70 protein-coding genes and 3 pseudogenes (1 of these 73 cut by a window edge) are annotated in these 50,717 nt (G+C 66.3%); 15 read left to right on the top strand and 58 right to left on the bottom strand.

Annotation, left to right across the window (positions count from 1 at the left end; all coding sequences use genetic code 11):
• From ABMQ42_RS17190 to ABMQ42_RS18215, 18 genes are all read right to left on the bottom strand, one after another.
• The coding region (locus ABMQ42_RS17190) for a hypothetical protein (protein ID WP_349724225.1) at nucleotides 1-532 on the bottom strand (532 nt) is incomplete at its 3' end.
• Nucleotides 533-659: 127 nt separating this feature from the next.
• Complete coding sequence (locus ABMQ42_RS17185) at nucleotides 660-1,514, bottom strand: DUF4145 domain-containing protein (RefSeq protein WP_349724224.1); 855 nt, start codon at nucleotides 1,512-1,514, stop codon at nucleotides 660-662.
• A gap of 19 nt (nucleotides 1,515-1,533) precedes the next feature.
• Complete coding sequence (locus ABMQ42_RS17180; protein ID WP_349724223.1) at nucleotides 1,534-2,286, bottom strand: hypothetical protein; 753 nt, start codon at nucleotides 2,284-2,286, stop codon at nucleotides 1,534-1,536.
• The gene (locus ABMQ42_RS17175; protein WP_349724222.1) at nucleotides 2,286-5,210 is read right to left on the bottom strand and encodes a phage tail tape measure protein; all 2,925 of its coding nucleotides are present in this window, start codon (nucleotides 5,208-5,210) and stop codon (nucleotides 2,286-2,288) included. Before ABMQ42_RS17175 ends, ABMQ42_RS17180 begins: the two co-directional genes overlap by 1 nt.
• The gene (locus ABMQ42_RS17170) at nucleotides 5,128-5,466 is read right to left on the bottom strand and encodes a hypothetical protein (RefSeq protein WP_349724221.1); all 339 of its coding nucleotides are present in this window, start codon (nucleotides 5,464-5,466) and stop codon (nucleotides 5,128-5,130) included. The genes ABMQ42_RS17175 and ABMQ42_RS17170 overlap by 83 nt, the downstream gene beginning before the upstream one ends.
• A gap of 47 nt (nucleotides 5,467-5,513) precedes the next feature.
• Nucleotides 5,514-5,975 (bottom strand): hypothetical protein, encoded by a 462-nt coding sequence (locus tag ABMQ42_RS17165; protein WP_349724220.1) that lies wholly within the window; start codon nucleotides 5,973-5,975, stop codon nucleotides 5,514-5,516.
• Nucleotides 5,976-6,001: 26 nt separating this feature from the next.
• The gene (locus tag ABMQ42_RS17160) at nucleotides 6,002-6,757 is read right to left on the bottom strand and encodes an IPT/TIG domain-containing protein (protein ID WP_349724219.1); all 756 of its coding nucleotides are present in this window, start codon (nucleotides 6,755-6,757) and stop codon (nucleotides 6,002-6,004) included.
• A gap of 84 nt (nucleotides 6,758-6,841) precedes the next feature.
• Entirely contained in the window at nucleotides 6,842-7,255 is a 414-nt protein-coding gene (locus tag ABMQ42_RS17155; protein ID WP_349724218.1) for a hypothetical protein, read from the bottom strand.
• A gap of 23 nt (nucleotides 7,256-7,278) precedes the next feature.
• Entirely contained in the window at nucleotides 7,279-7,827 is a 549-nt protein-coding gene (locus tag ABMQ42_RS17150) for an HNH endonuclease signature motif containing protein (protein ID WP_349724217.1), read from the bottom strand.
• Between the two features lie 72 nt (nucleotides 7,828-7,899).
• On the bottom strand, nucleotides 7,900-8,253 hold the full coding sequence (locus ABMQ42_RS17145; protein WP_349724216.1) for a hypothetical protein: 354 nt from the start codon (nucleotides 8,251-8,253) through the stop codon (nucleotides 7,900-7,902).
• Nucleotides 8,254-8,262: 9 nt separating this feature from the next.
• Nucleotides 8,263-8,604, bottom strand: coding sequence for a hypothetical protein (locus ABMQ42_RS17140; RefSeq protein ID WP_349724215.1), 342 nt, complete (start codon nucleotides 8,602-8,604; stop codon nucleotides 8,263-8,265).
• A 9-nt stretch (nucleotides 8,605-8,613) separates the two neighbouring features.
• On the bottom strand, nucleotides 8,614-9,033 hold the full coding sequence (locus ABMQ42_RS17135) for a head-tail connector protein (RefSeq protein ID WP_349724214.1): 420 nt from the start codon (nucleotides 9,031-9,033) through the stop codon (nucleotides 8,614-8,616).
• A gap of 2 nt (nucleotides 9,034-9,035) precedes the next feature.
• On the bottom strand, nucleotides 9,036-9,329 hold the full coding sequence (locus ABMQ42_RS17130) for a hypothetical protein (RefSeq protein WP_349724213.1): 294 nt from the start codon (nucleotides 9,327-9,329) through the stop codon (nucleotides 9,036-9,038).
• 158 nt (nucleotides 9,330-9,487) lie between these two features.
• Nucleotides 9,488-9,769: a hypothetical protein gene (locus ABMQ42_RS17125; protein ID WP_349724212.1), complete on the bottom strand. Its 282-nt coding sequence runs from the start codon at nucleotides 9,767-9,769 to the stop codon at nucleotides 9,488-9,490.
• Nucleotides 9,770-9,848: 79 nt separating this feature from the next.
• Nucleotides 9,849-11,042 (bottom strand): SU10 major capsid protein, encoded by a 1,194-nt coding sequence (locus tag ABMQ42_RS17120; protein ID WP_349724211.1) that lies wholly within the window; start codon nucleotides 11,040-11,042, stop codon nucleotides 9,849-9,851.
• A gap of 36 nt (nucleotides 11,043-11,078) precedes the next feature.
• Nucleotides 11,079-11,876: a hypothetical protein gene (locus ABMQ42_RS17115; RefSeq protein WP_349724210.1), complete on the bottom strand. Its 798-nt coding sequence runs from the start codon at nucleotides 11,874-11,876 to the stop codon at nucleotides 11,079-11,081.
• A gap of 199 nt (nucleotides 11,877-12,075) precedes the next feature.
• Nucleotides 12,076-12,306, bottom strand: coding sequence for a hypothetical protein (locus ABMQ42_RS17110; protein WP_349724209.1), 231 nt, complete (start codon nucleotides 12,304-12,306; stop codon nucleotides 12,076-12,078).
• A complete protein-coding gene (locus ABMQ42_RS18215; protein ID WP_502884760.1) occupies nucleotides 12,303-12,767 on the bottom strand; it encodes a phage minor capsid protein in 465 nt (154 codons plus the stop codon). The genes ABMQ42_RS17110 and ABMQ42_RS18215 overlap by 4 nt, the downstream gene beginning before the upstream one ends.
• Between ABMQ42_RS18215 and ABMQ42_RS18210 the strand changes: the two genes are divergently transcribed.
• Nucleotides 12,654-13,388 (top strand): helix-turn-helix domain-containing protein, encoded by a 735-nt coding sequence (locus ABMQ42_RS18210; RefSeq protein WP_502884759.1) that lies wholly within the window; start codon nucleotides 12,654-12,656, stop codon nucleotides 13,386-13,388. The two genes, ABMQ42_RS18215 and ABMQ42_RS18210, sit on opposite strands and share 114 nt — an antisense overlap.
• 81 nt (nucleotides 13,389-13,469) lie before the next feature.
• Here the strand turns inward: ABMQ42_RS18210 and ABMQ42_RS18205 are convergent.
• The 9 genes and pseudogenes from ABMQ42_RS18205 to ABMQ42_RS17070 all read right to left on the bottom strand — a co-directional run.
• Nucleotides 13,470-14,330: pseudogene (locus ABMQ42_RS18205) on the bottom strand (phage minor capsid protein); the annotation flags it as partial.
• Nucleotides 14,331-14,384: 54 nt separating this feature from the next.
• Complete coding sequence (locus tag ABMQ42_RS18200) at nucleotides 14,385-14,912, bottom strand: NUMOD4 motif-containing HNH endonuclease (RefSeq protein WP_502884755.1); 528 nt, start codon at nucleotides 14,910-14,912, stop codon at nucleotides 14,385-14,387.
• A gap of 239 nt (nucleotides 14,913-15,151) precedes the next feature.
• Nucleotides 15,152-15,595 (bottom strand): hypothetical protein, encoded by a 444-nt coding sequence (locus ABMQ42_RS17100; protein WP_349724208.1) that lies wholly within the window; start codon nucleotides 15,593-15,595, stop codon nucleotides 15,152-15,154.
• A 141-nt stretch (nucleotides 15,596-15,736) separates the two neighbouring features.
• Entirely contained in the window at nucleotides 15,737-15,964 is a 228-nt protein-coding gene (locus ABMQ42_RS17095; protein ID WP_349724207.1) for a DUF7455 domain-containing protein, read from the bottom strand.
• A 12-nt stretch (nucleotides 15,965-15,976) separates the two neighbouring features.
• A complete protein-coding gene (locus ABMQ42_RS17090; RefSeq protein ID WP_349724206.1) occupies nucleotides 15,977-17,623 on the bottom strand; it encodes a phage portal protein in 1,647 nt (548 codons plus the stop codon).
• Between the two features lie 14 nt (nucleotides 17,624-17,637).
• Nucleotides 17,638-18,921 carry a PBSX family phage terminase large subunit gene (locus tag ABMQ42_RS17085; protein WP_349724205.1) on the bottom strand — a complete coding sequence of 428 codons (1,284 nt, stop codon included), beginning with the start codon at nucleotides 18,919-18,921 and terminating at the stop codon, nucleotides 17,638-17,640.
• A gap of 25 nt (nucleotides 18,922-18,946) precedes the next feature.
• On the bottom strand, nucleotides 18,947-19,441 hold the full coding sequence (locus tag ABMQ42_RS17080; protein WP_349724204.1) for a helix-turn-helix domain-containing protein: 495 nt from the start codon (nucleotides 19,439-19,441) through the stop codon (nucleotides 18,947-18,949).
• A gap of 152 nt (nucleotides 19,442-19,593) precedes the next feature.
• Nucleotides 19,594-19,818 (bottom strand): hypothetical protein, encoded by a 225-nt coding sequence (locus tag ABMQ42_RS17075; RefSeq protein WP_349724203.1) that lies wholly within the window; start codon nucleotides 19,816-19,818, stop codon nucleotides 19,594-19,596.
• Nucleotides 19,815-20,300 carry a GIY-YIG nuclease family protein gene (locus ABMQ42_RS17070; RefSeq protein WP_349724202.1) on the bottom strand — a complete coding sequence of 162 codons (486 nt, stop codon included), beginning with the start codon at nucleotides 20,298-20,300 and terminating at the stop codon, nucleotides 19,815-19,817. The genes ABMQ42_RS17075 and ABMQ42_RS17070 overlap by 4 nt, the downstream gene beginning before the upstream one ends.
• A 66-nt stretch (nucleotides 20,301-20,366) precedes the next feature.
• Here ABMQ42_RS17070 and ABMQ42_RS17065 point away from each other — a divergent pair, with 66 nt between their 5' ends.
• Nucleotides 20,367-20,543: a hypothetical protein gene (locus tag ABMQ42_RS17065; protein ID WP_349724201.1), complete on the top strand. Its 177-nt coding sequence runs from the start codon at nucleotides 20,367-20,369 to the stop codon at nucleotides 20,541-20,543.
• A gap of 160 nt (nucleotides 20,544-20,703) precedes the next feature.
• Here ABMQ42_RS17065 and ABMQ42_RS17060 read toward each other — a convergent pair whose 3' ends face one another.
• The 24 genes from ABMQ42_RS17060 to ABMQ42_RS16945 form a co-directional block, all read right to left on the bottom strand.
• Complete coding sequence (locus ABMQ42_RS17060) at nucleotides 20,704-21,246, bottom strand: hypothetical protein (RefSeq protein ID WP_349724200.1); 543 nt, start codon at nucleotides 21,244-21,246, stop codon at nucleotides 20,704-20,706.
• On the bottom strand, nucleotides 21,243-21,494 hold the full coding sequence (locus ABMQ42_RS17055) for a hypothetical protein (protein WP_349724199.1): 252 nt from the start codon (nucleotides 21,492-21,494) through the stop codon (nucleotides 21,243-21,245). Before ABMQ42_RS17055 ends, ABMQ42_RS17060 begins: the two co-directional genes overlap by 4 nt.
• A complete protein-coding gene (locus ABMQ42_RS17050) occupies nucleotides 21,487-21,834 on the bottom strand; it encodes a hypothetical protein (protein WP_349724198.1) in 348 nt (115 codons plus the stop codon). Before ABMQ42_RS17050 ends, ABMQ42_RS17055 begins: the two co-directional genes overlap by 8 nt.
• A complete protein-coding gene (locus ABMQ42_RS17045) occupies nucleotides 21,831-21,974 on the bottom strand; it encodes a hypothetical protein (RefSeq protein WP_349724197.1) in 144 nt (47 codons plus the stop codon). Before ABMQ42_RS17045 ends, ABMQ42_RS17050 begins: the two co-directional genes overlap by 4 nt.
• Nucleotides 21,967-22,182 (bottom strand): hypothetical protein, encoded by a 216-nt coding sequence (locus ABMQ42_RS17040; protein ID WP_349724196.1) that lies wholly within the window; start codon nucleotides 22,180-22,182, stop codon nucleotides 21,967-21,969. The genes ABMQ42_RS17045 and ABMQ42_RS17040 overlap by 8 nt, the downstream gene beginning before the upstream one ends.
• A 183-nt stretch (nucleotides 22,183-22,365) precedes the next feature.
• Nucleotides 22,366-22,821 carry a hypothetical protein gene (locus ABMQ42_RS17035; protein WP_349724195.1) on the bottom strand — a complete coding sequence of 152 codons (456 nt, stop codon included), beginning with the start codon at nucleotides 22,819-22,821 and terminating at the stop codon, nucleotides 22,366-22,368.
• 254 nt (nucleotides 22,822-23,075) lie between these two features.
• Complete coding sequence (locus ABMQ42_RS17030; RefSeq protein WP_349724194.1) at nucleotides 23,076-23,417, bottom strand: hypothetical protein; 342 nt, start codon at nucleotides 23,415-23,417, stop codon at nucleotides 23,076-23,078.
• 356 nt (nucleotides 23,418-23,773) lie between these two features.
• A complete protein-coding gene (locus ABMQ42_RS17025) occupies nucleotides 23,774-24,538 on the bottom strand; it encodes a hypothetical protein (protein WP_349724193.1) in 765 nt (254 codons plus the stop codon).
• A 23-nt stretch (nucleotides 24,539-24,561) separates the two neighbouring features.
• Nucleotides 24,562-24,954 carry an HNH endonuclease gene (locus ABMQ42_RS17020; RefSeq protein WP_349724192.1) on the bottom strand — a complete coding sequence of 131 codons (393 nt, stop codon included), beginning with the start codon at nucleotides 24,952-24,954 and terminating at the stop codon, nucleotides 24,562-24,564.
• Entirely contained in the window at nucleotides 24,951-25,391 is a 441-nt protein-coding gene (locus ABMQ42_RS17015; RefSeq protein ID WP_349724191.1) for an HNH endonuclease signature motif containing protein, read from the bottom strand. Before ABMQ42_RS17015 ends, ABMQ42_RS17020 begins: the two co-directional genes overlap by 4 nt.
• On the bottom strand, nucleotides 25,378-25,593 hold the full coding sequence (locus ABMQ42_RS17010) for a hypothetical protein (protein WP_349724190.1): 216 nt from the start codon (nucleotides 25,591-25,593) through the stop codon (nucleotides 25,378-25,380). Before ABMQ42_RS17010 ends, ABMQ42_RS17015 begins: the two co-directional genes overlap by 14 nt.
• On the bottom strand, nucleotides 25,590-27,335 hold the full coding sequence (locus ABMQ42_RS17005) for a DNA cytosine methyltransferase (protein WP_349724189.1): 1,746 nt from the start codon (nucleotides 27,333-27,335) through the stop codon (nucleotides 25,590-25,592). Before ABMQ42_RS17005 ends, ABMQ42_RS17010 begins: the two co-directional genes overlap by 4 nt.
• On the bottom strand, nucleotides 27,332-27,547 hold the full coding sequence (locus tag ABMQ42_RS17000; RefSeq protein WP_349724188.1) for a hypothetical protein: 216 nt from the start codon (nucleotides 27,545-27,547) through the stop codon (nucleotides 27,332-27,334). Before ABMQ42_RS17000 ends, ABMQ42_RS17005 begins: the two co-directional genes overlap by 4 nt.
• Nucleotides 27,544-27,855 (bottom strand): hypothetical protein, encoded by a 312-nt coding sequence (locus ABMQ42_RS16995; protein WP_349724187.1) that lies wholly within the window; start codon nucleotides 27,853-27,855, stop codon nucleotides 27,544-27,546. The genes ABMQ42_RS17000 and ABMQ42_RS16995 overlap by 4 nt, the downstream gene beginning before the upstream one ends.
• The gene (locus ABMQ42_RS16990) at nucleotides 27,852-28,301 is read right to left on the bottom strand and encodes a hypothetical protein (protein ID WP_349724186.1); all 450 of its coding nucleotides are present in this window, start codon (nucleotides 28,299-28,301) and stop codon (nucleotides 27,852-27,854) included. Before ABMQ42_RS16990 ends, ABMQ42_RS16995 begins: the two co-directional genes overlap by 4 nt.
• Before the next feature lie 120 nt (nucleotides 28,302-28,421).
• A complete protein-coding gene (locus ABMQ42_RS16985) occupies nucleotides 28,422-28,601 on the bottom strand; it encodes a hypothetical protein (RefSeq protein WP_349724185.1) in 180 nt (59 codons plus the stop codon).
• 86 nt (nucleotides 28,602-28,687) lie between these two features.
• The gene (locus ABMQ42_RS16980) at nucleotides 28,688-29,518 is read right to left on the bottom strand and encodes a recombinase RecT (RefSeq protein ID WP_349724184.1); all 831 of its coding nucleotides are present in this window, start codon (nucleotides 29,516-29,518) and stop codon (nucleotides 28,688-28,690) included.
• Nucleotides 29,519-29,651: 133 nt separating this feature from the next.
• Nucleotides 29,652-30,593, bottom strand: coding sequence for a YqaJ viral recombinase family nuclease (locus tag ABMQ42_RS16975; RefSeq protein WP_349724183.1), 942 nt, complete (start codon nucleotides 30,591-30,593; stop codon nucleotides 29,652-29,654).
• On the bottom strand, nucleotides 30,590-30,838 hold the full coding sequence (locus ABMQ42_RS16970) for a hypothetical protein (protein ID WP_349724182.1): 249 nt from the start codon (nucleotides 30,836-30,838) through the stop codon (nucleotides 30,590-30,592). The genes ABMQ42_RS16975 and ABMQ42_RS16970 overlap by 4 nt, the downstream gene beginning before the upstream one ends.
• On the bottom strand, nucleotides 30,835-31,086 hold the full coding sequence (locus ABMQ42_RS16965; RefSeq protein ID WP_349724181.1) for a hypothetical protein: 252 nt from the start codon (nucleotides 31,084-31,086) through the stop codon (nucleotides 30,835-30,837). Before ABMQ42_RS16965 ends, ABMQ42_RS16970 begins: the two co-directional genes overlap by 4 nt.
• Nucleotides 31,083-31,388 carry a hypothetical protein gene (locus tag ABMQ42_RS16960; RefSeq protein WP_349724180.1) on the bottom strand — a complete coding sequence of 102 codons (306 nt, stop codon included), beginning with the start codon at nucleotides 31,386-31,388 and terminating at the stop codon, nucleotides 31,083-31,085. The genes ABMQ42_RS16965 and ABMQ42_RS16960 overlap by 4 nt, the downstream gene beginning before the upstream one ends.
• A complete protein-coding gene (locus ABMQ42_RS16955) occupies nucleotides 31,385-31,585 on the bottom strand; it encodes a hypothetical protein (protein ID WP_349724179.1) in 201 nt (66 codons plus the stop codon). Before ABMQ42_RS16955 ends, ABMQ42_RS16960 begins: the two co-directional genes overlap by 4 nt.
• Nucleotides 31,586-31,614: 29 nt before the next feature.
• A complete protein-coding gene (locus ABMQ42_RS16950) occupies nucleotides 31,615-31,866 on the bottom strand; it encodes a hypothetical protein (RefSeq protein WP_349724178.1) in 252 nt (83 codons plus the stop codon).
• A complete protein-coding gene (locus ABMQ42_RS16945) occupies nucleotides 31,863-32,111 on the bottom strand; it encodes a helix-turn-helix domain-containing protein (protein WP_349724177.1) in 249 nt (82 codons plus the stop codon). Before ABMQ42_RS16945 ends, ABMQ42_RS16950 begins: the two co-directional genes overlap by 4 nt.
• Before the next feature lie 150 nt (nucleotides 32,112-32,261).
• Here ABMQ42_RS16945 and ABMQ42_RS16940 point away from each other — a divergent pair, with 150 nt between their 5' ends.
• Nucleotides 32,262-32,489 (top strand): helix-turn-helix domain-containing protein, encoded by a 228-nt coding sequence (locus ABMQ42_RS16940; RefSeq protein ID WP_349724176.1) that lies wholly within the window; start codon nucleotides 32,262-32,264, stop codon nucleotides 32,487-32,489.
• Here ABMQ42_RS16940 and ABMQ42_RS16935 read toward each other — a convergent pair.
• Nucleotides 32,456-32,647, bottom strand: a complete 192-nt coding sequence (locus ABMQ42_RS16935; RefSeq protein ID WP_349724175.1) for a hypothetical protein — start codon at nucleotides 32,645-32,647, stop codon at nucleotides 32,456-32,458. The two genes, ABMQ42_RS16940 and ABMQ42_RS16935, sit on opposite strands and share 34 nt — an antisense overlap.
• Nucleotides 32,648-32,953: 306 nt before the next feature.
• Nucleotides 32,954-33,427 (bottom strand): DUF1643 domain-containing protein, encoded by a 474-nt coding sequence (locus tag ABMQ42_RS16930; RefSeq protein WP_349724174.1) that lies wholly within the window; start codon nucleotides 33,425-33,427, stop codon nucleotides 32,954-32,956.
• Nucleotides 33,428-33,598: 171 nt separating this feature from the next.
• Between ABMQ42_RS16930 and ABMQ42_RS16925 the strand changes: the two genes are divergently transcribed.
• Nucleotides 33,599-35,518, top strand: a complete 1,920-nt coding sequence (locus ABMQ42_RS16925) for a DUF4365 domain-containing protein (RefSeq protein WP_349724173.1) — start codon at nucleotides 33,599-33,601, stop codon at nucleotides 35,516-35,518.
• 841 nt (nucleotides 35,519-36,359) lie between these two features.
• Nucleotides 36,360-36,902 (top strand): hypothetical protein, encoded by a 543-nt coding sequence (locus tag ABMQ42_RS16920; RefSeq protein ID WP_349724172.1) that lies wholly within the window; start codon nucleotides 36,360-36,362, stop codon nucleotides 36,900-36,902.
• A gap of 164 nt (nucleotides 36,903-37,066) precedes the next feature.
• On the opposite strand, the gene ABMQ42_RS16915 is transcribed toward ABMQ42_RS16920, so the two are convergent.
• On the bottom strand, nucleotides 37,067-37,873 hold the full coding sequence (locus ABMQ42_RS16915; RefSeq protein WP_349724171.1) for an HTH domain-containing protein: 807 nt from the start codon (nucleotides 37,871-37,873) through the stop codon (nucleotides 37,067-37,069).
• A 633-nt stretch (nucleotides 37,874-38,506) separates the two neighbouring features.
• Between ABMQ42_RS16915 and ABMQ42_RS16910 the strand changes: the two are divergent.
• The 4 genes and pseudogenes from ABMQ42_RS16910 to ABMQ42_RS16895 all read left to right on the top strand — a co-directional run.
• Nucleotides 38,507-38,818, top strand: a pseudogene (locus ABMQ42_RS16910) (VOC family protein); the annotation flags it as partial.
• 353 nt (nucleotides 38,819-39,171) lie between these two features.
• The gene (locus tag ABMQ42_RS16905) at nucleotides 39,172-39,885 is read left to right on the top strand and encodes a DUF4145 domain-containing protein (protein WP_349724170.1); all 714 of its coding nucleotides are present in this window, start codon (nucleotides 39,172-39,174) and stop codon (nucleotides 39,883-39,885) included.
• A gap of 220 nt (nucleotides 39,886-40,105) precedes the next feature.
• A pseudogene (locus ABMQ42_RS16900) lies at nucleotides 40,106-40,285 on the top strand (helix-turn-helix domain-containing protein); the annotation flags it as partial.
• Nucleotides 40,286-40,788: 503 nt separating this feature from the next.
• Nucleotides 40,789-41,487 (top strand): hypothetical protein, encoded by a 699-nt coding sequence (locus tag ABMQ42_RS16895; RefSeq protein WP_349724169.1) that lies wholly within the window; start codon nucleotides 40,789-40,791, stop codon nucleotides 41,485-41,487.
• On the opposite strand, the gene ABMQ42_RS16890 is transcribed toward ABMQ42_RS16895, so the two are convergent.
• Entirely contained in the window at nucleotides 41,435-42,046 is a 612-nt protein-coding gene (locus ABMQ42_RS16890; RefSeq protein WP_349724168.1) for a PadR family transcriptional regulator, read from the bottom strand. The two genes, ABMQ42_RS16895 and ABMQ42_RS16890, sit on opposite strands and share 53 nt — an antisense overlap.
• A gap of 92 nt (nucleotides 42,047-42,138) precedes the next feature.
• Here ABMQ42_RS16890 and ABMQ42_RS16885 point away from each other — a divergent pair, with 92 nt between their 5' ends.
• From ABMQ42_RS16885 to ABMQ42_RS16870, 4 genes are read left to right on the top strand one after another with little or no spacing between them, the layout of a single operon-like run.
• The gene (locus ABMQ42_RS16885) at nucleotides 42,139-42,531 is read left to right on the top strand and encodes a nuclear transport factor 2 family protein (RefSeq protein ID WP_349724167.1); all 393 of its coding nucleotides are present in this window, start codon (nucleotides 42,139-42,141) and stop codon (nucleotides 42,529-42,531) included.
• Nucleotides 42,528-44,576 (top strand): oxidoreductase, encoded by a 2,049-nt coding sequence (locus ABMQ42_RS16880; protein ID WP_349724166.1) that lies wholly within the window; start codon nucleotides 42,528-42,530, stop codon nucleotides 44,574-44,576. The genes ABMQ42_RS16885 and ABMQ42_RS16880 overlap by 4 nt, the downstream gene beginning before the upstream one ends.
• Before the next feature lie 45 nt (nucleotides 44,577-44,621).
• Nucleotides 44,622-44,885: a ribbon-helix-helix protein, CopG family gene (locus tag ABMQ42_RS16875; protein ID WP_349724165.1), complete on the top strand. Its 264-nt coding sequence runs from the start codon at nucleotides 44,622-44,624 to the stop codon at nucleotides 44,883-44,885.
• Nucleotides 44,882-45,121: a toxin gene (locus tag ABMQ42_RS16870; protein ID WP_349724164.1), complete on the top strand. Its 240-nt coding sequence runs from the start codon at nucleotides 44,882-44,884 to the stop codon at nucleotides 45,119-45,121. Before ABMQ42_RS16875 ends, ABMQ42_RS16870 begins: the two co-directional genes overlap by 4 nt.
• A 203-nt stretch (nucleotides 45,122-45,324) precedes the next feature.
• Here the strand turns inward: ABMQ42_RS16870 and ABMQ42_RS16865 are convergent, their stop codons facing one another.
• Together ABMQ42_RS16865 and ABMQ42_RS16860 are read right to left on the bottom strand one after the other, a co-directional pair.
• Complete coding sequence (locus ABMQ42_RS16865) at nucleotides 45,325-45,789, bottom strand: DUF3237 domain-containing protein (protein ID WP_349724163.1); 465 nt, start codon at nucleotides 45,787-45,789, stop codon at nucleotides 45,325-45,327.
• A 41-nt stretch (nucleotides 45,790-45,830) separates the two neighbouring features.
• A complete protein-coding gene (locus ABMQ42_RS16860; RefSeq protein WP_349724162.1) occupies nucleotides 45,831-46,466 on the bottom strand; it encodes a TetR/AcrR family transcriptional regulator in 636 nt (211 codons plus the stop codon).
• Between the two features lie 86 nt (nucleotides 46,467-46,552).
• On the opposite strand from ABMQ42_RS16860, the gene ABMQ42_RS16855 reads away from it, so the two are divergent.
• The gene (locus tag ABMQ42_RS16855; protein ID WP_349724161.1) at nucleotides 46,553-48,223 is read left to right on the top strand and encodes a CocE/NonD family hydrolase; all 1,671 of its coding nucleotides are present in this window, start codon (nucleotides 46,553-46,555) and stop codon (nucleotides 48,221-48,223) included.
• An 80-nt stretch (nucleotides 48,224-48,303) separates the two neighbouring features.
• Nucleotides 48,304-49,638 carry an aminomethyl transferase family protein gene (locus tag ABMQ42_RS16850; protein WP_349724160.1) on the top strand — a complete coding sequence of 445 codons (1,335 nt, stop codon included), beginning with the start codon at nucleotides 48,304-48,306 and terminating at the stop codon, nucleotides 49,636-49,638.
• Nucleotides 49,639-49,724: 86 nt separating this feature from the next.
• Here ABMQ42_RS16850 and ABMQ42_RS16845 read toward each other — a convergent pair whose 3' ends face one another.
• Nucleotides 49,725-50,717, bottom strand: partial view of an aminomethyl transferase family protein gene (locus ABMQ42_RS16845; RefSeq protein WP_349724159.1) — the 3' portion only. The gene runs 366 nt beyond the window's last position; only the last 993 of its 1,359 coding nucleotides appear in the window; the start codon falls outside the window, past its right edge; its stop codon occupies nucleotides 49,725-49,727.

Raw genomic sequence — 50,717 nt, 5'->3', positions numbered from 1 at the left:
CCTCTGCGAGGCAGTCCTCCATCGTCGGAAACCCGTAGTACGGCCACGTGCGGGTGAATGCACCGGTCCCGTCATCGGGCAGATCGATCGGCAGCGCCCACGTCGGCTCCTCGCCGTCACGCATCGCACGCGACACGATCGCCCGCACCGCACCCGACCTCGACCGGCCGGTGACCGTCAACGTGCCCGACGGGCCCCACGACCCGACACCGAACCCCATCCGCTGCGCGAACAGCGCCCGAATATCCGTCCACTGGCAGGTGACCGCGCCCGCGTCCCGGTCATAATCCGGGGTCAGGAACATGCCCGCCGCGGCGACCGTGTCATCATCATCCACATGCGCGACCATCCGCGCATTCGCCCGGAACAGATCCCGCGCCGTCGACCTGGTGATCGGCTGCTCCCGCAACCGCACCGTCACCGACCCCTGCCCCGACCCGTCGATCTTCGACGACCACGACCCCGCAGACACCAGCGACGACACGTCCAGCAGCGGCGCCCCCGTGATCGTGTCGAAAACGACAGTGCGCATCAGCACCCCTCTCCGTCGCTTGCTGGCGCGCCGGGAGGGCGCTCTGGAACATGCGCTATGGCGACCGATCCCTGGTCGTCAGATACCAGCTCGGGGTGCGAGGATTCCGGTCAGGGGATGCTGAGCGCTATGCCCCGGCGCCTCCACGGCGCGCGCGCCGACGCTCGATGCGCGACCTGACCGCGAAGATTTCCTCGATGATGTCATCCATCAGCTCGAGCACGTCGGCGGCATCATCAGCACCCACGTCCGCGGTCGCGAAATCACCGTGCGCCATATCATTTCCGACATGCCGGATCTCGTGGGCTGATTCAGCGAGCACAGCGCGTAGGTCGTCCTGCTGCGCGAGAGAATCAATCTTCTGGCGGAGCACGCCGGTGGTGACTCCCCGAGCTTTCGCGATCGCTTCCACCACGCTCCGCGCGAGGAGTATCGCAGCGCGGAATGCGCCGATGCTGAAACATCGGTGCGCCTCATCTGCCGGTGAAGCGATCTCTGGAGGCACGTCGACGTATTCTCGCCCCACGGGTGAGACCGGCTCCCAGTACTCGACGTTTCCGATAAGCACCCGAGCGATATCCGCCGGATCGGAGTCAGCGTGAAGGCGCAGCGCGAACGATGCCCCCGACTGATCCGTCGACATCCCCGCGTGGACCATCCCCCCGACGCTGAACCTGCAACAGTTCGCGCACTGGAACGCCGCCTCCGCGCGCATCACCTCGCTGTCGACGATGCGAGCGCTGTCTTCGACATAGTCCATGTAGGTGAGCTTCTTGCAGTAGGGGCACGATGCATCGGCAGGCATGCGGCCAACGTACATCCGAGGAACTCCGGCCAGGAAGTCCGCGAGCGTCGGGACGCTCCGTCCCCGATCCTTAACCATGTAATCCTGGAGCCGCGGACCACCACCGGCCCGGCGAACCTGATCCTTCAACCCACGGATCGTGGCCTGATCAAAACGCACGCGCGCACGCTCAACCATGCGTCCTCCTCCTCGGTCTTCAGATGTACGTATCGGTGACCTTCACGGTCATCTGCCCCGAGCCCGACACCGGCGTGAGCACCACCGACACCGGCTTCTCGCCGCCCGGGACCGTGAACGACTCGGCCACATCCACCGCACCCGACTGCAGCGTGCTGCCCCGGTACAGCCAGCCGCGGGCCAGATCAATCCGGTGAGTCTGCCCCGACGACAACGCCTGATTCACCACGAACTGCCGCCCCTGCGACGCCACCATGTACCCCGACGGCATGCTCCCAGTCACCTCGATCACCGGGGACGCCGGGAAATTACCGTACTGGAACACCTGCACCGTCGTCCCTGTGAAGGTACGCAGTTCCCCGTACTTGCGAGGGTCCACGCAGTGCACGTTGACGAGCCAGTCACCCTCCGACGCGAACCCACGATTCGCGTAAGTCGCGACATCCACCGTCCCGTCGACCCAGAACGTGCCGCGCGGTTCCTCAATCGTCAACCGCACGACCCGGGCGAACAGGCCACGCAGCGCAGCGGACTCGTACTCCATCGACGTGACACTGTCCGCCACATGGAACCCGCTCATCTGCACATCCCGGGCCCGCGCGTACGCGGGCGCCAAGAACTGCCCATGCGACGTGGGGCGGGCGAGCTTCTCCATGTCGACGTCGGGGGCATCCGTCCACCCGGACAGGTCGACGAGATGGAACCCTGCACCGTGGAAGACGTCACCGTACGCGGTGATGCCCGCGAACCGGGCGATCGCACCGGACCGCATCAGCTCCTCCGCAACGCGAAGTTCGTGGCGGCCTTGGACTGCTCCACCTGCACGTCGATGTACTTCAGCAAGTCGATCCCGCCCTTCGATGACACCACCACACGAACCTGCGGGGCCACGGCGGGAGCATCATGGATACCCCCGTCTGCGAAGCTGCGCGACCCGGCCGGCACAATGTCGAACCCCATCCGGTTTGCGGTCTCCGCGAGCACAGGGACGGACGTGCCACGCTTCGCCGGCGACAGGGGAATGTACGCTTCCCCGCCGGTCTCCGGCTCCGCCCACACTCTGTACGCGCCGGCGCGCGCGAACTGGGCGACGTGGTCCTCACGAATGCCGCCGTTCGCGTACGCCTCGATCACACCGCCGTCCGCGCGCGAGATGCCCACCATCCGCCCGACCGTGCTCTGGATTGTGCTGATCCCGTTGGCCTGCACACGGATGTTGATCACCGCGTTGTCGTACCGTCGCTGCAGTGCATCGAGAGCGCTCTGCGCGGCCGCGGTCTTCGCGGTGACGTCAATATCGTGCTGGGTCGGCATGTTGACGACGTGCTCCGAGATGTACTGCAGCTGCTCGTCCGTCGCGCCGAGATCCTTCGCGTTCTGCAGGATCTTGTCCCGGTTCGCCTTCAGCGACTTGTACCACTTGTCCGTATTGTGGTCGACGGCCAGGGCCGCGTCAGCGGCCTTCTGTCCGCCCTTCGCTGTCTCGATGAGCTGGTCGTAGTTGTCGCGGCCGGCGGCTGTCGTCGTGTCGAGGGTTTTCTTGTAGTCTTCGGTGCCCTTCTTCACGTTCGCGACCTGCTTGTCGAGCTTCGCGAGCGAGTCCTGGTAGTCGATGTTCGCGGAGACTGCATCCTGGCCGACACCGTTCGCCTTGTTGATCTGGTCGATCAGCTTCGACAGTTGCGACTCGAGATCGTCGACGTTGCCCGCTGCTTCGAGATACGCGTCGGCGGCTGACTTGGTGACCTCAGTGCCTTCCGCAGTGACACTGTTCTTCTGCTCGGCGACGCGGATCGCTTCCTTCAGCGACCCGGCTTCACCTGCGACCGCCTGCGTCAACGTCTTCGTGGCGTTCCCGTACTCGACCAGACCGAGACCCGTCTCCTTAAGCCGCTGTTTCTGACGCTCACTGCCGTTTGCGCCAGCATCGATCTGCTCGTTCAGCTGCTTCAGCGCATCGACATCGCCCATCGCGGCCTTCGTGACGAGATCCAATCCGACACCGAGCTTCTCCGCCGCGTCGTATGCCGAGTCGCTCTCAAAGACCCACCAGCTCTGTTTCGCAGCCAGGTTCGCCTTCACCATGTCGGTGGTCGACTTGGTGATCCTGTTCGTTCCCTCTTCGAGAGTGTCAGCGTATGCCTGAGCTTTCTGGCGGGCCTCCACCTGCGCCTGCGCGAGAAGACCCACAACCGTGAGCACACCCGCGAGGGCGATACCGACACCGGCACCGACGAGTGCGGTCCGGCCAAGACTGATGTTCGCCAGCTGCAGCGTCTTCCGAAGCTCCACGAACTTCGTCACCAGCCCGAGAGTGGCGCCCTGGAACAGCAGCACAGCACCCGTCGCCACACCGAAGACGAGCGCGGTCGCCTGCACCGGCTCCGGGAGCTCCCCGTACCAGTCCACCAGCGCCGTCACCGACTGCACCATCTCCCGGAGGACATCGTTCGCCCCAGACCCGGTCTTGATCAGGGCCGTGTCGAACGCGCCACCCAGCTTCTCCACATCGCCGGCGAGGTTGTCCTGCCGCATCGCGGCCTGCTCCGCCGCATACCCGGAGTCATTGACACTGTCAGTCCACGTGTTGATCGCGTCCGCACCGCCCGCGTACAGCAGGTTCGCGGCCGTCAGCGACTCGTTCCCGAAGATCCGGCCCAGTGCCGCATTCCGCTCCTCGTCGGTGAGGCCGGCGAACGCCTTCTGCATGTTCCCCGCGATCTCAGACGCGGACAGCATGTTCCCGTTCGCGTCGTACACGGTCAGCCCGTACTGCTCCATCACCGACGCGGCTTGCCGTGACGGGGACTGCAGTGCGGCCAGCACGCCACGCAGGGACGTGCCCGCCTTCTCACCGAGGATGCCCTGCGACGCGAAGTACGCGAGGGTGCCGGCGGTTTCGTCGAGGGACCAGTGCGCGGCCTGCGCCAGCGGACCCACATAGGTGAGTGCCAGGGCGAGGTCATCGACGGACCCCTGCGCCTTCCCCGCCCCGGCGGCGAGCACGTCGGACACGTGCGCGGCCTGCTCCGCGGGCAGCTTGAACTGGGTCAGGGTGGTGGCCATGATCTCCGCCGACCGGGCTACACCCAACTGCCCGGCCGCGGCGAGCGCGAGCGCACCGTTCAGCGACCCGCCGACAATGTCCGACACCGACTGGCCGGCCTTCGCGAGTTCTTCCTCAGCCTCTGCGGCTTCCTTCGCGGAATACGCGGTGTCCGCTCCGGCCTTCAGGGCGGCGTCGCCGAGCTTCTTCTGCTCGTCCTTCGTCGCCATGGTCGCGGCGGCCGTGTTCGACATGGCCTGGTCGAACTCGGCGTACTTCGCGACCGACAGGCCGATCAACGCACCGATCGCGGTACCCGCGATAAGCAGACCCTTCGACAGCTCCTTGAACGCGCCGATCTGCTCCTGCGTGATCTTCGACTGCTGCTGCTGCTTCTTCCCAGCGTCCAGCGCCTTGTCGCCGACATCCTGGGTGGCCTTCGCCTGCTCCTGCAGCGGCGCCTTCGACTGCTGCGCCTTCTTCCCCGCCGCGTCCGTGGAGGTGCCGAGTTGGTCGACCTTCCCCTTCGCGTCCGTCGACGTCTTCCCGACGCCCTGAACGGTCTGGTCAAGCGACCGGAGCTGCGCCTGGGCGGTCTGCGCCCCTGCCGTCTGGATCTTGAAGATCAGCGCGCCGGCGTCGAACGACATCTCTCACCGCCTTCTGCACCCAGGTGCCTTCGATGTCGGGAAGTCGGAGGATCGCGGTCCTGACGAAATGCCACGGGCGGGCGTCGAGAGTCGTGTCGAGATCCGGGATCAGCTGGTGCTGTGCAAGGTCCAGTTCCACCTCGCCGAACAGTTCCGGCCAGATCAGCGACCACAGTTCCTTCGCGGTCAGCCCGTCCGGCTCGTGCACATGCTGCGCCGCCTTCATGCGGCGGGCTTTCCACTCGGGCGTGTACACGTACTCCGGGTAGACGCCGTGCTCATCCGGTCGCCCGACCGGGATGATCAGGCCGTCTCGGATCCCTTGGGCGATGTCGGCAGGACCAAGAGCCCCAAACGGCGCGACAACGCCCCCGCCGCTTTTAGGGTGCCCGCGAGACCCTCACCGCCCTCGAGGTACGCTTTCACGCCGTCGAGGCCGAGGACCGTCTGCCAGAAGAACGCGGGCATGATGACTGCTTCCGCTTCGTCCTGCGACAGTTCCATGCCGATCCGGTTGAAGTTGGTCTGCTGGTCCTCAGGGAGAGGCCGCCACCGTCCCGACTCTTCGTCGTACACGGCACCGTCGACGGCGATCTGCATCGCCTCGGTCATCTCCTGGGCCCGGTTCTCGCCCCCCGAGACACCCAGATACGTATCCGTAATCTGAATGCCGGCCCTGCCGGGGAGGGGATGGACCACGAACGGGTCCATCCCCTCGAACGGCACGATGTGCAGGTCACGGCCGACCTTCTCCACCTTCGTCATGAGATTGCCCTGCGCTCTCTCGTGACTCAGGCGGCCGTGTACGGCTGCGAGTTCGACGCGCCGACGCTGTTCGTGACGATGATCGGTGCGGAACCGGTGATCCCGGTCGGGATCTGCAGCACCAGCGTGTTGTCATCCACGACCCGCAGCTCGGTGACAGCCGTGCCGCCCACGGTCGCCGACACGGTCGAACCGAGCCGGTACCCGCGGACCACGATCAGATCACCAGGCGCCTGACCGGTCGGCGACGCGGACTCGAGCAGCGGCTCACCCGTGCCAGCGATCGGGGAGGTCGACAGACGCTCCACGACACCGTCGTTGTTCAGCGTGAACCGGAACCCTCCCTTGTCCGCGTACCCGGTGTTCAGGTCAGCGACCGCGACGGAGAACGTGCCCTCGAACGTGGGGAACCGTTCGTCGAGCGCGTCGGTGATGATCTGGAAGTCACGCTTGTTCGCGCCACCCTCCGCATAGGCGGCGTTGATCAGGTCGATCACCCACGCCTGCGCGGCGACGACCTCCTTCGTGACCGGGTCGCGCATGACCTCGACGTCGAACGTCGGGGCGAAGTTGTACCCGATGATGTCGGTCGAGTTGCGGCCCTTCGTGCCGTACACCTCACGCTGCACCGTGATCGGCGTCGGGTTCAGGGCGAGGTTGTTGATGTCGCCCGTGATGTTCACGAACGCACCGGACTGCTTCAGGCGGAGCAGCTTCTGGTGAGCGAGCGCCAGGGAGCCCTCGGACGGGGCGGTCGTGTCGTACAGTGTGCTGTCGGACATGGGATTCTCTCCTTGTTTCTTGTGGGGATGTCGGCGCATGCCGACGACCCCTCGCACTCGGAGGGGTGGTCTAGTGGGTGGGGGTTACGGGCGCCGGCCCTTGAAGTAATACGTAGCCGCGACCGCGGAGCGGCCCTGCGAGTCGGGGTCGAAGTCGAGGGCGGAGAACTCCCACGCCCACGAGATCCCCAGCACCGCCGGGGTGTACTCGGTCTGGTCGAGGATCGCGCGCAGGTCCGCGGCCCACTGGCGGGCGACGAGCACGGACCCCTTGCGGCGCGTGTAGATCTGCGTTCGGTACGTCATGTCGGCGCGGCCCTCAGGGACCGGGCGGAGCGGGGTGAGCAGGGTGAACTCGTCCACGGTCGTCGGCATGACACCGTCGAGGCGGATGCCGCGCGCGGGGATCGTCCCCGTCTTCGCGTACACGGCCAGGCCCTTGTCGTGGAGCAGCTGCGCGAGCGCACGATTCAAGACGATCTCGGGTGCATCAGTCAACGGATACCTCCCGAGAATCGGTGTCAGGTTGCCGAACGCGGCACGTAGTGCTCGCGGTGCCACTTCCGCTGGTAGGCCCGCTCGCACGTCACGCATCGGCGATTGCCGCGTTCGTCGATTCTCGTGTTCTCAGCGGTGAACTCGTGTCCACGCTGACAGTGGGTGCGACGATTGTTCATGTGTCGTCGCTTCGACACCATGTCATCGACGTTCTCCGCCTGAGTACCGAGGAACAGGTGCGATGGGTCGCAACAGGGCGGGTTGTCACAGCGGTGCAAGATGTTTAGGCCGTCCGGGATTGGACCGTTCTCGATCTCCCACGCGAAGCGGTGAGTAAGCGTCGTCACACCGTTGACGTAAATGCTCCCGTATCCGTCTTCGTTCCGAGTGCGTTGCCATTCGAGGCACCCGTTCGGCATCCGCTTCAGCCCATCGGCGAGGCGCTCAGCGGGAGTCTTTCTCGTGAACTTGCCTCCGACGCGGCGACGCTCTCGCTTGTAGTGCTTCAAGCACCATCCGCGGGCGACAGCGTCACGATCGCAGCCATGGGCAACGCAGGTACGATTGGTCACATCGACTCCTTCCCGAGTCGGTCACGCCCCCGGTGGATTGCCGTCCATGCGGGGGTCTTTCGTACCTTCATTCTACTCGATCTGCACGGCGCGCAGGATGATTTGCCCCAGTTCATCCTTGTTTTCGACGGCGGGCGACTCCAAGTACTTGCCCTGGCGGCCGTTCTGGAAGTTGTACTCAGGGTGCTCGTGCAGGCGCGCCGCGTACGGGGTGTCGTAGGTGACCGCGGCGCCTTCCTCGGGCGTCTGTGCAGGCTCGACCGCGGCTGTGCCGATCAGGGTGCCGACGTCCAGCGGGGCGACGGCCGTCGACAGGGCCATGAGCCGGTGCGCGGCGAGCGTCTCGCCCTCGGTCAGCTTCGCGTCGAGGTCGTCAGCGAACTGGCCGAACAGGGACTCGGCTGTGACTTCGAGGCGGATTCCCATCGGGTCACCTCATTCCAGGTAGAGCTCGACGTGAGACGGGGTGCCCGGGTAGCGGTAGTACTCGCTGTCCACGACCTCGGATGTGCGCTCGCGCGCTTCGCCGGGGTAGACGGTGACCCGTGACCGGGGGAGCACGTCGTCCTTCAGCAGCAGGACCACCAGCGTTGAGGAGGTGATCTCCTGCCCGGACGTCGGGGAGTCGGAGCGGCGGTCGACGCGAAGCCGCGCCTTCTGCTCGACGTAGGCGGGCACGCCCGTCTTCGTGGTCCAGGTTTCGCCCTCTGCGCCCTCAACGGTGAGGATCTGTACGGTCACCCGATCGGGCAGGTGCTTCTCGCGCAGACGGACCACGGCAGCCTCCTACGTGTGAGCGACGGCAGAGCCCAGCAGGCCCGCGTTGGTGAGGATGTCGATCGCGCGTGTCCCGATCCGGCGGGCGAGCTTCTCCTGCGCCGTCAGAGAGTCGGGGCTGGATGAGGTGGTGCCGAGGGACACGGACCCGATCTTCACGGCGCCCGCATACGCGTCAGCGCCGGTCGGGTCGTCCGTTTCCTGCCAGTAGGCCACGATCCGACACGTCGCCTCAGCGAACGCGTCCGCGATGTCGGGGTCGGTGGGGTATCCGTCGTCGTCGGTGTCGTACACGGCGCGGCGGGTGAGCTTCTCGACCTCGATGGATGCGGCCCGCAGCCGCTTGAGCAGCAGGGCGTCGTCGCCGTCCCAGTCGGTCTCAGCGACGTCGTCGTACTGGTCCGGGGTCGCGTACACGCGCAGGTCCATGCTCACTCCAACACGCGGATGTTCGGGGCCGCGCCGATCGCGGCGATGATGTCGGCCTTCTTCGCCTTCACGGGCAGGTCGATGCCCTCCACGTCGGCGATGTCCCGCAGCTCCGCGACGGTCAGATCCTCGAGCATCACGCCCTCACGGATCTCCGCGACGACGAACCCGTGCTGGATGAGCGCGGCCTCCCGTTCCGGGTGCAGGGCTTCGACCTCGGCGACACCATCGGTGAACACGACACCGAACGCCGTCTGACGGCCCAACTGCGGCCGCGGATGGGTGATGTGAAGCATGACGCCTCCTGTTCGTTGGCGGAGAGAGGACGAGTCGAACGCCTGCGCCAGTCACGGCACCCCCGGGTTTCGAAGCCGGTGCCCCACCACTGGGGCTTCACTCTCCCTGGAACCCCGGCACGGCGGAGCGTGTCACACCGCGCCGGGACCTGTTGCAGCTACTTCTTGGCCTTCGCGGCCTTCTCGGCTTCCGCCTTCTCGGCGGCGGCACGGTCGGCCTCGGCCTTCGCTTCGGCGGCGAGGCGCTCAGCCTCGGCGCGCTCGGCTGCTTCGCGCTCCTCGGCGGTCGGGCCGTTCTCGCCCTCGACGGTGAAGCCATGCGCGGCGAACACCTCGCGGGCCGCGTCGTCGAGCGAATCGACCTCCGCGACACCATCGGTGAACTCGATGCCCGAGCGGACGCCGGTGAACGACTCCGGGGCGGTGATTGTGGGTGCCATGATGAACCTGCTTTCCCTGCGATGAGCGGGTGGGTGTGCCTGCCCGACGTCATGGCCGACGTCGGGCAGGCGTCAGGGCTTACGCCCAGACGGGAGCGACGGGCAGGCCGCGGATGATGCCGTGGGCACGCTCGTTGCCCCACTGCAGGCCAACCTCGCCGTACATCTGCTCACGGTCGGACGCGCCGACCTTCGCGAGAGGTTCGGTGAAGAAGTGGCCCTTGCCGGGGGTGACGAGGAACTTCGGCTTCAGCTGCGACAGGGTCGACACGAGGAACGCGTCGTCGGGCATCCAGCGGTCCAGCATCACGTTGAACACGCCGAAGTCCGACATGATCGTGGTGAAGTTGACGCCGCCGACGTTGCGGGACGCTTCCTGGTACTGGCCGAACGCCTTCGCGTATGCCGTCGACAGGTTCCGCTTCTGGCGGGCGCCGACGACGATCGACGCGGTGTCGTCGCCGAGACCACCCGCCGTGAACACCTGCTCGAACAGGGCGTCGTAGGTGTCCTTCGTGGGGCCGGCGGTGGTCAGCTTCGACAGCGACACCGTGGCGGTGCCGATGACGATCGCCGAGCCGCCCTTCGTGGCCGACACCTTGAACGCGTCGGTCGTCTTGCCGACGACGTAGTAGACCCGGTCGAGACGGATCGCGGTCGACGTGCCCACGCTCGTGAACCGCACCGCGTCACCGTTGGCGAGCGTGGTGGCGGTCTCAGCGATGGTGTCGGTCGACGCGGAGAGGGTCGCGTGCGACTCGCCCAGGTCGATGACGTTCGTGGTGATCGCCTCGATCAGGCCACCCGTCTTCCGCTCGGTCGTGTTGTCCGTCGGCACGTGCTTACGGCCGAGGATGAACGACAGCTCGATGTCGACCGCCTTCGCCTTCAGGGCGAGAGCGATCTGGTGGTCGAGCTCGTTCGTGACCGGGTTCGTCTGGTCGTTGTTCACGCCCGACGTCTGACCGGTCGCCGCCTGCTTCGTGTAGCTGACTTCGACGGTCTCCTGGTGGATCTCGACGACGTTCTTCACGTTACGGCGGACGCGCTGGTCCGAGTTCTGGGCGTTCGCGCCTTCGAGGCGGGACCGGTTCTCCTGCGACTCGCGGAGATCCTCCTCCTGCCATTCGAACTCGACCGACTTGACCTCTTCGCCGCCGGTGAGTCCACCGATAGCGGAGAGGATGGGCGTTTCGGACGGGCTCACGTTGAAGAGCTCGCCGACGAAGTTGGGCAGGTTGTAGGTGGTCCCCTGCCCGGTGATTCCAGCCATGCTGGCCTTCTTCCTGCCCCGAAGGGCGTCGGGTTGTTATGCCTGAGCGGTCTTCGCGGATGCGATCGCGCGCTTGAGGCGGATGGTCTCGGTGACGTCCTTCTTCTCCTCGGCTGCCTTCAGCTGAGCTTCGAGGGACTGCACCGTGGGGCCCGTGTGCTCGCCGGCACCTGACCGGGCGGGGGGCTGCTTGAGTGCGGCGTTCGCCTGGAGCGCCTTCGTGATTTCCGCCGTGATGGCGGCCTGATCGGTCGGTTCTACCGAGGCGATCGCGGTCTTGAACTGCTCGTTGGCGAGCAGGAGCGGGATGTTCGCGCCGAGCGGTGCGCCGAGGATCGCGACCTGCAGTGCGACCTGCCCGGCCTTCGCCTCGGCCTGTGCGGTGGTGATCGCGGTGTCCTTCTCACCGAGCTTCGTGGTGAGGTCGGCGACGGACGCCTGCAGCTTGGCGGGGTCGGTCTCGACCTGCTCGCCACCGCCGAGGGCCTTCGCGATGTTCCCGAGAATGTTCTTCTCCGCCTCGGCGACAGCGTCCTTGATGGCCTGCTCGCGCTTGCCCTTCTCGGCCGCGAGGTCGCCCTTGACGTTCTGGATCAGGGTCCAGGCCTTGTCGGGGTCGAACTTCGACTTGTCGTCGCCCCAGGGCGGCTGCTGGCCGTCCTGCTGTGCCGCTGCGGCGGCCTGTGCGGCTGCATCGCCGCCGTCACCGCCACCGCCCGCGCCGTTCTCCCCGTCGAAGAACCGGATGCCGGCGACATCGAACCGGTTGAGGCCGATCTGCGCGAGGCCGTCCGGGCCGCGGCGCGCGTACGTGCACTGCTTGGTGCTGTTCATGATGGTGTCTTCCTCCCGGGCCTGCCGGGATCGGTCATCCACCCCTGCGGTGGACGTGAAGCCGCGCCGCCGAGCGCAGGGAGCGGCGGCGCGGGGCATGTATCGGGAGGGACGCAGGTACCGCCTCGCCCGGAAGTTGGAGCAGGCGTCGTGGGCAGCCTTCGCGTGCAAGATGGGCGCGTTGACGCCCCTCCCAAGATCAGTAGGTGAAGCCTGGACCGAAGGTCTTCGGCGCCTTGCGGCGACGCTGCCGTGGCAGACGCTCCCAGACGCGCTGCTCATGCGGTCCCTGCGGCGTCGCCGGAACCGGCGGCCAGTTCGATCGGGTGCGCTCGTCCGGCGGCAGGTACAGCTCGTGCCCGACCTGTTCGAACGGGTGCTGCGGGTGGTAGCTGTCGGTCCCGTCAGGATCAAGCTCGCGTCCGCTCACCGTGTCCTCCGTCCGTCAGCGAAGTGCAGCTGCTCGCGGTACGAATCACGACGGCGGCCCGTGTCGCGGATGAACTCCCGCATGTCCGACTGCGCTTCACGCACATCCACGTGGGCCCGGGCACGGTCCGTGTCGTTCATCGCGGTGACCTCGCGGCGTTTCGCCGCCCGGATCTCCCGCTCAAGACGCCGCTGCTCGGCGCGCTCCTTCTCCGCCTTCTCGTCGTAGGTGGAGTCGTCAGTGATCACCGTCACACCCGCGAGATACGGGGCGACTCTGCACCGGCAGTTGTGCACGATGATAGAACCGGCTGTATACCAAGCCCCTGCAGTCTGGAGATTGTAGACATGTCCCGCATATCCACGACGATCGACATTGACAATTTGGTCCGTCGATACGAGACCGGTGAGAGCGTCAAGAAACTCGCCAGCGATCACGGTGTCTCCCGCGATGTGATCCATCGGCGGCTCGTCAAGGCTGGCGTCACGATCCGCGATCGCTCTGCCGCGATGTACACCCGCATGGCCCAGGCCAGTCCCGAAGACAGGCTCAAGCTCTCCGCCGCCGCTCACGACGTCGTCCGAGGGATGACCCGCAGCGTGGAAGACCTGGAGAGCCGCGCCTACACGAAGCAGATCCGACTCTCGCACGCGACCGAGGAGGAGATCGCTCTCGGGAGAGAGTTGCAGTCGCGTGGGCTTGCCGTCACTCCCCAGCAGGCCGTGGGCAAGTACAACATCGACCTCGGCGTGGGCGGTTCCGTCGCCGTGGAAGTCTTCGGTGGTTCCTGGCATCGTGATGGCCGTCACTTCGCCCGACTCCCGCAGCGTCTTGTAGACCTCGCCGATCGGGGCTTCAACACCCTCATGATCTGGTCGGCTCGTGAGTGGCTGCTCGACATCCCCCCGGTAGCTGACGAGGTCATGGCCTTCTACGAGCGCACCCGCAGCGACCCAGCCTTCCGTCGTCAGTACCGGATGGTTTGGGGTGACGGTGAGTTCGCGACCGGTGGCTGTGTGGATGACGACGACCTCGCCCTCAAACCAACGCGCGTCGGCAGCAAGAACACCGGTCGGCGCTGACACCGGCACGAAGCCGGGGAAGCAGTTCGGGTGATTCCATCCCGCCCCGCGCGCATCGTCCACGGTCCCCTCGACCGTCACCGACACCATGCTGTCGTCGGTCTGGTGCGGGAGCTCATATGTGCCCGCCGGTGTCCCGTCCGTGGAGAGGATCTTCCCCGCCCACGCCGCGCACTTCTGACACGAGTCCAGACCCCGCACGATGGTCACGAGGCTGATGCCCGACTGCTGCATCCGCCACACGCCGGCGTCGTTGAACGCCCGGTTCACCGTCGTCCGGCCCGCCATCTCCGCGTAGGCTCCGATCGTCCACCGGCGCCCCGCCCGGTCCGTGAACGACGGGATGCCCTCAGCGAGGAACCTCTGCACCGTCTGCGCCTGCTGCACCCGCGACGTGCTGATGCCGAGCAGCGTGGACGGGGAGTAGAACGACACGATCCGCTGGTACGCGTCCTGCGGGTACCGGGTGAGCCGCTGGTTCAGCACCTCAAGGCGGGACTCGAGCGACAGTGCCACCATCGCGACCGACTGTGCCGCCGACGACGTCAGCGTGGACGCGGGGACGGTCAGCCCACCGATCGCGGCCACGGGACGGGCGGCGAACCCGAGTTGCGCGGCCGCGGCGGCTTCCCCCTCGGTCGCGGCGACATCGACGACATGCTGCGCGAGATCCGCGACCCGCAGTCGTTCGACCATGGCCGCGGCGATGCCCTGCAGTTCCCGGATCGCGACGGCCCGGTGTGCGGACAGTTCCGCGAGGATGCGGTTCTGCCGGCGGCGCTCGGCGACGGTCAACCCGCGGCCGGCATCGGCTGTGGTGAGCTGCTGGGACAGTTCGAGGTCGCGTGCGGCACGGATCGCGATCTGACGGATCAGTTCGTCTTCGGCGTCCCTGTACCGGTCGGAGAGCTCGCGGGCGAGATCCTCGATGAGTTCTTCCACGCTCTCGCGGGCCGGGTTCGGCTTGAACAACGGTGCCACGGCGGACCTCCCAGGCTATGAAGCACCCTTCGCTCGTGAGAGGCGCGGGCGACCGTCCAACGTCGAGTAGCCACGCGCTTTCTTCCGCTCGAACGCTGCGCGACCGTCTTCCTTGCGGCACTGACGGCACGACCGCTGACCATTCGTTCGGCGGTAGGTGTTCGCCTCGGTGTACTCGTGGCCGCGAGGGCAGTGCGTTCTGGACTGGTGTTCAGCAGCCGGGTGAAGTCCGTGCTGCATGGCATCGGCCACATTCGACCGCCGAGTATCCCACCTGAGGTTCGCGGGCCGATTGTCGGTCTTGATGTCGTTGTTGTGGCACACTTCCTGGCCAGGTTCGGGCTGTCCGAGGAAGGCTAGTGCGACCAGTCGGTGTACCTTCTGAGTCTTGCCGCCGAGGTTCACGTACGGGTACGCCTTGCTCGTGGCAGCCTTGAGCACGTACCCCGTGCGTGAGTTCCGCACTCGCCCTTGGTCGCTGACTTCGTATCGGTCCTCGTAGCCGACGACAGGCAGCCAGGTTTCGGGTTCGGTAGACTGCATCGCAGCCCTCCAATCGACTCGCATTCGATTCAGGGTTAGGCCCGGGCGGATGCTCCAACATCCGGTTTCGGGCCGTCTATATTTTACCGCTGACCCCCGACATTCTCAGTCCTCCGGAGGGCGGTTGATGCCGTACAGGCGGTCGTGTGCCCGGTCGTCGGCTTCCATCTCGTCCTGGTCGTGGCAGTCCTCAGCGAGAAGCTGCGACGGCCACTGACGGCCGCACGAGCACGTGTGCATTAGGCGGCCCTCACGGACGTGTGCCGGGACGCCGACGCGACGCTGATGTCGAAGTACTCGGCGATCGTCGCGAGCGTGTCGCCGGCGTCGCGCATCATCTGCGCCTGGGCGCGCTCGTCGGCAGTGAGCGAACGCCGCCGCTTACGACCGGTCGACGTCGCCGCGGTGCGCTCGGGTGGGATCTCGGTGGGCCGCAGGGCGGCGTCGGCGAGCTTGGAGATGAGCTCCCCGAGCGTGAGGCCACGGTTCGCGGCATGCCCGGTCAGCTGACGGAACGTCGACGGGCGCAACCACGTGCGCACCTGCACGCACGGGGCGTCCACCTCCAGGGGGCCGGACCGGGTGTGGTCGCGGTGCTTGTCGTAGCAGGTAACGCACAGGCCCCGCGCCATCTCCACCACCGTGCCGGGCGCGTCAGCCTTCGACACACCGTGGGCGCGCATCTCACGCTGACATATTCCGCACCGCATGGCGTCTCCCGTCTACGTCGTCGGGTACAGCGAGGATGCGGCCGAGAATCCAGCCGCCACGGGTCCAGATGATGACCGTCATGGTGACGCCGAGCACCCACCCGGCCGTGAACTTCACGGGGTCCTCATATGCCGCAGGTCGTATACGTGCGCGGCTTGACGGTTCAATTCGACCCAGAACCGGGTGCCGCAGTGATGGCAGTACGAGAGCGGTTTCCCGTCAGGCATCTCCACGAACACGAACGCCTCAACATGCGGGCCGCACCGGTCACAACCGTCACGGTCGATCTCGAACACGGTCGTGCGGTGGCGGTCAACGATGTCGACAGGCGCGTCATCCACCGTCACCACCCCCTACGGGGCGTCAGGCTCCGGGTCGCCGGTGAACGTGGCCGGGTCGGGCGCCGGGGCGCCTATCTCCTGCTTGATCAACTCCACCTCGGCGTCGATCTCGTCCTCATCCCAGTCCGGGTGGATGCTGCGCACGATCTCCTTGCGGGACGCGGCCCGTGCGGCGTCAAGCAGCTGCGCGGTGCGGGCCAGCTTCTCCGGGTCAGCCTGAGACACCGGCGCGAACTCCACCGCCGGCAGCGCGGTCATGTCGCCCAGGTCCGGGCCGCCGAACACGGCCTTGTCGATCTCGAGCGCAGCCATCGACCAGCGGGCCAGCGCGCCCTTCGCGTGCAACGCCTTCTTGTCGCGGGTGCGTTCGGAGTCGGACAGGTCCGCGTCGATCTCCGTCGCCGTGCGGGTACCCTTCGCAGAGTCAAGACCCAGGTGGGCTTCCGAGTAGCCGAGCGCCGACGCGATCTCCTTCTTCAGCCCCTCAATCACGGCCATGTGCTCTTCGACACGAATCGCGAACTGCACGATGCTCATGGGCCCGTTGCCGTCCGCCGCCTTCCCGAGGCTGCCAGACACGGGGGTGAACACCTGCCGGTACACGTCGAAGTTCGCGCCCTCACCCGGCTTTGACGACACATCGATCATCTCTTCCGGGACGACCAGTCGGCCCTGCCCGTTCTCCACATCACGCATCAGCGACGACCACGTGAAGTCGACCTTGTCGAGCACATCCTGCACGCCGTCGAGGTCCGACCGGCCCAGTGCCGACAGTTCACCGAGCTTCCGCCAGTCACGGACCGGGGCGGCGTTGCGGAGGTACGTGACGGCGAGACGGTTCGTGCCGGTCCCGATGGTCACCGTCGCCGGCAGTTCACCGGCAGGGACCACGAGGTCCGCGGCCGACCGCAGGCCCGCAAGGTGCGCGGTCTCCTCGCGGGAATCGATCTGCACTGGCTCGCCGAGCGACCGTTCCCGGCCACGGTACAGGGTGTACGCGATCGTGCCGGGCTTGTGCTCCTCGACGAGGCGGAACACCTCGTCACCGTCCCTGTACTCGGTCCACAGCTTCACACCAACGAGACGACCGTGCCGGAACGTGGGGATCGCGGTGTCAGCGGCGTAGGCCTTCGGGAACACGTGATCGGCGACATCGGGGTCCCACGCGACGGCCAGGTAGGAGCCGCCCAGCGCAGCCGAGTACTCGCCGGCGAGGAGGAACTCGGCGTGCGCCTCATCCGACCCCGTCAGTTCGTCGAGGCGGCCCTGCGCGGGATGAACCCACTTCTTCCGGGACGCGCGTGTGTCGCCCTCCTGCACAGGCAGGTTGTCCGGCTTGCGGAACAGGATCTGCGGCGCCTCACCGAACAGCAGGTCAGCGGACAGCGTGCACAGGTCAGCGGCGAGCGGCAGATGCATGCGCATCCGCTTCTCCTCCGGGATGATCGGCTGCCCCAGGAACATCTTCGACAGGGAACCGAGCACACCACCCTGGAACCGTCGGCCGCCGACCGTGTGAGTCGGGGCGACGTCGGGGGACTGGCCGGAGTAGATCTCCGCGAGCACCGCGGCGTTCCCCGACCACCATGCATCCAGTTCACGGAACCGGGCAAAGGCGACATCCCACGGTGCCGGGGGCCAGACAGTGGCATCAGCCATGGACAGCCCCTCTCTCAGGCGGCGAGCTTGATGTACCTGCGCCAGATGTTCTCGGTCGTAGCTACGCCGTAGCGTCCGCCGTCGAGTGAATGGTCAGCGATCTTCAGGGGCTTGTCTTCGCCCTTTTCTGTGGCCTTCGGGTCCCACGAATAGCCGGGCGCTTCCTGGATGAACCCAGGGCATCCACGGTCAGGGTGCGCGGCGGTCGGTCGGGCCACCAGCAGCACACCGGACGCGAGCAGCGACGCCATGAGGCGGATGCCGTACAGCACGTCATTGTCGGCGTCGGTCGAGGCGATGCCGTGCGTCTTCCGCAGCTCGACCTTGAACGAAGCCGCGGAAGGGTCGACGATCGTGAACCGTGGGATGAGCATGCTCGACGTGGACGCGGGCAGGTGACGGTCGTTCAGCCAGCGGACGAACTCACGGCCCAACTCCGCGTCGGTGAGCTTCTGCTGTGCGACCTTCGAGTCGTGCCGGTACTCGTCGACGAAGAACAGGCGCGGTGTCGGACGGCCGAGATGGTCGATCTCCGCCGAGACGCCGAGGATTAACGCCGCGGTCGCGTTCGTCGTGCCGTAGTCGAGGCTGACAGAGATCAGCTCTCGCATCTCGGGCAGTTCGTCCCACGGGATCGTGTGCACGTCCGGATCCCACATGTCGAACACGGCACCCTCAGCGGCCACCCACTCGCCGAGGATGAACCGCTTGTACCAGAGGCCGGTGAACTCGGCGCTGATCTGCGCGATGTAGGCAGGGTCGAGGTGGTCGGCACCGGCGAGCTTGAAGTGGAAGTGGTTCCAGCCGTCGAGCTCGCGGACGCGGTCGAGGAACCGGACCTTGAACCAGTGTGCGGGGGAGTCCGGGTTCGTGGTGCCGAACAGGCGGGCGCCGACGACCGACATGCGGCCGAGAAGCTGCGTGAAGAACTCCTCAGGGATGACGGTGATCTCGTCCACGTATGCGCCGGCGACGGTGAGGCCGCGGAGCACCTTCTCCGCTTTCGCATCAGACGCGCCGATCACGTACACGACCCGCCCGAGGATCCTCGCAGTCGGTGCGCCGTACGTGTACGACACGAGCTTCGAGATCGGGCCGAACAAGCTCGACTCCATCAGCGGGGCGAACACGTTCCGGTACGCGGAGTCACGAGTGCGGGCGATCACGACCAGCTGACCACCATGAGGGGCGACCGCGACGAAGATCAGAAACGCGAGCAACGATGCGATTGTCTTCCCGGTACGGATCGCACCATCCCAGATGTTCACACGCCCGACAGCGCCACGGATCGAAGACATCTGGTCAGCCGACATCGGCAGCCGGTCAAGCATCGGGGATGACACCGAACGCCTTCCCCAGAGCGACCAGCATCGCCTTGCCCTCGGCGGCACCACCGTCTGCGGCGCCCTCAGCAAGCTTCGTCGCCTTGTCGAACGCCATAGCCGCTGTCGTCTGCATCTGCCGGACAGCGTCAGCAGGCGGAAGGTCGAGCGTGTGCTCGTTGTAGTCGTTCTCTTTGCCACCGAACGCATGCACAACGTACGGGGACCGGGCCCGCTTCGTCTCCTGCATCGCGACCGCATGCATCTCACGCGCCAACTGCTCACGCAGATCCGACCAGTCGGCCGCTCGAGCCTCGGTCGCTTCCTTCGTCGCCGATGCTCGCTTGAATGTCCCGCCCGCGGCCTTCACGATCCGGGACACGACACCGGTTGACACACCGACCTTGCGGGCGATCTCGTTTCGGCTGACGCCGTCCGCATGGAGCTTGAGGATCCGCTCACGCGTTTTGGGATTGACCGGGACACCACGCGTCATCGTTCACCTCGATCGTGCGTCGCCTGGACGCGGTCACGATTCGGCGGGGCCGATGTCGGGGGCGGGAATGGGAAGAGCCCCGGTCACCTGTTGGTGCGGGGCTCTTGCTCGGGCGGAGTGCTCCACCATCTCGTTGAGAATATCTCACTGTCTCAGTCGGGCGCTACTCGGCGTCCGGCGTGTCGGTTGCGTCGGAGGCGGCTGTGCAGTTCGCGGACTTCGCCGGCGCGGACGATCAGATGCATGCCCTTCCCGACTTCGCCTTCCTCGAATGCTGTGAGCCTGCCCTCGGCGTACCAGCGGTAGACGGTCGAGCGCGAGACGCCGATGAGCACGTGTGCCTGTGCGAGGAGCACGTACTCGAAGTCGCGGATCACGCAGCACCTGCGAGGATTGCCGCTGGGTCGCCATGCTCAGCGCGGATGCGGGCGATGTGCTCGCGGAGCGCGGGGGAGTCGTGGAACCATTCGCGCTGCCCTTCGACGCGGAGGCCGGAGAACTGCTGGTGTCGCTCACGCTCGACGATGGTCGATCCGGGCTCGATGGCCAGCAGCTCGTCGTGGTACAGGTTGCGGAGCCTGGCGGCGACGTCGCGGCTCGTGCCGATCTTGATCCTGTCGCCGAAGCTGACGTAGTAGACCCACCCGTCTGTGCGCGGGTCGCGGAGAACTGCGGCACCGAACCGGTTCCATCGGTCCGCGGCGATCTCGGCGGTGGTCAGCGTCGCCGGCTCGGCCAGGCGGCGTGCTTCTGCGTCCTGCGCGCAGGTGTCGTTCTGGCACTGGAAGGGGCTGGTGTCGCCCTCGCGGCGGAAGCTCAGCTGCTCGCACCGTGGACACCGAATCCGCTCGATCGCCATCTCATCCTCCCTTGTAACTCTAGTTTCAAGTGTACCTCGGATTGTTACCACGGTTACACTGGCTGCATGACCGACGAGACCCTCGACACCCTCCGCGCTTTCCAGGCGCGGATGGACAGGATGCCGTCGCGACGCGCCGAGCTGATCGCTGAGGCGCGGGAGGCTGGCCACACGTGGCAGCAGATCGGCGACGCCCTCGGGATGAGCCACGCCGGCGCGATGAAGGCGGCACGCACGAAGTAGCGCAGCGCTCACGGCGCCTCGCTTTCGGTCGGTTGGGTGCCCACCCTCGGGCGCGACTGGATCTCTTCGAACGCGATGAACCCGCACCTGATGCACTCTTCGGGCCGCGTCTTGCTCCACACGTGGTAGCCGCAGCAGACCCCAGTTCCACCGGGCATCGTCATCGTTCTTCCGCCTCCGGTTGGGTGCCCACCTGACGGGCGGCGATGAGAGCGGCCCGGGCGTACTTGCGGCAGGTGTCGGTCATGCGCCCCCAGCTCGGATCGTTCTTATGTCTGCGCTCCGCCTCGATGCGGTCCTCCCACGTCATCCAGTCAGGATGGGCCGCAACGTCTCGCCAGATGCCCGCCGCCGCCGCTTCCACCTCGGCCTCGCTCGGCTCGTGGGCGGCGGGGGCTGGCGCGAGTTCGTTCACCGTCTGCTCCAGTTCAGCCAGTCGGTCAAGCCGATCCACGATCGACTCGATCAGCGGGCGCTCTTCCGGGTAGCACGGGGCGAAGATCGGGTGCTTGGCGATGGTCTCCCATGCCTGAATGCGCTCGTCCGTCTCGCTCGGCTCGTGGGTGGCCTGCGCGGCGAGGATGTCGGCGTACTCGTCCAGTAGGTCTGCGCACCGCACCACCTGCCGATTCGACATGAGGTTGCGTTCCAGCGGGTTCCCGAGCATGTTGCCAAGACCGCGTGCTTCTTCCTCGGTGGTCACTTCGCCTCCTCTCGTGCCAGTTCCTCGGTGACGCGGATCTTGCGCGCGTGCCACTCGTCCTTGCGCTGGTAGTGCGCCGACAGCCCCTCAAATGTGACCTCAGACGAATCGCCCATGCCCTCGGCCGCGGCGACCACCTTTCGCAGATCGCCCAGCGTCAGGTCGTGGTAGGACTTCGCGGTGCGGAGGTAGACTCGGCGCACCTCCCGGTCGTAGCGCTGCGCTTCGGCTTGCTTCTTGTCACCCACGGTTCGTCTCCTCTCGTGCGGCTTCGAGCGCGGCGCGGGCGCGGGCGCGCCACCAGTCCGCATCTTCCGCATCGGTGCTCATCGGCCCTTCCGGGGCGGTTCCGTCCAGCCGCTCGAAGCATCCGTCGTAGTCTCCGAGGATCGCCATCGCCCGCGCCGCCTTCTCGACCTCCGCGTCGGTGACGGGGCGCTGAGCTTGCCACTGCACGCCAGCCTCGAACCCGCGCATGTGCCAGCGGATCGCCGCGTCGCGCGCCACCGGATCATCCCAGGTCGGCGCGTTGTGTGACTCGAATGCGGCCTTTTCCGCGGCCTCGCGGGCCTCTTGCTCGATGGTCATCGGCCGGCCTCCATTTCCTCCGCAGGGCCGAGACTGGACACCAACGTCTGGGCCAGAACCGCCGCGGTCTGCGCGGGGACGTCCCAGTAGACGGTGCGCGCACCAAGTGTCAGCGTGATCCGATTCTGTGTCTCAGCCACGGTCGTTCTCCTTGTCGTCGTCGTTGAGGATCGAGCGGATGCCAGCGGCGATCCCCGCAGCAGCGGCATCACCCTCGCTCGATCCGACCACCTTCACTGCCAGCACCTTGTCGCATGCTTCCGCGATCCGGGCGAGTTTGGACTCGGCGGCACCAGCAGCAGCTTCGGCCTCGGTCAGCATCGAGTAGAACTTCTGGCTGGACGTCATCTGATCGATCAACCCTTCGACATTGCCGCAACGCTGCGCCCATTCGTCTCACGTTCTGCCGTGCCCGGTACGCCGGGTAATAGGGGTCTTCCCAGTGCCGGGCCTGCGCGAGATGCGCCTCGACCTCGTCATCCGTCGCGGTCGTGGCGCCGCAGAAATCGCAGACGTCCGGCGCGTTCCTGGTCATGCTGTTCTCCTCGTCTCGATTGCCTGAATCACGTCGATCCCTTCCGCGGGGACCGTCACCCAGCCGTCACCGTCCATCCGGTAGGTGGCCCACTCGTCGCCCTCCCGGATCACACACCCGCACCCGTCCGTGTCACACGTGATCGTGATCAGATCCCCCTCACGAGCCGGCGCGTTGCGGACGAACGACAACTGCCCACACCGCGGGCACCGGACCCTGCGCAGGCGGGCGGTGCGTTCCTCGATCTGATGCGACCGGTACGCGCGCTCCGCCGCCGCCGCGAACTGGATACCGTCACGGGCACCCTCCGGGGTCGACACCCAGATCTCGAGCGACCGGTGACCCTCCGACGACGCGAGGAAGCTCAGGCACTCGTCGATCGCCAGATACGTGCCCGTGAACGGGATGTACCCCGTCGCGCTGGACGAGATGCCCCCGTTGTCGACCTGCACCGCCCGGTCCACACCCTGCAGTGCGAGCTCGAACTGCCCCCACCGCATGTACGCGGACTCCAGACGCTCGAAATGCGACTGGCACAGGAACCCGCGGTCAGCGAGACGCGGCAGACACCCGGTGCAAGTGCCCGGGCGCCGGTCCTCGGCCCAGCCCTCGTGATCGGGGCAGGTGACGCGGTGAGCGCCACGGACCGTGCACGGCCACACTCCCGGCAGGTTCTCGTGAGCGATGCACAGGATCGTCGAACCCGTCATGACTCCTCCTCGAACAGCGGCACATCAGAAACGCGGCGCGGCGACGGTGCACCTTCGAGGTACGTTTCGCCGGCGGCCGCGGCCCACGCGTTCGGCTGATGCTCCCGGCACGGTTCTGACTCGGTCGGCATCTCGCAGACGCAGCAGACGTACCCGCCGACGCCGTTGATCACGATGTACGAGTCGCCGGCGTCCGGGAAGTCCGGGACCGGCATGTGTTGCACGCTCGCGCACCAGCACTCCACCTCAGACAAGTCGCCGTTCTCGAACTCGATCAGCGCCTCACCGATGCACGCACCATGCTTGCCCTCTTCACAGTCCCTGCACTTCGCCCTCATGCTGCTTTCCCCTCTCGCACCTTGCGTGTCTTCCGTGGTGCTGACCGTTCCCTCGACCGGTGCCCCGTCTCGCACAGAATCCGCGACACATACGTCGTCGAATACCCGAGAATCCCCGCAATCCCCGCGACCGTGTGCCCCGCACCCGCAACCGGATCACCTCCGACCGCAGCACCGCCCGGTGCGCCTCCCGCGTCTTCGACAAGTCCTCCATCCGTGACGACCGCGACCGCACCGTGCCCGTCGTCAGCCGTTCAGCAGCACCCGCGATCAGCTCACCGATCGTCATACCCTGCGCCTCAGCCATGGTCGCGAGCCGCCACCACGTCTTCTCGTCAAACCTCACCACCGGCATCTCAAGCGACCTCCAATGCGTTCTCGTGAATGAACTGCTGCACCTCAGCCGGCGACTGCCCAATCGCAGACGTCACATACCGGGACGGGGCCTTCGGCCACTCCTTCGCCCGATCCAGCAGCGACACCGCCACCTGCAGGGCACCGTTCGCGTCCACCCGCAGGCCCGTGTGTCGTTGGATGCTGTCGGCCACAGTCCGCAGCGACGTGATGCCCTTCTGCGCCGCGAGGCGTCTCGTCACCTCCGGCACATCCATCGCGTCCGTCGAAACTCGCGCACGGTTACTACGTGACTGACTCTTAGAAGGTGAGTAGAAGTCCTCTGACTCTGACTCTGACTCTGCTTTTCGCTGGGTTCGGTCTGGGGTGCCGGGCCGCTCGCGACCCGCAACCGACCCGCTAGCCGAGCCGGTAACCGACTGGGTTACCGGTGGGTTCTTCGGTGGCCGTCCGCCCTTCGCTCCGTTCGCCCGGTTCCGCGCCCGGCGAGCATCCTCGTCGGCGACGGTCTCCTGATGCTCGGCGTAGTCGCGGATGACCAGCATCGTCCCTTCCTCGGCGAGGGTCACCAGGGGGCGGTCTGGGTGTGTGCCGCACAGTTCGGTGAGAGCATCGACTGGCCACAGGCGGTTCGCGACCGCAGTAGGGATACGACCGTCGAGGCGCTGCTGCCGCGAGTAGCCGTTCATCTCCACGAACGCGCGGAACGCGGCATCCGAGATCGGCGCGACCTTCGGGTGCATCCAGAAGTCGATCGGGAACGTCATCCACAGACGCTGATCGCGGGGCATCAGCCCACCTCCCCATGTGTGAGCAGCGACGCCGTCGCCGCGGTGATTTCTGTCCACCAGCGGCCCTGCGAGTCGGGCACGTCGAGGTACAGTACGAACGAGCGCACATCGACGCGCCAGGCGGGCCAGAACGACCAGTCAGCCCAGCGGGGGACGGCGTAGCCGTCGCGCATGGCTTCGGCTGGGTTGATCGTCTTCCACTCGTGGCAGGCCGGGCACAGGCCCTGCAGGTTCGCGACGACCGTGTTCCCGGTCTGACGGTTCTGCCGGTGGTCGCGCTGCACCCCGTGCGCGCCGCACCGCACGCAGCGGTTCTGGTCGCGTTCCGTCATCTGCTGGTAGGCGCGCTTCTCGTCGGCCGGAGACGGCTTCGGGGTCTTCGGGCCGATCATGCCCTCGACTCCTTGCGGATTTGACGGCACGTGCGGCAATAGCGTCCGCCGCTGGGAGGCGTGTAGGTGTTCTCGGCCGAGTACTCATGGCCGCTCGGGCAATGCGTCTTACGGATATTTCGCCCTGACCAGCCGTCGCCGCGGACGAGGTTCACGCCCTGCGGCACGGGATCCAAGTGCTTCGGATTCACGCACAACGGGTTCCTGCAGAGGTGATCAAGGACCATGTCGTCTGGGATAGGACCGATGAAGTGTCGGAAGCTGGCCCGGTGTGCTTGCACGACGTATCCATGGCGGACTGCGAAGGCTCCGTATCCTTTGCGGGTGGCCGCGGTCCACTGCCAGCATCCAGATTCGGTGATGTCGAACTTCGCGATGAACCGCTCGAGAACTTCGGGGCTCATTCGGTCGAGCGGCTTCGTGTCAACGGCACTCATGGCCAGCCTCCGTCCGGTAGATCATCCAGCAGTCCGGGCAGGTGGTCTCGTACGGCTGCACCTCCAACTGGTCGGGCTGGGGTGCGCACTCGTCGTGGACGAGCTGCCCGTCCTCGTATCGGACGATGTCGCCCGGGTGGATGCGGGAACCGCACTCGGCGGCGCACACACCGTCGTACTGGGCAGGAAAGGTGCCGCTCATGCCGCTACTCCGTTCAGGAACTCGGCGACCGCGTTACCGAGGTCGCGTGCCGCGGGCGGTGTGACAGCGTTCCCGGCCTGCTTGACCTTGTCCCGCTTCGACCCGAGCAGCAGGTAGTCGGCGGCGAAGCCCATCCCGGCCTTGATCTCGTGCGGTTCGAGCATGCGGAACCCGGCGTCGTCGACGTCGAGCGAGATCGGCGCGCCCGGTTCGAGCAGCGACTGCGTGCCCGACGTCGTCAGCGCGCGGATCGGCTCGGTGATGGGCGTCGTCATCTGTGCGGCGTCGCCCCGCGGTGTGAAGTTCCGCATCACGAGCGCGTGATGGTTGCCGTTCGCCACGACTGTGTCGATCGGCTCATCGGTCGGCTTCGCGACCCCGTGATTCCGGAGCGGCACGAGAATGCCCGTCTCGTTCCGGGTCGACTGGGTGCGCATCGGCGCGGCCGCCGATGCGGCATCCTTGCCCTCACGCCCCTCGACGGGGATCAGCAGCGACGCATGGTTCCCACCCGCGACGATCGACGGCAGCGCCTCCGAGACCAGCCGCGAGCGTGCGTCGTCGTTGCCCGACAGGTTGTTCACGATCAGCGCGTGGTTCGCACCGTCGGCGACGACGGTCGGCAGTGTCTCGTCGAGCGTTGCTGTCCGCTCGCGCTCACGGAACTGGGCGAGGAACGCGGGCGGCACCGTGACGCCGTGCTCGGCGGTGCCCGACTGCGTGGGGATCGGGTCGCCGAGCTGTGAGACCCGCAGGTAGTTCCCCGGCTTGCCCGACGCGGCGTCGTAGGTGTTCCCCGCGGCCTTCACGACCAGCGGGGCCCAGTACCGTTCGATGCCGCGGCGGATCCGTTCGCGCGTCTTCTCGGCCAGCGGCTTCTCACGGTCCCCGATGCGCGGTGCGGGCAGCGACCAGTCGATGATGCTCGAGGCGGGCAGCCAGCCCGGCTCCACTACCGCCCAGCACTCCGGGCACCGGTAGACGTACTGCGCCCGGTAGCGGCCCCACTGCGTCTTCTTCTTGAATGCCTGCACCGCGCGGATCTCGCCGTGCTCGAGGCACAGGGCGAGGGGTCGGGTCCACTTGCCGATGTTCGGGGCCGGGTTGCTCTTGGTCGCGATGTCGGCACGCCAGAACACGATGTACATGCGGTCCCGGGACTGCGGGGCCGGCAGACCGCCGACCTGCGCATGCATGCTGTTCAGCCACACCATCTGGTGCCGGTAGCCGAGCAGTTCCATCGCCTGCAGCCAGGCCGGGAACATGACCCACTTCGCCGCGTCGACGACGTTTTCGATGATGATGGCCTTGTACCGGTGGTGCTCCGCGAACCGGGGCACGTCCCACATGGTCGCCCGGGACCGGTTCGCGGCTTCATCGACGAGCGGGCGTGCGCCCTCGAGCTCGAACAGGGCCTCGTTCTCGGCGCGCAGCCGCTTCACACCCTTCGCGATCGAGTGGTTCGTGCACTCCGGTGACGCCCACAGGATGTCGGTCGTCGGGAAGTACCGGGGGTCGACCTGCGAGATGTCAGCCTGCGAGTGGTCCGTGTCCGGGTGGTTCACCTGGTGCGATTCGATCGCCAGCGCCCAATGGTTCGCCGCGATCACCACCCGGTAGCCCGCGGCCACGAGCCCCGACGACGAACCGCCCGCCCCGCAGAACAGGTCCGTGACGGTGAGGCCGTTCCATGGGATGTCGGGGTGCTGGTAGCCGATGCGCTCGGTGACTGCGGCGGTCATGCTGCCGCGCCCGTCATCTCGGCGAGGTCGCGTTCCGCATCCTCACGGCGTTCGCGGCGCGGACCACGGCATGCGTTCGGGCTGATGTGCTCCCCGTAGACAGCGGTGCGCCACGCGACGACCGGTGCACCCGGCAGCGAGAAGTCATGCAGGGGCACGACCTCCGTAGTCAGACGAAGCGGCTCAGACTGTCCGCACAGGATGTCCTTCACGAAACGACCTCCCATGTGCGGCACTTCGTGCGACGTCCGGGAGGCTTCACGACACCCGCGCACCGCACCCGGCCCTGCACCTCGAGCTCGCGGCGCGCGGAACGCACCCGCTCGGGGGAGTACTTGCCCTTCAGGTAGGAGTGGATCTCCGCGTCGGTGAGAGGCATGAGCGCGTCAGTGAGTACGGCGAGCACGTCAGCCTGTGACGTCGCGACGCTGCCGGCCGTGGCATCCGCGGCCTCGTGACTCGTCTCGGGGTCCGACGCGCGCACGCGCGGACTGTCGTCGGGAAGAATCTGGGGGATCATGCCGCGACCTCGTCTCCGAAGTCGGGACCGCCCTCGATGAGCCGGGCGAAGGTCTCCAGGCTCATCGTCACGAACTGGTCGGCCGGGTTCGCGTTCCCGCGGCGCTTGTGCGCGACGACCGCGATCACCGCATCATCGTTGCCCGCCTCGGTCTCCGCTTCCCGCAGCCACCCGGGCAGGTCGACACGGGCGACGTTCTTCGCCTCGATGACGACCCGGCCGCCACGGATCGTCTTCACACCGGAGATGTCGCCACGGTCCTTCGCACCGTTGCGGGCGCGACGTTCGATCCGGTCGTCGTTGAGCCGGAACGCGAGGAAGTTCGCCACGACCGACTCGAACAGGGAACCGGCCTTCTTCGCCGACTTGCGGTTGCGTCGGGGCACGGTGGCCACCGGCTCCGTCTGTACTTGGTCCCCGAAGTCGGGGATGATCGGAATGCTCACGGGTCTGCTCCTATAGCTGGGTGCTGGTTGGTGGGTGGAGGGGGCGGTCTCGCCGGAATCGAGACCGCCCCCGGTTACGCCCGGGGTCGGGTTGGGGACCATGGGGTGCCCCGGGCGGTCTCAGGGGGACTCGGTCGGAACCTCCATCCCCGGCAACGGCACCGACTCCGCCGGTGCGCCCTCGTACGGCGACGCGGCGTCGTCACGATGACGAGCGCAGTAGTCCTTGCCGTCCACGTCTGTCACCCAGTCCGCGTCGTATGCGGCCTTGCGCGCCTCGTCGGGCGTTTCGGACAGCAACGCGCCACCGTCGTCCGACTCAAGCTCGCTCGAGCACCCGCCCGAGTGGTCACAGCACATGGCGAACAAAGTCCTCTGCTTGGCGCTCATCGCCCGGCCCCGTACTGTGCGTCCTCCGCCTGTTCCTCAGGCGTCCGCGCCATCGGGTCGTCCTCGTGGATCACGAGCGTCTCCGGCTCGTCATCCAGACGAGTCACCTGCACCTCGTCCATGCCCTTGAGGTGCTGCACCTTCTGCTCGTCGGCTTCCAGCGCACGCCCCAGGTCGGTGGACTTCGGCAGGTACTTCGCCAACGCACGCACGGCGGTCTTCTTCGCCATCTCATCCGGGTGCGACGCCCACGGCGTCTTCTGCCAGTACGACGGGCGCCGGTCCTCCACCTGCGTGCGGGTCAGGTACGCCCACGTGGTGCCGCCCTGCTTCATCCGCGCGGTCGCGACCACACCGATCATCGGGCGAGTCTCCTCGAAGTCCTTCGGGGTCCAGTCGTAGAACATGCCCCGTTCCGCGTTCGCCCCATAGGTGAAGTCGTCACCCTCACGGACGATGAACGCCTGCACGTTCGTCACGAACTCGCTGCGAAGCGCGAGCTTCACCATCCCCTGGAACCCGACGATCGGCAGACAGATCATCCGCCCGTGGTCCTTCCGCGGGGTGAGGTAGAACTCGCCCAGCCCGGAACCGATCTCGAGCTTCAACTGCGCGGCGAGCATCACCCCGCCGAGCAGGGTCTTCGGGTCCGCCTGCATCAGGTCCGGAGACTTCGTGATCTCCGACAGGACGGCCCGCACGAACGCGTCACCGTTCATCACCCCGCCGAGTTGACGTTCGATCGCCGGGAGCTGCGCCTCGACGAGATCCTTCATCGTCGGGTTCTGCTTCGCCGCCGCCGCCGCGGTCGACAAGTCCTTACTCATCGACTTCCTCCTCGCTTCGCCTTCCGCCGCCGAGCAACTGCCGCACGGTGCAACTCGTCAAGGCGTGCTTGCGCGCGCTCCAACTCCTGACGGCGGTAGTAAGCGTGTACTTCCATCACGCGCGAATCGGGGTTCACTTCTTCTCCTTCGGCTTGTAGGTGCGCATCACCATGAACGGGGCGCCCTGAGTCGTGTACCCGTCGACGAGGTCGGGATGGTCGCGGCGCAGCGCGCCGACATCCAGCGACGACCGGCCCGACTGCTTCTTGAACGTGAGCACCGTCCGCCCCGCCCGGGTGAACGTGTCGACCTCGTTCTGCACCATGAACTGCCCGAGAGTGACCTTGATCTTCTCCGCGTCCTCTTCCGCTTCCTTCGCGGTCGCGAGAAGAAACGCGCGCTGCTCGATCCGCTCCATGAGCTCGTCGGTGACTTCCATCGGCTCCGCGCCGGTCGGCCACTGCTCAGCGATCTCCGCGACCGTTGACGGCTGCGGGGGGACACCGAGCGCGACGTGCGCGTTCCAGAACGCCCGCACCCCTGGGAGCAGATGCTCCTGAATGAACCGGTCGTCGCGGGGCTCCCAGTAGTAACGGAACTCGCGGCCACCGATCCACACGACGACCAGCTCGCGGGCGTCACCCGACACGGCGAGTTCCGCCTGCACCTGCACACGAATGTCAGTCGGGACGCCCTCGTCCCAGTGGTGCCCGGCGTACTGGTGCGCGGTCTTCATCTGCACCTTCGTGCCGTCCGACGCGACACGGTCGAACGTCGCATGCAGGTACGGGTGCTCCACCGAACGGGCCATGAACCCGGGGGAGAGCGTCACCCCGAGCCCGGAGAACCGCTCCACCCACTCGTGCATGATCGGCTCGGAAGCGTGCCCGATGAACCCGAGCACCGGGTCGAACCCCGAGTCGGCCCCCATCTTCGCCTTGTAGACATCCAGCGGGGTCTGCCCGTACGCGGACATCCCGAGAACCGCGGCGACCTCAGACGCCCCCACGGACCGGCGGCGCTCGTCGAGCCACTCGTCGGTGTCCGGGGTGACGTCGATGATCGTGAAGCTCATGCCGACACCGCCTCGAGACGAGCCGCCTGCGCCGCCTCCCGCTCCGCGCTCCACGCACGGCTCAGCGCAAGCCAACGCTCACGCGCCGCCCGCCAACGCTCCAACGCGTCACGCAGCACCGAACCGCCCAGGATCCCGTACCGCTCGCAGGAGTCCACCTGATGCGCCAGCTTCTCGTGCTCGTGCTCGTACTCGGCGTACGCCTCGTCGACCTGCTCTCGGGTGATGTTCTGCAGGCTGCTCATCGGCCTGTCCTTTCGTTGCTTGCTCCATCAGTGGGTGAGCGGTGCGCCCGCTCGGCGATATCCAGAGACCCGAGGCTGTCCGGGTGGTCCTCCGGGATGGTGGGTGCGGAATCCGCGATGATCCCGAACAGGCCAATGACCGCGCAGACCAGCCCCAGCAGCCACAAACCGTTCTGCTGGTAGCCGGTCACCGCCCACACCGGGAGGATCAGCACAGCCACAGCCAGGAAACCCAGCGCGGTCTTCATGCGAACCAGTCCCGGTAGTTGTCGAACGGCTCCGGCGGGAGGTTCAGCAGGTCGCGCGAGCACTCGCCACAATGCGTGTCCTCCGGGGTGATCGACTGATCACCGTGGTCCGGGCACTCTGTGACCACGACCGGGTCGCCCTCGAACTGGTCGAAGAACTCCGACCGGTCCCACAGCCGCAGCTCGGCGATCTGATCCTCGGGAGAGAGGTCACGCCACTCGGCGCGCGCATCGTCGCGACGGTGAGCCGCCCAGAACTCCGACGCCTGCGCGTTGGACTGGTCGATGCCCGTGATCGTCATGACAGGCCCCCGCTCAGGAACCCCGCGACCACCAGGGCCACGTCGACCAGGAACAGGAACACGCCCAGCACGGTCACGCCGACGATGCGGCGGTCCGCGCGCAGCTTCCCACCCGCGAACTCGACATCATCAACCCCGACCGCATCACACGCATCGATCGGCTTCGTGTCCTCGGGGGACTTCTTCTCTGAGAGCATTCCGGTTGCTCCTTTCAACTCCACGGGCCTCAGACGGCCCGCATCAACTTCTTGACGTGGGCGGTCCGACGGCGCGCGTCGGAGCGGGACTGCGGGGCAGGCTCGTGGTGGAGCATCTCGACGACACGGTCGATGTCCGCCTGACTCATCCGCCGATTCCGAGGGGTGAACGCGGTGTGCGGCCAACGGCCGGCATACACCGCGTCACGCACGACCTCATACGGCAGCTGCAGCCGCTCAGCGACCTCGCCGAGCGTGAACATCTGAACGTCGGCCATCATGCGACCTTCTTCGCCGGGCGCGGCTTCGGCTCGCGCGGCATGAAGCTGTCAGCACGACGCCGCGTGATCTGCCCGATGCGACGCAGATCCGCGACGGTGAACGACGAGAGGCCCTTCAGCTTCCGGTCGAGGGTGGTGTACGGGATGCCCGACCGGTCAGCCGCGCCGCGAACGGAGAGGCCGCTCTCCAAGATCGCCTCGTGGACGTTGGTCCCGACCGTTCGGTCGTACTCTGCGTGATCCATGCGGATAACGATAGACGTGATCCGAACGGATAACAACCCCCAAGTATCAAATTCTCAGAAACACGCTCCGCGAGGGTGAAAAATGGCCTGTATCAAGGCGCGGTGAACCGTGCACTCTCATCCAGTAGAGTGATCCGAATGGAGCAGGGTATGGACGACGAGTTGACGCTGGCCGTCGCCAAGATTCTCAAAGACAAGCAGAGCGACGCCGGCCCCAGCTATACCGAGATCGCCGAGCGCACATCCCTGTCACGCCCAACCGTCGAACGAATCCTCAACGGGCGCCGCGACATCAACATGCGGTACCTGCACGAACTGTGCGCAGTCCTCGGGCTGGACCCGGCTCAGGTCGTCGCGGACGCCGAGAACGCCTTGTAGCTCATCAGCTCGGCGAGCGTCCGTCCCGTATCCATCGCGAGCGCACGCAGCTCGTGCAAACTGGGGCAGGCTTGACCCGGCCGAATGAACGGGCACGATCGCTCGCAATCCGCACCCGTTCCGCAGATGGTCAATTCCGGGTCCTGCCGATTGGTCATGTGGTCGCACCTTTGCGTCTGCTACTGGCCGAATATGAGATGACTCTAACGGTCGGGTCGGACACTGGGAGAGGGAAGCGTGACGGCTCCGGCTGTGTATGTTGACACTGTCAACGGTTCAGCCGGTTTCGTGGGTACTCATACCGCCCGGAGGCGACCAGTACCCGCAGAAAATCAAGGGTGCCGCGCCACGTCTGGTCTCCTGGGAGGGTTCAAATCCCTCCGTCTCCGCCATTGTCCTGAGTCGCGACATCGTTTACGAACGAGTCGCGGCTCAGGGCTTTTTTGTTGGTGGGTGACCGATCGTCAGGACGCGCTGCGTGGCGGCCAGTCGACGAGAGGGGAGTCGCCCTTGATGCAAAGAGGGTGCTGCGGGTGGCCCTGCGTCGTGATCTTGAGCGCTTTGAGCGGCGGCAGCAGCGTGAGTGCGTGAGCGACTCTGGCCGGGCTCGCGTTCGTTCCCCAGCCGGCCACGACCGTCCCGGTGGCTTCGGCCAGCACGCGGTCGTTCTCAGGACCGACTGGGTCCGGTGCTCCGAGCATCATCTTCGGGCTCGGCGTGCGGTAGGCGTACAGGTTGAGGACCTTCATGCTGCCATACCCGTCGCGTCTGGAGAAGTTGACGCAGCGCCGCAGTGTCGGATCGAGATCGACCGCGTCAGCGGTGCTCGGCTTCAGCAGGACGAAAGCGATTGTTGGCAGAGCTTCGTCCCAGACACGCGTAAGGCTGTATCGGTAGTCGCCGCAGATGTCAGCGGTCGCAGAGACGAAATGGGTCACGACCAGATCGTATGGCCCGATCGTTCGGGTGCGAACGTGAGTACCGGCCGGAGCGATCCCTTTGCGAGCGGTGCGCGAGCGTCGGACCTTGAAGGGGCATCGAGCGCGAGGTCGCGGGCTGTCCCGGCGCGCTGAGTGATACGGGGAGCGGCGTTCCATTAGCTTCTGAACATGCCGTCCGAACAAGATTTGCCTGTACGACACGACAACCACTCGCGTTCTACGTGGTCGAATCGCGCGTTCGAGAGCGTGTTGCCGCGCGAGTGGGTGGTGCACTCGCTCGCAGAGGACTACGGCATCGACCGACGCGTGGAGGTGTTCGAGAATGGTCGAACGACCGGGATCTTCTTCAACGTTCAGTTGAAGTCAACGGGCAGGGACAGTGGTCATCAGCCAGCCGAGTCCATCAGGCGCACCACCTTGAACTATTGGGAGCAGACGCCCGACGCAACTCTAGTGGTGATCGGTCATGACTCCACCGAAACACTCTGGTACCGGTGGGCGCATCTACTCCCATACGACGAGAACCCAGATACAAAGAGTCGTCAGGTGCGCTGCGAGAACGTGCTCGATACGGAAGCGGCAGCCAACCTTGCGGAGGAGGCGCGAGCTTGGCGTCTGGCGCGGGAAGTGTCGCGGCACCTGCCGATAGACGTTCACCTCACGGGAAAAACGTTCTATGGCGAAAGCGCTGCCCCGCTCAAGAGAGCCATTGCTCAGAAGCTATCGTCGCTGCCATCCTTCGTGCGGGCTGTCCACAGCAACCCTTGTCTTCCCTACCTCCAAGTGTCCATCGAGGACGCCAGGGTGATGGCTGGGATGCGTGGGGACGGTGTACGTCAAATCACTTACGAGTTTCACGGGGCGAGAGATTACGGCGCTCTCGCATCTGATGTGATCGCGGCCCTAGCTCTTTCGCTTGCCAATGTCGGGGCGGAGGATCTTTGCGTGCGTCTCCTCAAGATCGCTGCGCCGGAGACGCATACCCTCCTCGAAGCCAACGGGTTTGGCTATGCCTTGGCGCTCCTCACCCGGCACGGTGAGAGTGGAGCGGTGCTCACTCTGATTCAGCGGACCGCTGCTAACGAAGAGCATCCGGCTCGTGACATCGCGTTGGCTGCGGTTTCGTCATCAACCCCAACCCCCGAACTGAGGCGGGCGGTGGCGCACGAGGTTGCCCGTGCTGCTCGAACATGGTTCCGACCCGCGACAGGTCTTTACAATGCGGCGAACACCTTGGGCGAGGAGGACGCTGAGGACGCGCTCCGCTTGTACGAGGAAGCGGCGCAAGCTGACCCGCGGTATCGCGAGCGCGGGTACTGGTGGAGAGAACAAGGGATGGTGCACTGGTCACAGAACCAGGTCGAGAAAGCCGAAGAGTCTTACAGCAAGGCGATTGAGTACGGTGATACGAGGGCTGCCCCTCTCCTCGCGGACGTGCTGATGAGGACCGGTAGGTACCGAGAAGCGCGAGATGAGTTCGGGGATGCTGACATTTGGTCTTCTCCTGATTCGGGCGCTCAGTGGCGTCTCTCGCGCGAAGCGATGGAGTTCATTGTGGAAGGCCTCAAGATTGACTCTCAGGTCAGACCGACACTCGCGATACCTGAATTCTTCCCGCCGGATACCGAGGACATGGCTGTCTTGAAGGACGCTGCCTTGATGGCGATCAACGTGGATGCCCTCAATGGCTGGGCACACTCGACACTTGCAAGTGTTTACGAGGACCAAGGTGAACAGTCGATCTTCGCGTCCATCGCCGCCGCTGTCACGATCAACGTCGATCCGCGCCTATGGGTAGAGCTATTACGTCAGTCGCTCGTGGACACATCGCTCGAACAGGAGGCGCGAGCGGCCATCGGACAGGATGCCATGCTGTGCGCCTGGAAGTACTTCGGACCTTCGTTCGCAGACGTGATCTTGGATGAAGAACTGATTTACGACGACGAACTGCGAGAGGAACTCCTCGGCTTCTTCGAGATGTTGCGGCCCGCTTCGCCGCCTTTCGAGATGCGGCAGCATTCGGAAGAAGGTTCAGGCTACGAGTCGTTCTTCATCCCAACAGACCCACGAGCCCCGGGGGCTACCTAGACATCTGTAACTGAGTCTGAACCGAAGAGCCCGCTAGCGATGTCCGCCATGGCGCTGCCGAGTCCCAGCGTCGGCGCGGAGACCAGCGTGGGTGCCACAATTCTGTCTCTGCCTCATGGCTCGTGAACGCTGACAGCCCGTCAGCTTGGTCCGGCCCTGACCGACGTGCCGCCGAGGTCGCGCTGGTCGCAGTCGAGCGGAAGCCGGTCCGCTTGCGTTCAGGAGGCCCATCATGGTTCGCGGGCGCCGTGGGTCCGGGATCGGCTTGCGCGAACCTCGTTGGGATGGACGCCATCCCGGCCCCAAGTCGGATAGATCGTCGAGCTAGCAAGCGGTCCACAAGACCACGACCGGGCGCGAGACTGTGATGGTGACCGAGAGAACCGGTGAAGTGCAGGCTCCTCGCCTGCGGAAGGGTGTCAGGTTCGGCCTGCTGTGGACGCCGCGAGCGAGATTCGTTACCACGTGCACCGCTCTGGCTGCCCGCGAATTGACGATCTCGGTTATCGTCGTCTCGCCCCAGCGATAATTCGCGCGTTCGGATGCCGCCATGTGACGCAGAGCATCCTTTCGAGCCGACTTGAATGCCCTGAGAACGCTAGTCATCACGATCTCCTTCCTCAGCCGATACGAAAGCGTCGGGGCCCGGCCTCGGGATCACATGCCTCCGTCAGCATCACCATACGGTGGATGGTTCGCGCTAGCCGGCGCGCCAAAGCGCGGCGCCCTCGGCTCTCCCAGTTGCAACCTGGGTTCGTATCGTCTGTGGTGGGGTGCCGACGCCGCGATCGGTGAACCTGCGATCGAGTGGACGTGGGTCGGACGCATGTATGTTGGCGCCGTGACAGAGCAACCACGCGCACTCGTTGACCATTGGCGTCGCATTCCGAACGAGACCATTGTCGAGCTCGGTCGGATCACTGTTCTCGCGGGCGCGATCGAGGGAATCATCTATGGCGTCGCTGACTGGCTTGGCGAAGGCATTCTCGGAGTCGCTCATCCCCGGCGCTGTTCCGTCTCCCAAGTGCGTCGTGAGCTGAGGGCTCCCGGCACCGTTCGAGCGTTCGCCGATGCAATGCGACTAGACGACTCGAGTCGCTGGGCTTCCTGGCTAGAACGGGCTGGGGACGCACTAACCGCGAGAAATGACATGGTTCACGCGCGGATGATCTACGTATGGGAGGGCAAGAATCGCCTTCAATATGCGCGATCTTCCCGAGACGGGCGAGAATCGCCAAGACCGATCCGCGAAATGTCCGAAGTTAGGTCAATGCTGGAGGCGGTGGCAGACGAGGGCGAGGCGTTGCATCTCATCGCCATGATTCACGGCGAACGGACGGCGCGTCAGACTGAAGCGGACTTGCTCGACACCTCCGCTGATTAGCCAACGCCGCTGTCGCGCCACGCTCAACGAGCCGCCGCCCGCGTTCCGCGATAGTTGGCTGATCACTTATCGGGCGGTGCCCGCAGAACAGTGATCTAGCGAACGCCAGCGCCGCCGCGTAGGACCGGCTGGCCGAGCGCGATGAGGCAACGGCACAGGTGCCGTTAGAGATTCTTGCTCAACTCCTCGAGTATCTGCTTCTTCCGCTTCTTCTCAATCCCAGGATCGAGGACCTGAATGAACTCAAGCTCAGCGAATCCATCGCCCTGGCGCCGGTTCTGTGGCGGCTCAAGCGCTTCGATTAAGAGCGCCTCCAGGGTGTTGATTAGCGAGTCGAGGCTCACAGTCGCGGACGGCGAAAAGTCTGCGAGACCCGTCTCCGTCACGGCGCGAACTCCGAACCAGGAGAACCGGTCCCATCGTCCGCTAAGCCGGTCTCGCGTGTGTTCACGAAGTCGCTTCGCAAGTCGAGGCTCATTGACTCGTCCGACGTAGACCAAGCGACTGCCGTCGTAGAGGACATAAATGCCGGCCTGCGTTCCGAAGTCCACCGCGGTACTTCCGGCGAGTTGCACGCCCAACAGTTTGGGCGCTACCGAAGTCCAATCGACTTCGATGCGTCGCCAGAATAACCCGAAGGCATTCAGCAGTCCCGGCTCATCCTCGGTCAGCTCAGTTCCGGATTTGCTTGGCGGCAGCTCTGCATCTGAGTCCGCACGTTCCGGCGAATCCGTGACTTCAGCGAGGACGCTACTTAGCGGATATCTATAGATGCCTCGCTCTATCTTCTCGACTTCATCGCGCAACGGGGGTTGAGAGAGGACCGATCCAACGGTCGTATTTGGTGTCGCTCCGACTTTCGTGCGGTATTTCTTGTCAACGATCGTCTGTGCAATCTCGGAGGCGCGCATGGGCTCGCCTTGTTCGCTCAGCACCCTCTTGATGGCGTCGACCCAGGACATGTCAGGCATGCCGCCAGTATGGCGTACGCCGGCCGCTCGTCCGGAGTGAAGCCCGAGGGGCGGTCAAGCCGCGAGCATGACAAATGCAAGACGACGCCGCAGGTCGTAGATGATTGTGACTGTGCAGCCCGCCTCGGCCACTCGCCGCGATAGAAACAGTCGAGGCTTCTAGAAGGGTTGCCTCGGCCGCGTAGTCGGGATCGTCGCTATCGCAATCGTCGGCGCGCTAGTGGCGACCGTTATCGGCTGGACCGGAGGAGATTGGCGACCGTTCTGCAATTCATCCAGCTGGTGTTTGAATGCTCCGCGATCAGCCGGTGAGGAGTCATCGAAACCAAAAGCTCTGCGCCGAACGCGCCCACCGACTCTTCTTCGCCAAGGCTACATTGTCGACACTTTCGCGCGGATCCGACCGTCTGCGGACGCCAACCGATGCGAGGCGCTGCCGAACGTTGGAGACTCCATCGTGTTCAGCAAGCGGCCGCCAGGCGGGCAGGACTACAGCGAGTGGTACTCGGTTGTCCTGACGCCGGCGGTCGATGGCTCGGCCGCTATTGAGTGGTCAATAGGCACCGGAGCCCGCCTGCCGCGGCATACCAGAGGTGTGTCTGACCGAATGGTGCGCGCTGTAGCGTCGCAGACCGTTCAGCGGTCCCCGTCCGGGCGATGGACGTGAGTGTGTTGCAGACCCCTGACGGGAGCAGGCGGCTCGAGTTGTTTGAGTACATCCACCCGTCGCCGATCGAGTCCGAGCCCGCGCGACCGAACGATATCGGCATGCATGGTGTGGCGTTCTCAGTCGACGACATCGACGCGGCTCTGGCCACCGCCGCCAGACTCGGCTGTCATCCGCTGCGCAGTGTCGCGAACTTCCAGGGCATCCACAGGCTCACCTACCTGCGGGGCCCGAGCGACATCCTCGTCATGTTTGCCGAAGATCTCAGGATGAACTGACCTTCATATTCCGATCCACATCCGAGCAATGCGCGGGAGGGGCGCGTCACGTGCGGGCGGCAGCACGTCACCTTTGGATGGGTGACCGCTCGTCGCGGCCGTCGGCGGCGGCGAATGCTTTGTGACACCCGGCTCCGATTGTTCAGGCACCACATCGGCTGTCGGCGCATTCCCGCCTGGATGCATAACTGGGTGCGTTCCGAATGAGCTGAGTCCCGTCGCCTGGATACGCTGGCGGCATGGCGAGTACCTCCAATTCCATTACGAACTCGGCCGACTCTCCGACTCGTGGTGCGTCGAAGTTCCACTGCCCGCGCTGCGGAGCTTTGGCGCAGCAGGAATGGGAAGACTTCGTGATCGACAAGGGCGCGGCGACGGTCTTTGCCCGCGACGATTCCAGCACGCGGAGCACCGGTCTCGGGTCTCGACCCAATACGTGGACCATGAGCACGTGTTTTGCATGTAAGAGGGGCACTGTGTGGCGTGGAGCCCAGATTATGTTCCCGCAGGCGAACCCATTCCCGATGGGGCATTCTGCCATGCCATCGAACGCCGCCGAACTCTATGAGGAGGCGCGGTCCGTGGCAGTGGTGTCTCGGCGCGCTGGTGCTGCGCTCGGGCGTGCTGCGCTCGAGTCCTTGCTTGGGGAAGTGCGCCCACAGTTCACCGGGCGGCTTGACGACCGCATCGCGGCCCTACAGCCCGAGGTGAGCCTCGGCCTATGGCAGATCCTGAGCGTCCTGCGACACACCGGAAACAAGGCGCTACACGGCAGCGACATCAGCGACGGTCTAGTCACCGTCGTGATGGACGACGATGGGTCGACGCTCGGCCTCCTACTCGGGGCAATCAACGATCTCGTCGAAGAGTTGGTCGCCCGCCCGGCGCAGGCCGTGGAACTCTTTGCGCTGCTGCCGGAGGGGGGGCTGCCGACGCCCTCCGCAAGGCCGGTCTGCCTCCGGTGGAGCCTCCAGCGGAGCGTATGGACGAGGTCGCCCCGGCCGAGTAGACAGCGCCGCCCGCGCCGAAAGGTCGAGATGGGGGCGGAGGGAGTCTCGGCTGGGTAGCGAGGCAGGACGGCCGTGCGGTTGGCTACGCGGCGGCGAGAGAAACCATCACGAGTTGCAAGGCCTTCTCCGCACGAAAGCATAACGTCCCAAAGCAGACCGAAACGTGTCGTCTCGGTCTGCTTTGGGACCGTCGAACACCAGCTGATCGCCCCACCGGGGCAACCCCGCCCGCACTGCGCCCGCACGCTGGTCCGTCAGCGACCGAGATCGGGAGCTCGCGGAACGGATGGAGTTGACCCAACCCACCATTTCGGCGCTCGAGTCGGGGGAGCTCGACCGGTCGGGGCTCGCCACGCTGCGCGCGTACATCGAGGCGCTGGGCGGCACCGTGGAGGTCACCGCGACCTTCGGCGAGCGCAAGGTCATCCTCTCCGACGGACGACACTCGGCTGCGTAAGAATCGCGTATACCTCAACGACTCCGAGTCGCGATGAGCGTCGTCCGACACGACCTGAAACCGCGTCGACTCAACGCGAACACCCCCGGACGCAGTCGGGCGTGCACCTATGTCCGAAGTTCAAATTCCACCAACGTCTCAGCGGCTCGTGCAACACGTCGGTGACAACGAGCATGGCCGTGACGACAACAATGCCGATCGCAACGCCAAGCCCCCATCGGTTCGTCGTCATATCGACAACGTACTGCCGATCGCCCGCTTCGTTCTCGGGCTCGGAACAGTCGGGTGGATCATCATGGCCGGCATCGTGCTCGCCGCTGATGCCGGCGTATCGATTGCGACGTCCAGGGGACCGCCACGAGACCGGTCGACGGCCACACCTGACGCGCCTGCCTGCAGAGTTGAGGGGGGCAGTGGTGGAAGACTCGCCTTCGATACGAAGCGCCGGGTCGAGCCACAGAATCCCCTGGTCAGAGTTCCCTCTCGCGGGCTAGAATTCGCCCATGTCGGACATCGGCGTGACGCTGTCGCCGGGGCTGGCCTCCTACGAGGCGGACCTCGCCCTCGTCGTGCAGACGATGCTGGACCAGCCTTCGCTCATCGAGGAGTGGTCCCGCGCGCGTGAGGAGCCCGTGCTGCCGCTGGACTCGCTCGAGATGCTGGTGACCACTCCTGGTCGCTCCCTCGATGCGCAGATCGCCCTGCAGCAGCTCGTACGGCTGAGCGTCGATGCCGCGCTGGTCGTGGCACACGCGTTGGAGGATGGTGAGCAGCCGACCCGGGGCTACATCCGTGACATCCTCGCCACCGACCGCATCGACCTGGAGATCCTCGACCAGGGGCTCGGTTCAGCATGGGGGAAGATCGGGGCGTTCGTCCGCGACCATCCGGTCGCAGCCTCGGTCGCTTTCATCGGCCTGGTGGCGATCGCGCTGAGCGTCGCGGCGTCGATCGTCACGTTTGCGACCGGAGCCGTCACGGTGGCATCGGGGCTCGTCCTCGGCCTCGAACTCGCCAGCGAAGCCGCGGTGATGGCCACCGAGGTGCTGCCCCTCGTGCTGAAGATCAGGAACGGCGCCGACGTCGATCGGGATGCGCGGTTGGAGTCGGTGGATGCCGCGGCCGTCGCGCCCGAGTCGACCATCGCTCTCAGCGGGACGGTGCGTCCCCCGAAGCCGCGCGGGAGGAAGTTTCGTCTCTGACCGGACTCTCGCCTCGCCGCTCGAGCGTCTCCAGCACTCCCTCGTACCAGCGCACGTTGCCCTCTTCGAAGACGATGCCGCACTCGAGCGTGAGGAACGGTCCGATCCGCTCGGCCTCGGCGAGGAACTCCTCCGCAGTCCGGTCTTCGAGCAGATGTCGGCGCGAACGACGGTAGCGCTCGAGCTTCGTGCGCGACGCGTCGAGCGCGGCGGCGATGTGCTCGCGCACGTGCGGCAGATCTGCGGCATCCATCCCCGCCACCTGCACCAGCAGCTCGTCGCGGATCGCGGTGGGCTTCGGCGCGCGCGCGGCGAACGCGTGCAGGGCGGCGCGGCCGGTGTCGGTGATCGCGTAGAGGCGCTTGTTGGGGCGACGCTCTTGTACGACGAGCCGTGCGCTGACGAGTCCCTCGGTCTCCATGCGGTCAAGCTCGCGGTAGAGCTGCTGGGATGTCGCGCTCCAGTAGTTCGCGAGCGTCACGTCGAAGGTCTTCGCGAGGTCGTAGCCCGACGACTCGCCGTCGAGCAGGGCTGTGAGGATCGCGTTGCGGAGCGCCATGGTGCAACCCACGCTAGCAGCACAATGAAACTTTGCACCTATACAACTTGTTGTGTAGGTTCGGAGCTCAAGGACGTGCAAGGAGGCACCCCATGGACGCATTCAGATCGGCCGCCGAAGCGGGCGACATCGAGGCGATCGCCGCCACCCTCGCGGACGACGTGGTCTTCCGCAGTCCGGTCGCACACAAACCGTATCGCGGGCGCGATGTGACCAAGACGCTCCTCGGGGCGGTGATCCAGGTCTTCGAGGAATTCCGTTACGCGCGGGTCATCTCCGACGGCGCGGACCACGCCCTCGTCTTCGAAACACGGGTGGGGGACCGCGCCATCACCGGCTGCGACTTCATTCACGTCAACGAGGAAGGGCTCATCGACGAGCTGATGGTCATGGTGCGCCCGCTCTCCGGCCTGCGGGCGCTCGCCGAGGCGATGGGCGCCCGTTCCGAGGTCGTCGCCGTCAACCGTCCCGCCGTGGGATCGTGACCGTTCCCGCGCGCGGCGGGACCGTCGCCGAGCTGCAGGCGCCAGCCTATCCGCACCTGCTCAGCCTGCTGCAGGTCGGCGCCGTCACACTGCCCAACCGCGTGATCATGGGGTCGATGCACCTGGGTCTCGAAGAGGAGCCCGATGGCTTCGAGCGCATAGCCGCGTTCTACGCCGAGCGTGCTCGCGGCGAGGTCGGACTCATCGTGACCGGCGGTATCTCGCCGAACCATGCCGGGCGCCCCGTCGACCAGGGTGCCGTACTCGCCACCGATGACGACGTCGCGCGGCACCGGTTGATCACCGACGCCGTGCACGCCGAGGGCGGGCTCATCGTCGTGCAGCTGCTGCACTTCGGTCGCTACGCCAAGCACGCGGACCTCGTCGCGCCGAGTGCGATCATGGCGCCGATCAACCCGCTGCTGCCCCGCGCGCTGACAGGCGACGAGGTCGAGCAGACGGTCGAGGATTTCGCCCACGCGGCCGAATTGGCGATGGATGCCGGATACGACGGCGTCGAGATCATGGGCAGCGAAGGCTACCTCATCAACGAGTTCACCGCCGCGCACACGAATCAGCGCGACGACGATTGGGGCGGCGACGCCGAGCGGCGGATGCGGTTCCCGATCGAGGTCGTCACGCGTACGCGCGAGCGCATCGGGGATGACCCGCTCGTGCTCTACCGTCTGTCGGTGCTCGATCTCGTGCCCGATGGCGCCAACATCGACGAGACGATCCGCCTTGCACGGCAGATCGAGGGGGTCGGGGCATCCCTCATCAACACCGGCATCGGCTGGCACGAGTCGCGGGTGCCGACGATCGCCACGATGGTGCCGCGGGCGGCGTTCGCCGATGCGACGAGGAAGGTGATGGATGCCGTGGGCATCCCCGTCGCCGTCAGCAACCGTGTGAACGACCCCGAGGTTGCAGAGCGACTGCTCGCTGAGGGGGCCGCCGACCTCGTGTCGATGGCACGGCCGCTGCTGGCCGACCCCGCGTTCGTGCAGAAGGCGCGGCAGGGGCGGGCGGATCGCATCAACACCTGCATCGCCTGCAACCAGGCGTGCATCGACCACACTCTCGCGGGCAAGCTCACAAGCTGCCTGGTCAAGCCCCGTGCTGCGCGCGAGACGATTCTTCTCGGCATCCCGACCACGCGATCGCGACGCGTCGCAGTCGTCGGTGCAGGGCCGGCGGGCATGGCCGCCGCGACGTCCGCGGCTCGTCGCGGGCACGAGGTGACCCTGTTCGATGCGGCACCGGTGCTCGGTGGCCAATTCGATGTGGCCCGGCGCATTCCCGGCAAGGAGGAGTTCGCGCAGACGCTGCGGTACTTCCGCACCGAGCTCGATGAACTCGGGGTCGACGTGCGCCTGAGCACGCGGGTTCGGGCCGTCGACGTGCAGGGGTGGGATGAGGTGGTCGTCGCCACCGGCATTACGCCGCGCACGCCCGAGATCGAAGGCATCGACCACCCGAGCGTCGTCGGCTACCTCGATGTGCTGCGCGGCGATGTGGTGCCAGGCGATGACGTGGCGATCATCGGCGCGGGCGGCATCGGGTTCGATGTGGCGACGTTCCTCACGCACGCGCCGAGCGAGAGCGCGGAGGAGTTCTTCGCGCAGTGGGGCGTAGACCCGCTGTTCGCCGCGCCGGGCGCGCTGGTGCGGCCGACCACCACGCCGCCGTCGCGGCGCGTCACGCTGCTGCAGCGCAGAGCCTCGAAGCTCGGTGCCGGGCTCGGCCTCACGACCGGCTGGATCCATCGCGCCGAGCTTGCGCAGAAGCAGGTCAGGATGGTCGCCGGTGCCGAGTACCGGCGCATCGACGATGAGGGCCTGCACATCACCGTGGACGGGGCGGATGAGACCGTCGCCACCTCGACGATCGTGATCTGCGCAGGGCAGGAGCCGAATCGCTCCCTTGCCGACGAGCTCGCCGCCCTCGGAGTGACGGCGCACATCGTGGGCGGAGCGCACGTCGCCGCCGAACTCGACGCGAAGCGCGCGATCCGCGAGGCCACCGAGCTCGCTGAGGTGTTGTAGGCAATTCGCGCCCATCGCCGTCCTTTTCGTAATACGATTAGCGGTATGAGTGTGGACGAGACGATCGACGGCGTGCCGGTCACGGAGGACCAGATCGCCGCCTGGGCAACCGAGGCCGAAGCGGGATACGACGTCGCGGCTCTCAAGAAGCGGGGCCGCGGCCGTCCCGGACGCGGTGCTGAACCGTCACAGGTTGTGGCCCTCCGGTTGACGAGTGAGGAACTCGCTCAGCTGGACGCGCGTGCGGCGCACGAGAACAAGACCCGCTCGGAGTTCATTCGCGATGCTCTGGCGGCATACGCAGCGTGATCGTTCACGAATCCGCCCGAAAGCATGGTGTGGCGGACGAAGATGCGATCCAGGCTGCGTCATGGCCCATCTGGATCGAGGACCTTGACGACGAGTCACCGGCACGCCAACTGCGGATCGGATTCGACACGCAAGGACGCCTGCTGGAAACGGTCGTGCTGGTCTTCGACAGCGGCAATGAGATGGTCATTCATGCGATGAATGCACGACCACAGATGCTTGATCTCTTGCCGTGACCCGGTTGGCGCCGGACGAGCGATCGGTGTCGCACCTCGCATCTTGACCGGAACGTCTGCCCCCAAGAATGATTGTGCAACGGGTCGTTGCACAATTGCCTCCGCATCGGGCCACGCCTGCGCGAAGCCGCGCATGGAGAAAGAGGTTCGTACGAGAGAGTCCCTTCATCGACGGGAGCCCCGGGCGGAGAGATCTACGCCGCTCAGCTCACCCGATACGCGGTGTAGCGCACGGCGCGCGCCTCGCGGATGCACGACGCGATGAACAGTGCGTCCTGCAGCCAGGCCAGTCGGGGTGTGGATGCCTCGAACGTCACGCTCGTGCGGAAGTAGTAGTTGCCCGGGTCGACGTCTTCGCCGTGGCCGAGCGCGGCCAGCACCTCGGCGGGGCCGGTGCGCAGGCCGCGCACTGAGAGATACACGAGCTCGCCCTCGCGGGTTCGGGCCGTGTAGCGCCCGTCGATCTCGAGGCTGCCGTCGGCGCGCACGCGCTGCCAGTCGGCTCCGCCGGGCAGGATCTCGGCCTCCAGAGCGCCGGTGATCTCTCCGCCGGTGATCGGGATGATCCGGCGCCCGCCGGCGCTGGTGGCGCCGAACTCGAGTGGAGCTTCGAGCGTGACGCGCACGTCGAACACCGGAGCCAGTGTGGGAACGGGTGGCGTGGTCATGGGGGACTCCTCTGTCTCCGCGAAAGGCGAACAGCCTCGCGCTACACCGGTTGCAGCCATTGGGCGAATCGCTCGTCGGGCAGCGGCGGCGGGATCGGCACCTCGTCCTCGCCGGGCGCCAGTCCCTTCAGCAGCAGCTCGAGGTGGCGCACGGCGAGCTCGCGGCCGCCGTCGGGCAGACGCGTCGCGGCGTCGGTGACGGCGTGCGTGAGCACGGGCACATCGGTCGCGGCGAAGTCGGCGCGCACCGCGCCCTCGGCTTTGGCCCTCTCGATGATCGCCGTCAGTCGTGGTTCCACCTCGGTGCGCAGCACGCCGGCGTCGGGCGCCTCCGTCGAGAACAGCAGCTGCTGCTGCGCGCGGCTGAGAGTCTGCAGGTCGACGAAGGCACGCATCACGGCGTGCAGGGCCTGCCTGCCGGTGGGCAGCGCCGCGCAGTGGTCGATGAGCTCGAGCACCTGGTCGAGGCGTTCGCGGTACAGGGTCTGGATCAGCTCGGACTTCGAACCGAATCGGCGGTACACGGTGCCGACGCCGACGCCGGCCTCGGCGGCGATGTCTTCGACCGTCGCCTCCAGCCCGCGGCGTGCGAAGACCCGCTCGGCGGCGGCGAGGACATCGGCGCGGTTGCGCACGGCATCCTGGCGCAGGCGACGAGGTTCGGACGCATCGGACACGCCTCGAGCTTAGGCTGTGGCATCCATAAACGGAATAGGTCCCTCCGTTTCTGATATCGTGGCGGCATCACCCGCAAGGAGGCGGCATGACCACGCTGAAACAGCGCATCACACGAGCGATCGACGCGCGCTCGCGCAAGGGCGTCACCCTCGGCCCGCACGACATCGAGATCATCCGTGACCTGCGCACGCCGATGGACGACGGCGTGGAACTGCTCGGCGACCTGTACCGACCCGTCGGCGCCGACGGCACGCTGCCGACGATCCTCATCCGCGGCCCGTACGGCCGCAGCGGCATGATGGGCGGCGCCGCGCGCACGCTCGCCTATGAAGGATTCACGGTCTTCTTCCAGAGCTGCCGGGGCACCGCCGGATCGGAGGGGGTCTTCACCCCGCAGATCGACGAGCAGCGCGACGGCATCGCGACCCATCGGTGGGTCCACCGTCAGGAGTGGTTCACCGGAAAGCTCGCCACCTACGGTCAGAGCTACATGGGCTACACGCAGTGGGCGGTCGCAGCCAAGCTCCTGCGGGAAGACCCCGACAACGCTCCCGACGCCCTCGTGCTGCACATCACGATGCCCGACTTCGGTGCGATCACGTGGGACAACAACGCGTTCGCCCTGCGCAACGCACTGGGCTGGACGCGAATGATGGTGCGCATGCGCAAGGGCGGTCTGATGATGCTCGGGATGCTGCTGCCCGACCGCCGGCTCGAGAAGGCGTTCGATGTGCTGCCGCTGTCGGGCGGCGACCTTGCGGCATCCGGTGAGAGCGTGCACTGGTACCAGGACTGGGTACGGCACGAGAGACTGACCGACGAATACTGGACCCAGCAGAACCACGAGCCCTCGGTGCCCGACGTCACGGCCCCGGTGTTCATGCTCAGCGGCTGGTATGACATCTTCCTGCCCTGGCAGCTGCGCAACTATCGCCGGTTGGTCGAAGCCGGGAACGCCCCGCGCCTCACGCTCGGCCCCTGGGGGCACATCACGCCGACGATGGCGGCCCCCGCGCACAACGACACCGTCGGGTTTCTGAGAGAGGTCTTCGCGGGGCAGGAGTGGGCGCGACCCGAGCCGGTCCGCGCGTTCCAGACCGGCGCCGAGCAGTGGCATGACCTGCCGGTGTGGCCGCCGGCGGGAGCGGCGGCGCAGAGCTGGTTTCTGCACGCCGGCGGCATCGCATCGACGGGCACGCCGTCTGTCGGGACGACGCCCTACACCTACGATCCGCAGCATCCCACTCCTGCGCTGGGCGGGCCGAGCCTGTTGCCCAAGACCGCTCCCGTGGACAACGCCGCGCACGAGAAGCGCGACGACGTCGTGGTCTTCCGCTCCGAGACGCTGGCCGACCCGCTCGAGATCGCGGGTGAGCCGGTCGCCCGTATCCGCCTGCGCTCGAGCGCGCCCAGCGTGGACGTCTTCGTGCGCATCACCGATGTGTCGCCGGACGGTCGCTCGATGACCGTCTGCGACGGCATCCGCCGGGTGGGCTCGGTCGGCAGCGGTGACGCCGGGGCGCCGGACGCCGACGGCGTACGCGAGATCGACGTGCCGTTGTGGCCCGCGTTCCACCGCTTCGCGGCCGGTCACCAGGTCGGTATCCAGATCAGCTCGGGTGCGCACCCGCGCTACGCGCGGAACCCCGGCACGGGCGAGGCGGCGTTCACGGCGACCGAGACGGTCGTGGCACACAACGAGATCGTCCATGGCCCGGACGGCTCGCGCGTCGACCTGCCGGTGTGGGTGCGCTGACGCGGGCTGTACATCTGGACGCCGAGTTTCAGACAGCTTAGACTGTTTCAACACACTGATGACGCGCGAAGGAGCTCGGCATGTCATGGGAATTCGTCAGCCTGCAGCAGGGGATCGATGAGGCGGGATCCCCGATCCAGCTGCTGTGGAAACCTGAGGCGGGCCCGTGGACGCCGCCCGTCGTCGACGAGGAGTATGCGGGCTGGAAGCAGGAGCAGGCGGCGTGGCGCGAGGGCGTCGCGATCTCCGACCTCTCGTATCACATGTCGGATACGTTCCTGCGTGGTTCCGGGGCGGCGCAGCTGCTCAGTGACGTCAGCGCGAACAACATCGACACCTTCGCGATCGGACAGGCGAAGCAGTTCATTCCGGTGACGGCCGGTGGCGACATCGTCACCGACGGTATCCTCCTGAGAGAGGGGGAAGAATCCTACGTGCTCAGCGGCGTCGAGGCCGCCCAGCATTGGGTGACGTTCCACGCCGAGCGTGACGGATACGACGTGGAGTACGTCACCGACCCCGATCGCTCATTCGCATCGGAGGCGCCGCGACTGTTCCGCCTTCAGGTGCAGGGGCCGCTCGCGCTCGACGTCGTGCACCGCGCCTTCGGCGGTCCGCTGCCGGAGACGAAGTTCTTCCATTCGACTCCGGTCGAGCTCGGCGGCGCGTCGTTCCGGGCCTTGCGGCACGGTATGGCCGGACAGCCGGGGTACGAGTTCATCGGGGGCTTCGCCGATCACGATCGTGTCAAGGATGCGCTTCTCACGGCGGGTGCAGCATCCGGAATCGTTCACGTCGGCGCACTCGCGTACGCGACCAACGGCGTCGAGAGCGGCTGGATCCCCACCCCGACACCTGCCATCTACACCGACCCTGGTCTCGCCGAGTACCGCGCGCGGATCAGCCTCTACTCGTACGAAGGGCAGAACCCGCTCTACGGCAGCTTCTTCTCCGACGACATCGCCGACTTCTACACGTCGCCGTGGGAGCTCGGCTACGGTCGCTCGATCTCGTTCAACCACGACTTCATCGGGCGCGACGCCCTTCGCGCAGCGAAGGACGGCTCGCACCGGACGAAGGTCACCCTCGAGTTCGACGCCCACGACGTCGCGCGGGTGTTCGGCGACGACCCGGGGTACCTCAACGACTACGGCCGTCACCGCATCGAGAGTGACGGCGCACTGGTGGGGCTGACGTTCCAGACGATCAACAGCGATCCCGAGCACAAGGTTCTCGGTCTCGCGTTGGTCGACCAATCGGTCGCAGAGCCCGGAAGCGCGGTCGAGGTCGTCTGGGGACGCCATCCCGGGCACGGCACGGCGCCGGATGCGGATCTCGGCTTCCCTCGGCTACGGGCGACGGTGCGGCCCGCGCCGTACAACGAGTACGCCCGTACGGCGTACCGGCAGGACTGACTGCGCGCCTACGACAGGCCCCGCACTCGAGGCGGCCGACGACACTTCGTGTGCCGTCGGCCGCCTCAAGTGCGCGTGGAACCCTCTCAATGATGCCCCGACCCCTGCGTGGTCTCGCCGAAGGGCCGATCGATGACCTTCGCACGCACCGTGGTCTGCGTGTGTCGTTCGATCGCGCGGTTGTTCGATCCGCCGTTCGGCTCGCCCCACGTGAGCACGACGTCGTCACCGGGCTGCGCGTCGGCATCGAGCGATCCGAGGGAGATGAATGACCGCGTGTTCGAGGAGTAGATCGACAGATTCATGTTGCCGGCATGCCGGCCAGCCTTCTCGACGCGGTCGAACTGGCAGGCTGTGTACGTGGCCATGGGAGTGTCGAGGTATTTGAACCGCCGGTCGCCCTCGTTGTACATGCTCGCGGAGATCTTGGCCACGTCATCCCGATCCCACTCCACCCATGCCTTGTGCCGGTGCGGCTCGTCGATGCGCGCCTCGAGCGCGTCGCGACCGATGAAGTCGTGGTCGAACTTGGCGATGTGCGTGTAGCCGAGATCCCACGGAGTGACGTAGTAGTCCTCGATGCGGTCCGAGACGAAGCTGCCGCCGAGGGCGAGCCGACCCTCGAAGGAGTTGCCGCTGTGCCAGTCACGGAACGCCGAGAGTTCCGGCTGTGAGTAGATCGCGGGGAGGGTGTTCGCGATCCACCCCGACTCCGTGGCGACCGACGCGTAGGCACGACCGCCGATCTGCGTGATGCCGAACTCCGCTCCGGCTTCGAGCAACGTGTCGCGGACGCCCTCGAAGTCTTCGTACGGTCCGAAGAACTCGAGCCCCGGGAAGCCGGACATGCGGTGGTTGAGTGCGGTCGTCTCGTACTGTCCGATCCGGAACCTCCCCATGTGGAAGAACTTGATCTCGGGCATGGGCCCGCCGTTGACCTTCTCAAAGATCTCTCCGGCGGTGGGTCCCTGCAACTGCAAGCGGTAGAACTCGCGCTTGCGCGGCACGATGACCGCCCGCTCGTCGCGGCGGGTGTCGACTTTCCAGTCGCCGGTCTCCGCGTGGAACTGGACCCAGTT

The organism is Microbacterium sp. KR10-403 (assembly GCF_040196215.1).
Taxonomy (GTDB): Bacteria; Actinomycetota; Actinomycetes; order Actinomycetales; family Microbacteriaceae; genus Microbacterium.
This window is presented reverse-complemented; position numbering and strand designations above follow the sequence as displayed.

Coding starts and splice junctions, on each gene's coding strand:
- ABMQ42_RS17185 (WP_349724224.1), bottom strand. CDS start 1,514: ATGGTTGAGCGTGCGCGCGTGCGTTTTGATCAGGCCACGATCCGTGGG.
- ABMQ42_RS17180 (WP_349724223.1), bottom strand. CDS start 2,286: ATGCGGTCCGGTGCGATCGCCCGGTTCGCGGGCATCACCGCGTACGGT.
- ABMQ42_RS17175 (WP_349724222.1), bottom strand. CDS start 5,210: ATGTCGTTCGACGCCGGCGCGCTGATCTTCAAGATCCAGACGGCAGGG.
- ABMQ42_RS17165 (WP_349724220.1), bottom strand. CDS start 5,975: ATGACGAAGGTGGAGAAGGTCGGCCGTGACCTGCACATCGTGCCGTTC.
- ABMQ42_RS17160 (WP_349724219.1), bottom strand. CDS start 6,757: ATGTCCGACAGCACACTGTACGACACGACCGCCCCGTCCGAGGGCTCC.
- ABMQ42_RS17145 (WP_349724216.1), bottom strand. CDS start 8,253: ATGGGAATCCGCCTCGAAGTCACAGCCGAGTCCCTGTTCGGCCAGTTC.
- ABMQ42_RS17135 (WP_349724214.1), bottom strand. CDS start 9,033: ATGGACCTGCGCGTGTACGCGACCCCGGACCAGTACGACGACGTCGCT.
- ABMQ42_RS17130 (WP_349724213.1), bottom strand. CDS start 9,329: ATGCTTCACATCACCCATCCGCGGCCGCAGTTGGGCCGTCAGACGGCG.
- ABMQ42_RS17125 (WP_349724212.1), bottom strand. CDS start 9,769: ATGGCACCCACAATCACCGCCCCGGAGTCGTTCACCGGCGTCCGCTCG.
- ABMQ42_RS17120 (WP_349724211.1), bottom strand. CDS start 11,042: ATGGCTGGAATCACCGGGCAGGGGACCACCTACAACCTGCCCAACTTC.
- ABMQ42_RS17115 (WP_349724210.1), bottom strand. CDS start 11,876: ATGAACAGCACCAAGCAGTGCACGTACGCGCGCCGCGGCCCGGACGGC.
- ABMQ42_RS18210 (WP_502884759.1), top strand. CDS start 12,654: ATGTCCCGCATATCCACGACGATCGACATTGACAATTTGGTCCGTCGA.
- ABMQ42_RS18215 (WP_502884760.1), bottom strand. CDS start 12,767: ATGGATCACATCGCGGGAGACACCGTGATCGCTGGCGAGTTTCTTGAC.
- ABMQ42_RS18200 (WP_502884755.1), bottom strand. CDS start 14,912: ATGCAGTCTACCGAACCCGAAACCTGGCTGCCTGTCGTCGGCTACGAG.
- ABMQ42_RS17100 (WP_349724208.1), bottom strand. CDS start 15,595: ATGCGCGCCCACGGTGTGTCGAAGGCTGACGCGCCCGGCACGGTGGTG.
- ABMQ42_RS17090 (WP_349724206.1), bottom strand. CDS start 17,623: ATGGCTGATGCCACTGTCTGGCCCCCGGCACCGTGGGATGTCGCCTTT.
- ABMQ42_RS17085 (WP_349724205.1), bottom strand. CDS start 18,921: ATGTCTTCGATCCGTGGCGCTGTCGGGCGTGTGAACATCTGGGATGGT.
- ABMQ42_RS17080 (WP_349724204.1), bottom strand. CDS start 19,441: ATGACGCGTGGTGTCCCGGTCAATCCCAAAACGCGTGAGCGGATCCTC.
- ABMQ42_RS17070 (WP_349724202.1), bottom strand. CDS start 20,300: ATGGCGATCGAGCGGATTCGGTGTCCACGGTGCGAGCAGCTGAGCTTC.
- ABMQ42_RS17065 (WP_349724201.1), top strand. CDS start 20,367: ATGACCGACGAGACCCTCGACACCCTCCGCGCTTTCCAGGCGCGGATG.
- ABMQ42_RS17050 (WP_349724198.1), bottom strand. CDS start 21,834: ATGACCATCGAGCAAGAGGCCCGCGAGGCCGCGGAAAAGGCCGCATTC.
- ABMQ42_RS17040 (WP_349724196.1), bottom strand. CDS start 22,182: ATGACGTCCAGCCAGAAGTTCTACTCGATGCTGACCGAGGCCGAAGCT.
- ABMQ42_RS17030 (WP_349724194.1), bottom strand. CDS start 23,417: ATGAGGGCGAAGTGCAGGGACTGTGAAGAGGGCAAGCATGGTGCGTGC.
- ABMQ42_RS17025 (WP_349724193.1), bottom strand. CDS start 24,538: ATGACGTTCCCGATCGACTTCTGGATGCACCCGAAGGTCGCGCCGATC.
- ABMQ42_RS17020 (WP_349724192.1), bottom strand. CDS start 24,954: ATGATCGGCCCGAAGACCCCGAAGCCGTCTCCGGCCGACGAGAAGCGC.
- ABMQ42_RS17015 (WP_349724191.1), bottom strand. CDS start 25,391: ATGAGTGCCGTTGACACGAAGCCGCTCGACCGAATGAGCCCCGAAGTT.
- ABMQ42_RS17010 (WP_349724190.1), bottom strand. CDS start 25,593: ATGAGCGGCACCTTTCCTGCCCAGTACGACGGTGTGTGCGCCGCCGAG.
- ABMQ42_RS17005 (WP_349724189.1), bottom strand. CDS start 27,335: ATGACCGCCGCAGTCACCGAGCGCATCGGCTACCAGCACCCCGACATC.
- ABMQ42_RS16995 (WP_349724187.1), bottom strand. CDS start 27,855: ATGATCCCCCAGATTCTTCCCGACGACAGTCCGCGCGTGCGCGCGTCG.
- ABMQ42_RS16980 (WP_349724184.1), bottom strand. CDS start 29,518: ATGAGTAAGGACTTGTCGACCGCGGCGGCGGCGGCGAAGCAGAACCCG.
- ABMQ42_RS16975 (WP_349724183.1), bottom strand. CDS start 30,593: ATGAGCTTCACGATCATCGACGTCACCCCGGACACCGACGAGTGGCTC.
- ABMQ42_RS16970 (WP_349724182.1), bottom strand. CDS start 30,838: ATGAGCAGCCTGCAGAACATCACCCGAGAGCAGGTCGACGAGGCGTAC.
- ABMQ42_RS16965 (WP_349724181.1), bottom strand. CDS start 31,086: ATGAAGACCGCGCTGGGTTTCCTGGCTGTGGCTGTGCTGATCCTCCCG.
- ABMQ42_RS16960 (WP_349724180.1), bottom strand. CDS start 31,388: ATGACGATCACGGGCATCGACCAGTCCAACGCGCAGGCGTCGGAGTTC.
- ABMQ42_RS16955 (WP_349724179.1), bottom strand. CDS start 31,585: ATGCTCTCAGAGAAGAAGTCCCCCGAGGACACGAAGCCGATCGATGCG.
- ABMQ42_RS16950 (WP_349724178.1), bottom strand. CDS start 31,866: ATGATGGCCGACGTTCAGATGTTCACGCTCGGCGAGGTCGCTGAGCGG.
- ABMQ42_RS16945 (WP_349724177.1), bottom strand. CDS start 32,111: ATGGATCACGCAGAGTACGACCGAACGGTCGGGACCAACGTCCACGAG.
- ABMQ42_RS16940 (WP_349724176.1), top strand. CDS start 32,262: ATGGACGACGAGTTGACGCTGGCCGTCGCCAAGATTCTCAAAGACAAG.
- ABMQ42_RS16935 (WP_349724175.1), bottom strand. CDS start 32,647: ATGACCAATCGGCAGGACCCGGAATTGACCATCTGCGGAACGGGTGCG.
- ABMQ42_RS16925 (WP_349724173.1), top strand. CDS start 33,599: ATGCCGTCCGAACAAGATTTGCCTGTACGACACGACAACCACTCGCGT.
- ABMQ42_RS16915 (WP_349724171.1), bottom strand. CDS start 37,873: ATGCCTGACATGTCCTGGGTCGACGCCATCAAGAGGGTGCTGAGCGAA.
- ABMQ42_RS16895 (WP_349724169.1), top strand. CDS start 40,789: ATGTCGGACATCGGCGTGACGCTGTCGCCGGGGCTGGCCTCCTACGAG.
- ABMQ42_RS16890 (WP_349724168.1), bottom strand. CDS start 42,046: ATGGCGCTCCGCAACGCGATCCTCACAGCCCTGCTCGACGGCGAGTCG.
- ABMQ42_RS16885 (WP_349724167.1), top strand. CDS start 42,139: ATGGACGCATTCAGATCGGCCGCCGAAGCGGGCGACATCGAGGCGATC.
- ABMQ42_RS16875 (WP_349724165.1), top strand. CDS start 44,622: ATGAGTGTGGACGAGACGATCGACGGCGTGCCGGTCACGGAGGACCAG.
- ABMQ42_RS16865 (WP_349724163.1), bottom strand. CDS start 45,789: ATGACCACGCCACCCGTTCCCACACTGGCTCCGGTGTTCGACGTGCGC.
- ABMQ42_RS16855 (WP_349724161.1), top strand. CDS start 46,553: ATGACCACGCTGAAACAGCGCATCACACGAGCGATCGACGCGCGCTCG.
- ABMQ42_RS16850 (WP_349724160.1), top strand. CDS start 48,304: ATGTCATGGGAATTCGTCAGCCTGCAGCAGGGGATCGATGAGGCGGGA.